Genomic DNA, 57,671 nt, shown 5'->3' on the forward strand with positions numbered 1-57,671 from the left:
AACAAAATTATTAGTAACTTATTAATAACTTATTTATAAGTTACTAAATAATAAAAAAATGAAAAAAAAATTGACAAAAAAAATAATAACTAATATTATAGATTTAACCTAATATTTGGTTTAACTATTATATTAAAGTTTTTATCAAATATATTTTTATTAAAATAAAAACAACCTAAAAATGAAATCATTGCACCATTATCAGTACAATATTTAATTGGTTGTGTACAAAAAGTAACATTAAAAATATAAGAATAGTTTTTCAATGCTTTTCTCAAATAAAAATTAGATGCAACACCACCAGATAATAACAGGCATTTATACTTTTTAGAAAGAAATAAATTTAAACATTTATTACAAATTAATCTAATTAACGTTGTTTGAAAATTGTAAGAAACATTACATTTGTCATTGAATGTTATAATTTTTAATTTACTTATATATCTAATAACAGAAGATTTTATACCACTAAAACTAAAGTTTAAATTTGAACTAGAATAACAAGAATTAAAATACCCAAGATTTGAAAATAAAAAATTCTTTCTTGAAAAAAATTCTAAACTTTTACCATTAGACGGAATAATTTTTAAACACCTAGCTATCTTATCAAAAGTTTCACCTATACTATCGTCTAAAGTTTCGCCTAAAATAAAAAAATTATCAAAATCATTCATTTCAATTAAAAATGTATGTGCGCCAGATAAAAATAAAACCAAAGAAGGAAAAGTTATTTTTTTATTAAAAAGAAAAGAAATCGTAATATGTGCTTTTAAGTGATTAACTCCTAAAGAAGGAATCCCTAAAGCAAAAGATAATGCTTTACTCACTATAATTCCTATGAATAAAGAATTCTTCAATCCCGGTCCAATCGTATAAGAAATTAAATCAATGTCCCTAAGTAAAATTTTTTTTATTTTTAGAGTAAAAAAAATTAATTTAAAAATTTTTTTTAAATGATCGTTAGATGCTAACTCAGGAACTGTGCCGCCATAAAAGTAATGTATTTTTTGACTGTAAGTATATTCACAAATTAATCCATTCAAACTATCATATATAGCTATTCCAGTTTCATCGCAAGAAGTTTCTATACCCAAAATTATCATTTTAAACATAATATCAAAAAAAATTTATTTTACTTTAAAAAAATATTTAATATAATAAATTAACATAATATTTTAAATTATAAATATGCCAAGCATTACATTAAAAGAAAATGAATCATTAGATTTTGCAATACGTAGACTAAAAAGAGTGGTAGAAAAAGCTGGATTACCGAAAGAATTAAGAAAAAGGGAATTTTATGAACCCCCATCAAAAATTAAAAAAAGATGTGTATCTACAGCAAAAAAACGAATGTTAAAAAAATTAATAAGAGAAAGATCTTTCTTAAAAAAAGGTAACAAAAACTCTCGAATATATTAAAACATAATGATTCAAAAAACTAAAATTGAAAACATTATAAAAAAATATGATATATTAAAATTAATATCTTCAATTTTAGAAGTTAAAAAAAGTGGTAATAGTTTTTTCACAAGATGTCCTTTTCACGAAGAAAAAACTGCGTCATTTTATATAAGTAAAAAAAGTCAAAGATATTATTGTTTTGGATGTCATAGAGCCGGGAATATAATAAATTTTATAATGGAATATAAAAAATGTAGTTTTTTATCAGCAATAGAAATAATTTCAAAAGAAAAAATAAATAATAAATACAATAAAAATATAAAAGACGAACCAGTTTATAAAATATTTAATTACTTAAACGGAATATTAATAAAAACTACGGAAAATAATATAACCAAGTTCATTAAAAATAGGAAATTAAACGAAGAATCAATAACAAAATTTAAACTTGGTATCATATCATATCATATAGAAAAAATAAAAAATAAAAACATTAAGATATTTCTGTCTAAAATAGGAATTTTAGACAGAAATACTTTAAAGCTAAATAAAGTTTTTAAAAATCGACTTATAATCCCAATAAGAAATATGAAAGGAGAATATATAGGTATTGGTGGCAGAACAATATTTAATGATTTTAAACCTAAATATATAAATTCTCCAGAATCAGATATTTTTTCTAAAAAAAAAATATTTTATGGAATATATGAAGCTAAAAAAAATACAAATAGTTTTATAATTGTAGAAGGATATTTTGATGTAATAAAATTACATCAATTTGGAATAAAAAATGTTTTAGCTATATTAGGCACAGCTTTTTCTAAAGATCATTTAATGTTTTTGAAATCATTTTGTAAAAAAATTATTTTTTGTTTTGATGGTGATAAAGCTGGAAAATTAGCATCCATAAAAACAGCTTTTATGTGCTTACCATTTTTATTTGAATTTGAAATTATAAAGTTTGTCATAATGCCGCAAAATTATGATCCTGATTCTTTTATTACTCTTAATGGTAAAGATAAATTTTTATTGTTATTAGATAAATCTATCTTTTTAATAGATTTTATATTTTTAATTATGAACATTAAAACGTTAAATTCTTATTTTTTTTTCAAAATTAATAAAATATTAGAAAATGTTGAAAACATGCTCGTTAAAAATTTCGTTATAAATTATTTATCTAATTATTTATACTTTGGATTAAATAAAATAATTTATAATAAAAATGTAGCATCTATTTTTATAAAAGCTTGCATCTACTTAATCAAAAAAAAATATTTAATTTATAAAATTAATTTCGATAAAATTTTTTGCAATAAATATATCTTTTTTAATAAAGATATAAGAATTTTTTTAGATTTATGTTTTTTAATAAAAAATAATTTAAATTTAAATTTTTCCAATTTAAATAAAAGATTAATAAATAAAATAAAATTAAAATGCGTAAATATTATTTTATTGATTAATAAAATGCCGATTGACATGTTAGAAAATGAGTTTTTAAGTATTTTAAAAAAAATAGAATCATATAATTTAAAATAGGAGTTTTCAATGTATGATTTAGATTCAGAATATTCTAAAGAAAAGACTATTGATGTTGAAGAAATAAATAATCTTGATAAAAATTTGAATAAAGTTAATATATTGTCAGCAAATAATTTCCAAGAGGAAGCCGTATTTAAAGTAAAAGATCCTATGAAAATGTATATGAAGGAAATGGGAAGTATAAATTTATTAACTAGAAAAGGTGAAATATCTATAGCAAAAAGAATAGAAGATGGAATTAAAAATACTATATTTACATTTGCACAATATCCTAAAATGTTAAATTTAATAATAGAAGATTATAATAAAGTGAAAGCCGGGTTCATAAATTTATCAGAATTAGTTAATGGATTTTTAGAAGATAATGATGCTTCTGCATCTAATGTTGATTTTGGAATAACAGAAAACTATGATTTAGACGTTTATTTGGATAATAAAAAAGTTAGAAAAATATTTGATGAATTAGTCTTTTTAATAATAGAAACACAATTTGTTGAAAAAAAATATGGTAGAAATCATAGTAAAACTAAATTTATGTTTAATAAACTTGGTTATTTTTTAATTTTGTTTAAATGGTCTTTTAATGTTATTGATCGTTTAACTAGCAATATGAAATCTTTACTAGATTCTGTTAAAATGCAAGAAAAAATTATAATGAATTTATGCGTAGAAAAATGCGGCGTACAAAAAAAATATTTTTTATCAACTTTTTTTAATAATGAAACTAATTTTTTGTGGTTTGATAAGTTTTTAATATCGCATGAATGTGATCATGTGAAATTGCAAGTTTTTAAATATGAAATTTTACTGGCTCAAAAGAAATTATCAAATTTAGAACAAAAAATGTTTTTAAAAATTGTTGAACTTAAAGAATTAAATAGAAATATTTCTATAGGTGAAAACAAAGCTAGATTAGCAAAAAATGAAATAATAGAAGCTAATTTGCGTTTAGTTATATCAATTGCTAAAAGGTATATAAATCGTGGATTGCAATTTTTGGATTTAATACAAGAGGGTAATATAGGATTAATGAAAGCAGTTGATAAATTTGAATATAGGCGTGGTTATAAATTTTCTACTTATGCAACTTGGTGGATTAGGCAAGCAATAACAAGATCTATAGCAGATCAAGCCAGAATAATTAGAATACCTGTACATATGATTGAAACTATAAATAAATTAAATAGAATTATAAGACAAATTTTACAAGAAGATGGTAGAGAAGCTTCGCCAGAAGAATTGAGTGGATATATGGGAATGGCAGAAAATAAAATAAGGAAAATAATGAAAATTGCTAAAGAACCTATATCATTGGAAACTCCGGTTGGTGATGATGAAGATTCTTCTTTAGGAGATTTTATAGAAGATAATTCATTTATATCACCATTGGATTCTGCAAAAAAGGAAAATTTAAAAGATTTTTTGGTATCTTTATTGTCAAGATTGTCTCCTAGAGAGTCTAAAGTTCTTATGATGCGCTTTGGAATAGGAATGAATACAGATCATACTTTAGAAGAAATAGGAAAACAATTCGATGTAACTAGAGAACGCATAAGACAAATAGAAGCAAAAGCTTTGAGAAAATTGAGAAATCCTACTATTATAAAACAATTAAAAGAATTTTCGTATGATGATTGAAAAAAGAATTTTATTTGTGTATATTATTTAAAGATGGGCCTATAGCTCAGTTGGTAGAGCAGGGGACTCATAATCCCTTGGTCGTAGGTTCAAGTCCTACTGGGCCCATTTTATTTTTTATGATGATTATTAAATATATTAGGTTTAAATGTTAAGTGTTAAAAAATTTAGTATAATTTGTGATTTAGATGGCAAGATTTTATCTTTTAATCATAAATGTGAAAATTTTTTTAAGTTATTAAAACAAGATGTTGTTGGAATTGAGCGTATATATAATTTAATTAGTTCTGAATTTGTTATTTATTTTATCGATAAATTTAATTATTTTAAAAATACACAGACTGATTTTTATCATGTTAGTGTTATTTTAAATAATTCTATTTCAATAAATCTTGTTTTGAGAAAAAAAAATAATAAAAAATTTATAATAGTGGATTTTTTTGATTCACCTAATGTTTTAATTAAACCTAAAAAATCTTTTTTAAATAGTATAAATCTTATTTTTAGAAGCAAGTTTACTTTAGGTAGCATATTACCATTTTTTTTTAGTTTTTTCATATCAATTAATAATTTTGATGATTATTCTCTTTCTATAACTTTTATATTGTTTGTAGCTTTATATTTTCTGCATGTTTCTGCTAACACTTTTAATGATTATTTTGATTGGAAGAGTGGACGAGATAAAATTAATGTGGATTATGTTTTATTTAGTACTGGTGGAAGTAGAGCTATAGATTTAAAACTTATATCTGAAAAAAATATGTTATATTTATCTATATTAAGTTTATTTATAGTATCTATTTTGGGGTTGATATTAATTTATTTAAGAGGTTTTTTAATTTTTTATTTAGGTTTTATAGGTTTTTTTTGCGTTTATTTTTATTCGGCACCACCAATTCATTTAGCTAGTAGGTATGGACTCGGTGAAATCATGCACATAATATGCTTGGGCCCATTGATGACATATAGCTGTACATATGCATTGACTGGTAGTTCTAACTTAGATTATTTAGTTTTAGGATTTCCATTTGGGTTATTAATAACTTGTTGTTTATTGTTAAATGAAGTCCCTGATTCAAAATTTGATAAAATAAGTAAGAAGTTTAATTTAGTTGTTTTTTTAGGATTAGAACGTGTACCCTATTTGTTCAGTATATTATTTTTATTTGCTTTTTGCATTATTTTAATTTATACTTTATTTTTTAATTATATATTTTTTGTATTTATTTTTATTATTATTCCGTATTTTTTAAATGGAATAAAACATGTTTTTAATATAAGTTTATATAGAAATTCTGTAAATAAAGCTTGTTTGTTCAGTTTTTATATTTATTTATATGTTGGCTTAATTTTAATTCTTTCTTCTATTTTAAATTCTTTAACGTATTTTTATCCCTGGTAGCTCAGCAGGTAGAGCAAGTGGCTGTTAACCACTGGGTCGGCGGTTCGAATCCGTCCCAGGGAGCTATAATTTAAATATATCATTTATTATAGCGTATAAAAAAAACGAACAATTCATAGTTAATAAAAATTTTCCACCAGGTATTGTTATTTTACCTTTTATTTTTAAAATGTATCTTCCGTACCATACCGTTATTGTTGGAATTATTCCTAGTAAAAATGATACTAATATTCCGCTTAATTTCAATAGAGCTATAAATCCAAGTTTTAAATATATTATTGCGAGTATAGGTGGTATTATTATTGCTATTAAAATTATTATGTTATTTTTTTTCAATATTCTTTCATCTGATAAAAAATCTTTTAAACTTGTAGCAACACCTATTAATGAAGTAATTACTGCTAAAAATGAAAATATCTTTATTATTTTAATTATGCTTTCAGAATTTATTATTTTACTTATAAAATTCGTAAAGATGACGTCTGCTGGTATTTTTTGCTGTGTTATGTATTGTAGACTGAATTCACCTGATAGTGGAAAAACACCCAGCATTATGAGAATCCATAAAATATAAATTATTAATGGTATTAAGCTTCCAAGTAAAATTGTTTTGTATAATATTTTATTTTTTTTTTTTAGAAAATCTGAAAGCGTTGGTATTATTATGGCAAATCCAAAAGATGTTATTGCTAAAGTAAATATGTTACTTATATTTTCTAAATTATAAGTTTTTATATTATCCATTTTCACATAATTTAGACATTTAAAAATTATTATTGTGTATGTCAGAAATAATAATATAGATAAAATGTTATTTATTTTTTTAAACATTTCGTTTTTATGAAATGTTATTAAATATATTAGTACTATGTATATTAATAAACTTGGAATTAAAGTGTATTTATTCGATAAATCATTACTCATCATCCATTTTGTATAAGCTAATATGTAAGCACTTATTAATGAATATAATAATGATATGTAGATTATAGACGCTATTACTTTCCACTTGTATCCTAGAATTTGATTTATTACGCTTATTATATTTGTATTTTTTTTAAACCATAACGTTGTTTCTAACATTAAAAATGCACTTATTGTCATGAAAATGTAGCATATTATAAATACCATTGTCGAATAAAAAAAACCATTATATACAGTTAAACATGGTAATGCTAAAATGCCAGCGCCTATAGATGTGCAACTTATAAAAAATATACTGCTTATTATTTTAATCATTTTATTTCGGAGAGAGAGGGATTCGAACCCTCGGTACTAAAAAGTACACACGCTTTCCAGACGTGTTCCTTAAGCCACTCGGTCATCTCTCCTATTTCGTATTTTTTTCTTTTACTCTTGCAGCTTTTCCTGTTAGTTTCTTAATATAATATATTTTTGATTTTCTTACTAGTCCTTGTTTTTTTATTTTTATCCAATTAATTGTTGGACTATTTATAAAAAATGTTTTTTCTATACCTTCTCCAAGAGAGATTTTTCTTATAGTGCAAGTTGGATTTATTCCATTTTTTTTTGATAAAACTAAGCCTTCGAAATTTTGATTTCTATTTTTATATTTATTATCTATTATGTTAAAATTTACACATATAGTGTCACCAGTTTTAAAAGATGGTAGCGGTTTTATTTCTCTTTTTTCTGATATTATTTTTAATATGTTATTCATGTTTAAACCTATTTATCATATTTGGTCTATAAAAAGATGTTGTAGTTTTAATTTTATTTTTAAAAAAAAAAAACGTATTTTGTGGTTCAATATTTTTAATAACGGTCTTATTTGGGCTTATGTACTTTGGTTGTTCAAACATTTTTTTATTAAATGTTTCATATTTTATATTTTTTTCATCTAATAAGTTCTTATTATATCTACTTATAGCGTTTATTAAAACTATAGAAGCTAAATCTCCGTTATTTATAATATAGTTGCCTATTGATACTTTTTTTAATTTTTTAATTTTTTCTAATCTATTGTCTACTCCAGAATTTTTTGTACAAATTATCGTTAATTCTTTATTTAGTGATAAATCCTTTGCCATTTTTTGTGTTAGCATTGTTCCTTGTGGAGATAAACATATTACTGTCGATAATTTTTCCGATTTTTTTTCAATTTTAAACAAAACTTTTATAAGTGGATCTATTTTTGTTATTAGATTGTTTTTTTCATTAAATGGTTTTTCATCTATTTTTGTATTTTTTTTTTCCTTTTTAATTTTATATTATATATATTTAATTTAATTAATTTTGTTTTAAAAGCGTCTTTTGTTATTTTTTCATTTATTAAATATATTAATGTGTTAGGAGTGCTAGTTATTATATTATATATCATTATTTTTATATTTTTTAATTAAAGTTTGAACTCTTTTTGATATTTCCGCACCTTTTGAGCTCCAATAATTTATTCTTTCTATATTAATTTTTGTTAATAATGATTTCTTTATTGGATTGAAATAGCCTAATTTTTCAATGTATTTACCTTTAATATATTTCAGTTTTTCTATTGCTATTATGTTATAGAATGGTTTTTTTTTTCTTCCAATTCTTTTTAATTTTATAGTTACCATTTTTTTATTTTACCATATCTTTTAAGTTTTTTAATATTCTTACTTTTATTTTTCTTGAAGCTGGTTTTGCTTTAAATTTCATTTCTTTTTTTGTAAAAGGATTAAATCCTATTTTTTCTTTTTGTTCTGGAACGTTTTTAACTGTTAGTTTTAATAACCCTGGTAATATAAATTTTTCAGGACCATCTTTTTTAATATGTGCTTTTATTGTTTCATTAAGCGTTTCAAATACAGCGTTTACATTTTTTTTTGATAATCCCGTATTGTTTGCTATGTGTTGTAGTAATTTTTGTTTTGTTAAGTATTGTTTAATTTCTGTATTTTGCATTTTTTTGCTCTTTTATATTTTTATTATTTTGAGATTATATTATAATATTTTTAGTGTAATCAATAAATATTTTTTAATTAAATTATTTATTATTGCCGAAATAGCTCAATTGGTAGAGCAACATTTTCGTAAAATGTATGGTGGAGGTTCGATTCCTCTTTTCGGCTTATAAAATATTTAATTTATCTTTAAGAGTTTTTAATGTGTTTTTTGCTATTTTTCTTGCATTATTACTTCCTAATTCTATAATTTCATTTATATAATATTCTTTTTTTTCATAAAGTTTTATATTTTTAATTATTGTTTTATTTTTAATTTCTATTGTTTTATATAAAATATTTTTACAATCTGAACATCCTATTTTTGCAGTTAAACATTCTGTTTTTATTTTTTTTTTGGTCTTAATGTTTGAATAAATTTCATGAAATTTCCATATATTACAATTGTCTGGTGTGCCAGAAATAGAAATGTTTATTCTTTTTTCGTCTGTTTTTATTTTTTTTATTTTTTTAAATAAAATTTCTGATTCATCCGATATTAATATAGTATTATTTTTTGATTTTGACATTTTATTTCCGTCTATTCCAAGAATGTTTTTATGGTAATTTAAAAGTGGTTGCGGTTCTTTAAATACATCGATTGACGAATTAGTTATTTTTTTAATTACTGTATTTGTTTTTCTTACAAGTTCTCTTATTAATTCTAAATGTGGTAATTGGTCTTCGCCGACTGGTACATAGTCTGCATTTAATATTAATATATCCGCTCCTTGTAATATTGGATAACCTAAAAAACCATAAGTTTTTGCATTTTTTTCAGCTTTATATGTAGGAACCCTTTCAAGCCATGATACTGGAGCTATCATAGATAAAATTGTGTGTAATTCAAAAGTTTCTGGTATATGCGATTGTATAAATATGTTACTTTTTTCTGGATTTATACCAGTTGCCAACCATTCTTTTATTATAATTTTTGTATAATAATTTAATTTTATTATATTATCTAAATTAGTTGTCAGTGAGTGTATGTCAGCTATAAAAAAAAAACATGAATATGTTTTTTGTAATTTTATCCAATTTTTTATAACACTTGTATAATTACCAAGATGTATTCTACCGGTTGGACGCATACCAGAAACTACTATTTTTGTTGTCATATTTTTAATATTATTGTATTTTTTATTTATTGTTATTTATATTTTATTTTTTTTATGATTTATATTTTATATTTTTTATTATTTTTTTTAATATTTTTTATTTATGATATTTTTTATGCAGCTATATTTTCAGCTATTTATTATTTTATTATCTCTTTTGTTTTTAAAACTAATAATAAAATCTTTAATAAAAAATATTTAATTTTTGCTTTAATTTATTTGTTTTTTTCTTTCTTAGCATTTTTTTATAATAATGATTTTTTTATAAAAATAAAATTTACATTGTTGAACTGGTTTTTTTCTATATTTTTTTTGTTTTTTTATTTTTATAAAAAAAAGTTTTTTCTGTATTTTTTTAATTTAAAAATTACAGCGCAGAAAAAAAATTTTTTATTATTATTAATTTATTTTTTTAATTATTTTATATTATTTGGTATTCTAAATTTATTTATAATTTTTAATTTCAGCACTTCATTTTGGGTTTTTTTTAAATTTCTAGGTTCATCTATCATTACATTCTTATTTTTTATATTTTTATATTCTTATTTTAAAAATAAAATAATAATAATTAAACAAAAAAATTTAAATTGACTTTGTTAAAGGCTATTTTTTTTATTATGTTTAATAATTTTAATCTATTATGTTTTATGTCGATATCTTTATCTAAAACTAAAACATCTTTAAAATAAGAAGTTATATGTTTTTCTATCATTAAAAACGTTTTTGCGCATTCAAAAAATAAATTTTGTTTATTTAGTATATTTATAATATTTAAATGTTTTTTTATATTTATAAATAAAACTTTTTCTTGAGTTTTTATTAATAATTTTTTATTTATTTTTTTCTGTAAATTTGTTTTATTTTTTTCTGTAATTCTTTGTATTCTTTTTATAAGAGTTGTTAAATTTTCTTTAAATCTATATCGTGTTATTTTTTCTATTAATTCTTGTATATTTTTTATTTTTAATATATTTTCTATTTGTTGTTGCGTTTTTATATTCGTTATTTTTTGTGCAATAAAGTTTGTTATTTTAACTGCAATAATATTATTTTTATTTTTATGTAAAAATAATGCCTGTTCTATTACTTCTTTTATATTAATATTAATTTTATTTTTTATAATTATTTTTATGATTATTTTTGAATCTTTTTTTAGATTGAATGGATCTTTACTACTTGTAGGTATTTTGCCTAAAATGAAAAAACTAGTTATATTATCTATCATATCTGCTAAAGATATTATTGCGCTAATTATATTCTTTTTAACTTTATTATTTATGGTTCTGTTGTAATTGTATAAATGTTTTCTAATATACTTATTTTCTAAGCTTGAACTATAAATAAGTCCATTTAATTCTGGTATTTCTGTCACTATTTTAGTTAACATATCAATTTTTATAAATTTTGTTGCATTTAGTATATTTTTAGATTTTATATTTAATTTATTTTTTATAAATTTTACTAAATTTTTAACTCTTAGAGTTTTTTCATATATATTACCTATTTTATCATTTAATGTTAGTTTTTTTAAATCATATATATTAAATTTTTTTATAATTTTTTTATCGTTTTCGTATAAAAAATTTAGCTCTGATAGTTTTGTATTTATTATATATTCATAACCAATTTTTATTTCTTTTGTTTTTCTTATAACGTCTGATATTATTATTAATTTATTTATTAATTTGTTTTTTTTTGTAAGTAAAAAACAAAAATGATTTTTTAATAAAACTGTTGTTATTATTTCTTTTGGTATTTTTAAAAAAATTTTTTTGAAATTACAAATTATTATTGATGGATATTCTACTAAATTTGTTACATCGTTTATTGAACTACGCTTTAAAATTATATTTAGTTTGTTTGTTTTTGTGTAGTTTTTTATTAATTTTAGTACTAAGTTTTTTCTTTTTTTGTAGTCACAAATTACGTATCCATTTTTTTCCAAAGAAGTTTCGTAATTATTTGCATTAACTTTTAATTCTTTTTTTAGTGTTTTATGAGCTAAAGTTATGTTTTTACTTTTAATGTTAAATATCGTGTGTTTTATTATTTTATTATCTATTAATAAAATATACCATTTTACTGGACGTATAAATTCTGTAGTGTAATTATGCCAACGCATTTTAATATTAAATTTTATTTCATTTAAAGAGTTATTTATTAATGATTTGAGTTTTTCTTTTATATTTATATTTTTTTCGTCTTCATTGATTTCTATTATGAATGCTATTCTTCTGGAAGTTATGAAATTTTTAATTAAACTAAAGTTTATGTTTAATTTTGGTGCGTTATTTCTAATAATATCTTTAAAGTTTTCAGATAGTTTGTGTAAATTTTTGTATGGTAATTCTTCAGTACCAATTTCTATTAAAATGTTATTTTTATTATTTTTCATTTTTTATTTTTTCAGCTATGTTTTTAGATAATATTTTCATTTTTTCTATATAATCATGTCTTTCTGTTATAGGCACATACTTATTTGCTTCTATTAAATTAAATAAATGTGATAATTTTATAAGTTTTTCGTAAGCTATTCTAGGTAAATTTTTATATATTAGTTTGTTACACTCTTTTTCTATTTCTATAAAATTTTTTTTTAAATTATTTGAATTTATTTCTTCTTTTATATATTTAGTCATTTCTTTTTCGTATTTTAGAAAAATATCAGAGTATTTTATTTTTTTATTGGTATTTTTATTTGCGTGTAAAATTATATCATTTATATTTGTAATTTTTTGTAGATGCATAGCTATTCTTTCTAATCCATATGCTATTTCTACCATTATGGGATTACATTCTATATCTCCCATTTGTTGAAAATATGTGAATTGTGTTATTTCTGTTCCATTTAATCTTACTTCCCATCCTACACCATTAGCGCCTAAACTTGGACTTTTCCAGTTATCTTCTATGAAGTTTATTTCATTTTTTTTTATTTTTATGCCAATTATTTCTAGTGATTGAAGATATAAATCTTGTATGTTTAGTGGAGATGGTTTCATTATTACTTGATATTGATGGAATAATGTGCTTCTATTTGATGTGTTTGTGTGTCTTACATCTGTAGGTCTTCTTGATATTTGTGTGTAAGCTGCGTTAAAAGTTTTTTTGGTTAACGCATTTATAAAAGTCATTGGATGAAATGTTGCTGCACCTACTTCTTGATCTAATGGTTGCAATATAATACAAAAATTTTTTTCCCAAAATTTGTTTAATTTATGAATTATTTCATTAAATGTTATTATTTCATTTTTCATACGTGTTATTCATCTGTTAAATTTTCAAATTTAGAGTAATGTCCCAAAAATCTTAAATTTATTGTGCCAATTGGGCCATTTCTTTGTTTAGCTATTATTATTTCTGCCATTCCTTTGTTTTTTATATTTTTATTGTATATTTCATCACGATATATAAAAATTATTAAGTCTGCATCTTGTTCTATAGATCCAGATTCCCTTAAATCTGACATTATTGGTCTCTTATCTGTTCTTTGTTCTAATCCTCTGTTTAATTGTGATAATGCTATTATAGGAACATTAAGTTCTTTTGCTAAAACTTTTAATGATCTTGATATTTCGGATATTTCAGATGCTCTAAAATCATTCATATCTGGTATATGCATTAATTGCAAATAATCTATTATTATAGCACCCAATTCTTTATTTAAATTATATATTTTTCTTGCTTTATTATTTATATCGTATGGGGTTAATGATCCACTGTCATCTATGTATAAATTTTTCCCTGATATTAAAGCTATTGCTGATGATAATCGAGGCCAATCTGTTTCTTTTAATAATCCAGTTCTTAATCTTTGTAATTCTATTCTTCCTAATGATGATAACATGCGGGTAGCTATTTGTTCTGCTGGCATTTCCATACTAAATATTAAAACAGGTAAATTATTTTTAATTATTATATTTTCTGCTATATTTATAGCTAGCGTAGTTTTTCCCATTGATGGTCTACCTGCTATTATTATCAAATCCGATTTATGTAATCCAGATGTTATATTGTCTAATTCATTAAATCCTGAAGATAATCCAGTTATATTTGATCCTGATTCAAAAAATGTTTCTATTTTTTTTATTGTTGTTGTTAAAGCTTGAGAAATTGTTGTTATGTTTTCTTTTTTTTGGTGTTTTTTTGAAATTGATAATATTTCTTTTTCAGCTCGATCAATTATTTCTTGTATATTTTTATTTTTAATATTTAGTGATGTTTCTATTATGTTTTTACTGGTTATTATTAACTTTCTTAAAGCTGAATATTCTCTTATTATTTTAACATATGTTGTTATATTTTTTGTATTTGCTGTATTTGCTATTATTTCGTTTAGATATTCTTTTCCACCTATTAGCGTTATTTCATTATTATTCTTTAAAATTTCTGTTAACGATAATACATCTATATTTTTATTATTTTTAACTTCATTTTCTAATATTTTAAATATTATTCTATGTTTTTTTTTATAGAAGTCTGACTCTTCTATTTCTTCTGAGATTTTTTCCCAATTTTCATTATCTATTATTATTCCAGCTAAAATTGCTTGTTCAGCTTCTATAGAAAATGGAATGGAATATGGTATATTTTTAGATAATTTCATTTATTTATTTTATTAAAAATTAAATGCATTTTTATTAATTCTTTATTATTTATTTTCATTTCAAGTTCGTATGTGCCTGTTTTTTTAATAAAAATATCTTTTGTTATGTTTTTTTGTTTTACATTTATATTTAATTTTTTTAATATTTTTATTATTTTTGTTGTAGTATACGTGATATATAATTCATCATTATTTTTTGCTGTAACTGGTATAATTATATTTGTGTTTTGTAATGAATGTTTTGTGCTAAATATATTTTTTTCTTTTTTATTTTTAATTTTTTCTTCTTGTAAAAGAATGTTTTCTTTGTTAGCTATTAATGCTTTCTTTTGAGGAATTAAATAATTTTTAGCATATCCATTTTTCACTTCTATTATTTCGCTTATGTTACCTAATTTTTCTATTTTTTCTAACAGTATTATTTTCATTTTATCCCTTATGTTGATCACAATATGGAATTAAAGCTAAAAATCTAGCTAATTTAACAGCTCTTGCTAAAGATCTTTGTTCTTTTGCTGATAAGCCAGTTGTTCTTTTTGGTATTATTTTATTATTTTCTGATATATAACTTTTTAGATTAATTATGTCTTTATAATCAAATGTTTTTGTTTTTTTAATTTTAATTTGTTGATTCATTTTTTTCACTTACGTTTTGTTTAATTTTTAATTTTGATGGATTTGTTATTGAAGTTTTAACGCTCAATATTAATTTTCTTATTATTGCATCATTAAATTTAAGTGATTCTTGTAGTTCTTGTAAAATATTTTTATTACATTCTATATTCATCAAAATGTAATGTGCTTTATGCAGTTTTTTTATTTGATATGCCAATTGTCTTTTGCCTAAGTCTTCTAATCTATGGATCTTGCCATTACCATTTTCTATTAGTGTTTTATATTTTTTTATAATGTTTTGTAATCTTTCACTTTGATCCGGGTGTATTAATATCATTATTTCATAGTGATTCATTTAATTCCTCTTTAATTTTACTCGAAAAATTCATTTATTTTAAATAAATTTTTTTTACTATTTAACATGTCTTTTACTGTTATAATTTTCTTTCCTTGAAATTGTAGTTTTTTAATCCTTATTATATTCTCTTTTGTTGTTATATCTATGCCATTTTTGTTTACATTTTTAATAACTCCTGGTGTTGATATTATATTTCTTTTTATTAATTTAACATATACTATTTTTATTTTTTCATTTTTAAATATTGTAAAAGGATATTTTATTCCTGTTAGTGCTTTGACTTTTCTTTCTATATTTATTGCAGTATCATTCCAATTTATTTTATAAAAATCATTTTCTATTTTTTGTGTGTATGTTGATTTTTTAATTTTTTGAATCTTTTCTATTATTTTTTTATTTTCAATGTCTTTTATTGTCTTAATTAGACATGTTACAGCTAATCGCGATAAATTTTTGAATAATTTTTCGTAATTGTCATTTTTTTTTATTTTATATGTCATTATATTCAAAATATTACCTGAGTCAATTTTATTGTTTATTTTTATTATTGATACACCAGTTTCTTTTTCTCCGTTTAGTATTGCTGTTTGTATTGGAGTTGGTCCCTTTAGTTTAGGCAAAATTGAAGGATGTATATTTATTATGCCATATTTTGCTATGTTTATTATGTTTTTTTTTATTTTTTCACCATAATCTACCATAATTATCAAATTTGGAAATAAATGTTTTATTTTATTTTCTGATTCTAAGGAATTTATTTTTTCTTCAGTTATGCATGGTATTGAATATTTTTCTGATGTTATTTTTACTGGATATTTTGTTATTTTATGTCCTCGACCAAATTCATTATCCGGCTTAGTTATGGTACAAATTATTTTTATATTTTTTTTAATTAATTTTTCCAATATTTCCGCAGCAAAGTTATTCGTTCCTATAAATATTAAATTATTCATTTTTGTATTAATTTTTTTTTAAGAGTTGACATTTTATCATATAGAGTTATGCCATTTAAATGATCTATTTCATGTTGTATGCAAATACTTAATAAATTATCTGCTAAAAATAAATTTTTTTTTCCATTTAGGTCAAAAAATATGACTTTTATAATTTTATTTCTTTTTACTTTTACAAATACATCTGGAAATGATAGGCATCCTTCTGTATTTGTTGTTATTCCTTTTTTTAAAATAATTATTGGATTTATTAGTATAAGTGGTTTTATTTTTTCATTTATTGAAATAACTATTATTTGTTTATTTATATTTACTTGTGGTGCCGCCAGTCCTATTCCATTATTATGAATCATCGTTTCTATCATAGAATTTGTGATATTTATTATGTTATTATTTATTATGTTAATTTTTTCAACTTTTTTTTTAAGGTTTGTATGTGGATATTTTAATATTTCTAATATTGCCATCTTATTTTATTTTTGTTTCTTTTATTATAAAATATTATTGTAAATAATGTAAAGTAATGTTATAAATTGTTGTTTTATATTGTTAAGGAATGTTTTATGACTTTTGTAGTTACGGATAAATGTGTTTTATGTAAGTATACGGATTGTGTTGAAGTTTGTCCAGTAGATTGTTTCCATGAAGGGGCAAAATCTTTAGTTATAGATCCAGATGAATGTATAGATTGTGCTTTATGTGAGCCTGAGTGTCCGATTGAAGCTATTTTATCTGAAGACGATGTAAAGGACAAAAGAATTATTGATATAAATTCTAAATTATCTAAGATTTGGCCTACTATAACTAAAAAAAAAGAGCCATTAACTGAAGCCGAAAAATGGAAAAATGTTGATGGTAAAATAAAATATTTAGAAGAATATTTATAAAGGTTTTTTTATGATTAATAAAAATGTTAATTTGAAGAGCATTAATATTTTTTGTAGTTGTGGTAATGCTTTTGAATTAAATCTAGTTTTGGATGCGAATAAGTTAAATATAGAAGTTTGTAATAAGTGTCATCCTTTCTATACTGGTAAACAAAAAATAATTGATGTTGCAGGTAGAGTAGATAATTTTAATAAAAAATTTAGTAAGTTAAAAAAATAATTTCAAATGATTAATTATGATTCTTCGAAAATAAAAATTTTCAGAGGTCTTGAAGCTGTTAGAAAAAGACCTGGTATGTATATTGGTAATACTGAGGATGGTACTGGTTTACATAAAATGATTTTTGAGGTTGTTGATAATTCAATAGATGAATATCTTATGGATGAATGTAAAAACATACAAATTATTTTACGTAACAATGGATATGTTACCATTATTGATGATGGTAGAGGCATGCCTGTGGATAAACATGAAGAAGAGGGTGTTTCTGCAGCTGAAGTTATAATGACTGTTTTACATTCTGGAGCTAAATTTGATGATAAATCTTACAAAGTTTCCGGTGGATTGCACGGTGTTGGTATATCTGTAGTAAATGCTTTGTCTAGCAATTTAATTTTAAAAATTTATAGAAATGGGTTTATTTATGAGCAAAGTTATTCTTTAGGTAAGCCTTTGCATGAAGTAAAAGTTGTTGGTGAAACATTGTTAAGAGGCACGGAAATTTCTTTTATTCCTGATTCAAATATATTTAGTTTTATTAATTTCAATTATCAATGTTTATTTGATAGATTTATTGAATTAGCTTTTTTAAATTCTGGTATTAAAATTGTTTTATTAGATGAACGATTAAAATCTGTTAAGCAAAATGTTTTTTTTGAAACTGGTGGGTTAAAATCTTTTTTAGAGTATTTAAATAAAGATAAGAAGATCGTTAATAAAGATGTTATATTTTTTTCAGAATCTAAAAATGATGTTCTTGTTAATATTGGGATTCAATGGACAGAAAGTAGTTCTGAGTCAATATTTTGTTATACTAATAATATTTTTCAACGTGATGGTGGATCTCATCTTATAGCATTAAAAAGCTCATTAACAAGAGTTATAAAATTATATATTGATGAATTTTTTTCAAAAAGCAATAATGTATTTATATCTGGAGATGATGTTAGAGAAGGTGTTGTTATTATTTTGTCTATTTACATGGCAAATCCAAAATTTTCTTCTCAGATTAAAGAAAAATTAATTTCCACGGAAGCCAGACAAGCTGTAGAATATGTTGTTTTTAAGAATTTAAAAGACTTTTTTTATGAAAATCCTAATATTGCAAAATCTATATGCTTAAGAGTTATATCTGCTGCAAAAGCTAGGGAAGCTGCTAAACAAGCTAGAGATTTGAGTAAAAAAAAAAATGGTATGGAATTTGTTAGTTTATATGGAAAATTAGCTGATTGTCAGGAAAGTAATCCATTCTTGTCTGAAATTTTTTTAGTAGAAGGAGATTCTGCTGGTGGTTCTGCTAAACAAGCAAGAGATAGAAGAACACAAGCTGTTTTACCATTAAAGGGTAAAATTTTAAATGTTGAACGATCTGGATTTGATAAAGTTTTTTCTAGTTTGGAGTTAAAGTCTGTTGTTAGTGCTTTAAAGTGTTGCGTTGGAGTCAATGAATACGATATAAGTAATTTACGATATAGAAAAATAATATTTATGACAGATGCTGATGTTGATGGTGCGCATATAAAGACTTTATTATTGACTTTTTTTTACAGACATATGCCATTTTTAATAGAAAATGGTTGTATCTTTATTTCTAATCCTCCGCTTTATAGAATCTCTAATAAGGATGAATCTTTTTATGTAAAAGATAAACAAGAGTTTAATGATTTTATTTGTACTTGTGTATTTGAAAAATTAAAATCTTTTTTAAATTTTGTTGATATTAATTTTTTTAATGATTTTACGCTGGAATATAAAAATCTTATTAATGTTTTTGATATATTATCTAATTTTTATCCTAGATTTTTTTTTGAAAAATTTATTTATTTTAATACTTTCATTCCTGATTTTTTAACTTCTTCTTTTGTTGATAAAGTTAATATGTATGGCGAGTTTTTGAATTCTAATTTTTTTCCTGAATTTAAAGTTTCTTTTAATTTTTCTAAAATGAGTGATGGATTTATTGATGTTAATTTTTTTAATTATGGTGTTCTAAAAAAATTCAAATTAGATGTTAATTTTTTTTCTTCTAATGAATATAAATTTATTTTTAAATTCAACGCTTTTTTAAATAAATTTTTTGTTAATAATAATGATGTCAAGTTTGATGGTGTAAATTATAGTTTTTGTATGTTTACAGAGTTGATAAGTTCTATGAGTAATAAAATTTTATCTTCTTATTTTGTTCAAAGATATAAAGGCTTAGGCGAAATGAATCCGCCACAATTATGGGAAACTGCTATGAATCCTAAAACACGTAATTTAAAACTTATGAAAATTAAAGATGCAGAATATGCAAGTAAAATTTTTTCTAGTTTAATGGGTGGAAACATTGAAGCACGAAAAAAAATTATTGATAAAAATATTAGTTCAAATTTTGACTTAGATTTTTAATTTATTATTTTTGATAAAATAATTCCGGTTATAACAGATACATTTATGTTTTTACATGAGTTTTTCATTTGAATTTTATATGTATCTGTGCATTCTTTCATTAATTCCTTATTGATACCATTTTTTTCAGATCCAACTATTATTGCTAAAGGCGGAATAAGTTCATCTTTTAAAATAGTTTTGGATTTAGATGATAAGCCTATTATTTTAAAATTATATTTTTTTAATAAACTTATTTTATTTAATATATTTTTTTCACATATTATTGTTGTAAATAAATTTGCGCCATTAGATATCTTATTTATTAAAGATGATTGTTTTATTGTGTTTTTGTCATTTGTTATTATTGTATCAAAAGAAAAAGCTTCTGCTGTTCTTATACATGCTGAAAAATTATATGGATCTTGTATTCTGTCTAATATTAAAATTTTGTTTATTTTTTTATTTTTTATTAATTCTTCTAAGTTATAATCTTTCTTTTCTGATGTTTTTATTTTACATATTATAGAATTGTATTTTTTTAAATAAGAAGAATTTTTATTAGATATATTTTTAATATAAATTATATTTATTTTAAGTTTTTTAGCTTGCTGAGCTATATAAATTGTTTTCTTATTTACTTTTAATATATATAAAATTATTATTATATCAGGATTTTGATTTATTAATTTTATTATTGCATTTTGACTGTATATTAATGTGTTCATATTATCATTTTGTATTTCATTATGTTATTTATTAATATTATTATAAGATATGTAATTATTAGTGGTATTGGTTTCATGTTATAATTATTTTTGTTTTTAATTTTTTCTTTATTATTTTTTTTATTTTTAAATATTTTTTTTATTTTTTCTGTTAAAGTATTTTTTGTTATTATTTTTTCTAACGATATCCTAGTTATTTTCCATAGATTTATTGATGGTTCAATGTGTCTACTAATAGATTCTATAGATAACAATGTTTTTTGAAACAAAATTAATTGTGGTTGCATTTGCATATTTAGTGATCTACTTAAATTAATTAATAAAGATATTGTGTTTTTAAATGATATTTTTTCTATTTTTTTGTTTAATATGGGTTCAAAAATAAAATATAGATCATTTTCTATTTCTTGTATTGTTTTTTTAGTATTTATTGTTTGTGATTTTAAATGTAATTTTGCTACATTTTTATAGTCTTTTTGAGCAAAAGCTAATAAGTTTTTTGCCAAATATATTTTTTCTTTGGTTCTTATAGTACTTGATATACCAAAATCTATTAACACAATTACTGATTTGTTTGATTTATTTTTTGATATTAATATATTTCCTGGATGTAAGTCTGCGTGAAATAGATTATGTTTAAATATTTGTGTATATAATAATTCTAAGAGATTTGTTACTATTATTTTAGTGTTTAATTTAATTTTTGTAAATTTTTCTTTATTTGTTATATTTATTCCATCTATATATTCTAAAGTTATTATTTCATCATTTGTTAAAGTTATATCTATTTTTGGAATATATATTTTATTATTATTTTTAAAGTTTTTTTGTGTTTTTATTATATTTATTGCTTCATTTTTTAAATTTATTTCAGTTTTCAAACTCTTATCTAATTCTTTGATTATATCTATTGGCTTTAATCGTCTTATTTTTGGAAAAATTATATGTATAATTATTGAAAAAAATTTCAATAGAATTAAATCTTTTTTAATTGTATTTTTTATTTCTGGTTTTATTATTTTTATTACTAATTTTTCATTTTTTTTTGATAAAGCTGTATGTATTTGAGCAATAGACGCTGAAGCTAATGGATTTTCATTTATTTTTTTGAACATGCTATTTAATTTAGCATTAAATTTTTTTTCAATTATATTCTTAATTTTTTTAAATTTTATTGGTTTAATATTTGTTTGAAGTTTTTTTAATTCATTTATTAATTCTTCTGGTAAAAGATCTATTCTTGTTGATAAAATTTGTCCTAGTTTTATTGCTATTGGCCCTAATTTTTCTATTAAATTTGTGATTTTTTGAGCTGTTTCTTTTTTTTCTTTTACATTTGAAGATTTTTTTAATATGAGTATTAATGTTATTATTTTAGATATTGAATATATTTTTTTAATTAGGTTCATTTTTTCATTCTTCTATAGTTATTACATGTTCTTTTTTAATTGATTTTGTATAACAAAATTTTTTAAAAAAAAAGTGATAAGTGTATGATTCTATTTCTAAATTTTTTGTTAAAGGTTGGCTTTTAATATATTTTATTGTTTTTTTAGTTTCTAAATGAGTTGTATTAAAATATTTAAATTTTTTTTTATATAGAGGTATGTGACAGTGTATTTTTATTTCTATGTTTTTTTTATTTAGTAAATTTTTTATTATTTTATTAACATCATTGTATATCTTTATGTTTTTTTTATATTTAGTTATACATTGATGTAAAAAGTTCGAATGTCTTAATTTAAATAATGTTAATATTAAAGGTTTTGCATAATGTAATTTTTGTGGTGTTATTATTTTTAATGCAGAACTTATTTGTATTTTACCGAGTTTTATTTGTTTTTTATTTATTGATTTTAACGCTATTTCATGTTTATCAAACATTACTGAAAAATGGCAAATGTCGTAACATATACGTATATGTTTTTTTAATTTTTGTGCGGTTTTTTTAATCCATATGGCATAAAAATTTATTATGTCTAAATAACATTCTAAAATACAATATGGTTCTGGTTCTATTGCTAAATTTATTAGATTTTTGTTTTTTGTTTGTGATATAATTTTAATTATGTTTTTTATTGATTTATATATTATAATTGGTTTTTGTTTTTCAGTTGTCCATTCTTTATATGAAAGTGGCATTGTTGAGACGCTTATATTATTTTTTATTTCATTAATATTTTTAATTGATAATATTATGTTTTTTGTGTATAAAAGTCTGTATTTTGATGTCCAATCTGGTAAATATATTTTTTCTTTTATATTTTTTTTGTGAAAATCTTGATATACAAACCCATTAATTGATCTAATTAAATTTTTTTTTAAAAAAAAAAGATTTTTTTGTTTTTTTTTAATAAAATTATTTAATAAATTTTTTGATAAACATATGCTTATATGTCTTTGTGTATTTTTAAATTCTTTAATATAATTTTTTATATTTAATATTAATTTTTTTAAATTTTTTGTTTTAAAAATATTTGAACAATATGTTAGTATATATTTTTTATTTATTAGCATTTTTAATTGTGTTGTTTAATTTTTTTAATAATTTAATTGATTTTTCATATATATTTTTATTTATATGATGAGTTTCTATTTTTTCCCCTATACTTTTTATTAGAGTTATAGTTAGTTTGCCACCCAAATGTTCTCTGAATTCTTCTAATCCATTAAATATTACATTTTTGTTGTTTTCTATAAATGATAATTCTTTGCTGTATATTGGTAATGTTAATTTAATTATTGTTGTTATTATGTTTTTCCAATCATCTTTTTTTAATAATTTTAGAAGATATGAATATGTGCAATCTAGTGCTAAGCCTATTGCTACAGATTTACCATGTGATATTTTGTATTTTGATAACGATTCTATTTTATGTGCAGCCCAATGACCAAAATCTAGAGGTCTAGATGATTTTACTTCAAAAGGATCACCCTTTTTAGATATATGTTTAGCATGTATTTTAGCACATTCATATATTATTTTTTCTGTTATTTTTTTTTCTCTATTTAATATTTCATTTGTGTTATTTTTTATTAAAAAAAATAGTTTTTTATCTTTTATTAAAGATACTTTTATAGCCTCTGAAAATCCTTCTATAAAATTTTCATCTTTTAAAGAATTTAAAAGATTAAAATCATTTATTACTGCATATGGTGTGCTAAAGGATCCAATGAAATTTTTTTTATTTGTAAAATTTATTCCATTTTTAACACCAACTCCAGAATCATCTTGGGATAGCGTTGTAGTAGGTATTCTAATTAGTTTTATTCCTCTATGCGCTGTAGATGCAACAAAACCTATCAAATCTAAAAGTGTTCCACCACCTATAGCTAATACATATGATTGTCTACATATTTTATAAACGTCTATTAGTTTGTACGCATATTTAACTAAGTTGTAATGATTTTTTATTTTTTCTCCACCGGTTATTAGTATAGGGTCACATACTAAATTAATATATTTTTCATTGTTTTTAATGTAGTCTTTAATTTTTGTGTTTATATTTTCATTTGTTTTGTATACATTTTTATCAATAAATATTATTATTTTTTTTTTATTTTTTGTGTTCAAAGTCTTTATTAAGGTTGAATTTTTTATATTAAAAATATCATGTGTAAAAATTATATTATATTTAAAAGTTACTTGAAATGATTGTCTTATTGTTCTCATATATTTTATGTTTTTTATTGAATAATATACATTCATTTAATTATTAAGTAAATTTTTTTTATTTTAAAGTAAAAAAAATTGTAGTGTTTTATATTATATAATATAATCTGATATCACATTTACTATTTCATAATAGTATTGTGGTTTTATTACTTTTCAGAGGTTTTTTTATGAGTAAAGTTTTTAAATTAGATGGAGCAAAATTATATCCATCTTTAACATTGCTTATTTTATTTATTTTAATGTGGTTTTTTTTACCTGTACCTAAGGGTGTTTCAGTTCAAGGTTGGCATCTTTTTATAATTTTTATTTTAACTATACTTGCATTAATCATAAATCCATTACCTATGGGTGCAATAGCATTTTGTGCTATATCCGTAGTTGTTTTAACAAATACTTTGACGTTAAAATTAACTTTGACATGTTTTAGCTCAAATATTGTATGGTTAATTGTTTCAGCTTTCTTATTGGCTAAAGGTTTTATAAAAACTGGGTTAGGGTCAAGAATAGCATATTATTTTGTTTCTATTTTAGGAAAAAGTACGTTGGGGCTCGCTTATGGGTTAACCGCAGCCGAAGTTCTTTTCGCTCCTTTAATGCCAAGTAATACTGCTAGAGGTGCTGGTATTATTTATCCTATAATAGATTCTTTGAATTCTGAATATGGTAGTAAGCCAGATGTTAATCCTGAAAAAGATACTAGAAAAAAAATTGGTAGTTATTTAATTAAACTTTTATATCAAATAAATGTTTTAACTAGTGCTATGTTTTTAACAGCTACAGCTGGAAATCCATTAATAGTTAGTATAGCTTCTAGCCAAGGTGTTGTAATTTCTTGGGGAACATGGGCAGTAGCTTGTATAGTGCCAGGACTAATATCTTTAATTGTTTTGCCTATGCTTTTATATATAATTTATCCACCAGAAATGAAATCTACTCCAGAAGCTCCTGCTTTTGCTAAAGCCAAATTGAAAGATTTGGGTCCTTTATCATCTGGAGAAAAAATAATGTTACTTGTTTTTGCTTTACTTTTAGGTTTATGGGTTTTTGGTGAAAGAGTTGGTATAGATGCTACCACTGCAGCTTTATTTGGAATGGCAATTTTATTGATATCTGGTGTTTTAAGATGGGATGATGTTATAAGTGAAACTAGAGCTTGGGACACTTTTATTTGGATGGCTGTTTTAATTTTATTATCTGATCAATTATCTAAGCTTGGCGTAACAGCATTTTTTGGTGAAAAGATGCAAAAAGGTGTTGCTAGTTTTAGTTGGGTAACTGTATTTCTAATAGTTGGGCTGTTTTATTTTTATGTTCATTATTTTTTTGCTAGCATGACTGCTCATATATCTGCTATGTATGGTACTTTTTTGGTTGTTTGTATAAATGCTGGTGTTCCTGCTATGCTTATAGCTTTATTTATGGGTGTTGGGTCAAGTTTAAGTGCTGGGTTAACACATTATGGTACTGGTACAGCTCCTGTTTATTTTAGTACAAAATATGTTACTATTACAGAATGGTGGAGAATTGGATTTATAGTAAGTGTTGTTAATCTTTTAATTTGGGGCTTTATTGGTAGCGCTTGGTGGAAAGTATTAGGTTATTGGTAAAATTTTTTAAATTAGGAGTTTCAAATGAGAAAAAAAATATCTTTAATTGGATCTGGTAATATAGGAAGTACTTTAGCACATTTATCTCTTTTAAAGAATTTGGGAGATGTTGTTTTATTTGATGTCGTCAGAGATATGGCGAAGGGTAAAGCGTTAGATTTATCTCAATGTGGGCCAATTGAAAATTACGATTTTAGTGTTATTGGTACAGATAGTTTTGAAGATATTAAAGGATCTGATGTTATTATAGTTACAGCTGGAGTTCCAAGAAAACCAGGTATGAGTAGAGATGATTTATTGGAAATTAATGGTAAAATTATGAAATCTGTCGGGGAAGGCATTAAAGCTTTTGCACCTTCAGCTTTTGTTATTTGTATAACAAATCCTTTAGATGTTATGGTAGGTGTTTTACAAAATTATTCTGGTATAAAAGATAATATGATAGTTGGTATGGCTGGTGTTCTAGATTCCGCAAGATTTAGAACTTTTTTAGCTTGGAAATTTAATGTATCAGTTAATGATGTTAATGCTTATGTTTTAGGTGGACATGGTGATACTATGGTTCCTTTAACTAAATTGAGCAATGTTTCAGGAGTCACTTTAGATAATTTAGTTAATATAGGAAAGATAAGTAGAGACGAATTAAATGCTATAGTTGATAGAACTAAGAAGGGTGGCGGAGAAATTGTTAATTTATTAAAAACAGGTTCTGCTTATTATGCGCCAGCTGCATCTGCTATACTTATGGCTGAGTCTTTTCTATTAGATAAAAAACGTATTCTTCCATGCGCTGTTAAGTTAATGAAAGGACAATATGGTGTTACTGAAAATCTTTTTGTTGGAGTTCCTGTTAAAATTGGTAGTAATGGAGTAGAGGAAGTTATTGAAGTTCCTTTAACAGATAGTGAAAAAGAAGTTTTAAATCATTCCATAGATTCAGTAGTTGAGCTTAATAAATCTTGGGCTGCTATCAAATCTAAATTAAATATTTAAGTTTTTTTATAGAAGAATGTATTTATTTATATTCTTCTATTTTTTTTATATGTTTGTAAATATTTAAAAATTCTTTAATTGAAAGTTGTTTAGGGCGTAAGTCTGTGTTTTTTATTACATTTTCATCCTTTATTTCCTTTATTGATTTTTTTATTTTTTTTCTTTGATTATTAAATGCTTGTGTTAATATATTGTTAAATAAATTAATATCTTTAATTTCATTTGTACATTTTTTTGGGGTTAATTTTATAAACGACGATGTTATTTTTGGTATCGGATAAAATGAATTTGGTTTTATATCATACATTTTTTCTATTTCAAAAAAAAATTGTATTTTGATTGCTAGTTTATTTTGATCATTCTTTTTGAATGTTATTTTTTCAGCAATTTCTTTTTGCACTATAAAGTGTATATCTTTTATATTTTTTTTAAAGTCCGTTAGCATTAAAATAATTTTTGTCGATATTTTATATGGTAAATTTCCTATAATTCTTATTTTTTTATGCTTTTTTACAATGTCTTTTATATTAAATTTTAATATATCATCATTATGAATGCTTGATTTATTTTTATTTATTGTTTTTTCTAATTCTTTTATAAATTTTTTATCCACTTCTATAAAATAGCTTTTTTTTGATAAGAATGAAATTTCTGAGCTTATACTGCCTTCTCCGGCACCTATTTCTATTACTATATCATCTTTTTCAATATTAATAGATTTTAGTATTTTATTTTTAATATTTTGGTCTATTAAAAAATTTTGACCTAAATATTTTTTAAAGATTGTCATTATTTAATTATAATATTTTACGTATATATTTTTGCTTATTTTATCTTCAAATTGCTGATTTAATAATTTAATTTTTTCTTTAATTATATTTTGTACAATATACCAATATATATTGTTTTGTTGGTCAAATATTTTATCTAATATTTTTATTATATACCAACCAGTTTCTGTTTCTATTATGTTACTCGTTTCATTTATGTTTAAATTTCTTATTTTTTCATAAACTAGTGGATCTGTTTCATTTTTGTCTAACCAACATGTTTTACTTTTAGAAGTGAATATTTTTTTAATATTGATTTTTTTAAATTCTTTATTAAATTCTAAAAAGTTCAATGTATTTTTTTTCTCACATAATTTTTTTTTCTGTATTGTATGGTAACTTATTTTAATAGATGATTTATAATTTTCTGTTTTATTTCTTTTTTTAATTATTTTGTATATATACACATAATCATCCATAAAAAATGGTCCCATTAAATTTTCTTTGAAATTTTTATCTAAATGAAATCGTAAAAAATGGTATATTTTATTTTTTGGATTATTTAAATCCACTAATTTACAAGTTAATCCTGTAAGAGTTGGATATAAATTTAACTTAATTTTATCTATATCTGATTCTTTTTCTAAATTATTTATTACATTTTTCATAATCTTGAAATGATTTTTATTTCTTTTTCTCATGAAAGAAATTTCCATTACTTGTATCTCATAGAAATTTTTAGCGTAATCTTTATAATTAGAAATGTTAAAAAAATTTAATATTTCTTTATCAGATAATATTAATTCTTCTGAGATTATGTTTTTTTGCATGTTATTTAAGGTTAAATTATTTATTATAAATTCTTTAATATATTTATCTTTTATTTTATATTTTTTTTCTATTAAATTTTTAAATTGGTTGAGTGATATGTATTTTCTTTCTGCTGAATCTTTGTATATTAAATCTAAAGATTCTCTATTTAGCGTTATACTATATTCTTTGATTAAATGATTATATGTATTAACCATTGTTAATTCTTTAATTATTTTATTTTTAAGATCAATTTTATTAATTTTTTCTTTATTTGAAAATAATTTTACTATGTTGCAGTAGTTATTAATTTTAGATTTAAATGTTGGAATTTCATTTGTGTTTAAAATTATTTTTTCATTTTTTATATAATTTGGATATGCTGTATTTATCAGAATTATTGATAAAATTATAAATAATATATTTTTTATAAGTATTGTTTTCATATTTTTTTTTATATTTTTAATGGTAGTGTTACGTATATGCAATTTAAATTTTTTTCTTTTATTATTAAAAAGGTTTTATTTTCTGGAACTATTATTTCAGTTTTATCAGATTTTATTATTTTTGATATAATGTTAATGTGTTTAAAATTTAAGTTTAAGTTTAATTCTTGACCGAATAAATGTGCTTTTAAAGTTACTACACCTTTTTCTGATTTTTGTTTTACAGTTAGCATTATTTTATTAACTTTAGAATTTAATACAAGTATATTGTTAGTACATATTGTTTTTAATAAGTTTATCGCTTTATTTAAATCATAAGTTTCTAATATTATTTTTGTGAATTTTTCATATTTTATATTTATTAAGTTATTTTCATATATTTCATTTATTAACCTAGTTGTTAATGTTATTTTGCTATTTATTATTTTTATATAACTTTCTGTTATATTTATAATATTAATTTCATTTTCTTGATATGTATTTATAAATTCTTTAATTAATATTTTTGGAATAATTATTTTCAACCTGTTGTTGCATTCTTTTATTAAAATTTGCGAAAAAGATGTTTTCACTCCGTCGGAGGCTATTGCATTTATACTATTATTATTTATATCTATTAATATACCATTTAAAAAATCTTCTTGATTGTTTTCAGACATGGTTACAAATGGATATTGGAATAGTAGTTTTAAATCTGAAGATATAATTTTTGTTTTAAATAATATTTTTTTTTCAGTTCTAAAAGATGGAAAGCTAGAACTATATAAAAGTGGAACTTCGAAAATGCTGTTTTTTGTATGTATTTCCGTAGAATTATTTGTTTTTATTATTTTTATTTCAGAGTTATCTTTTATTGATCTACATATATTATATATTAGATCATATTTTAATATTACATCTACATTTTCTTCAATTGAATCTTTTATTTCTTTATATGTAACAATTTCTATGTCTTCGTTTATTGAAATGCAAAAAACTTTGTTTTTTATTTTTTTTAATAAAATGCTTAAAGATATTATGTCTTTTTGTGTTGTGGATACTCCTCCTTCTACAATTCTAAGCATTTCTATTAGATCTTTTGGTTTAATTTTTATTTCCATATTATTTTATTATATTGTTTTTTATATTTTGAATGTCATTTTTTATATTTATGTCTTTTTCTATTAAAATTTTTATTTTTTTATATGAATACATTATATTCGAATTTGTGTATTCTCCTAATAGAGGACTTAGTTCTGAAAATGTTTTATTTGTAAGCGTTTTGCATAGATAAAATATTATTTGTCTTACTAAAACTATATTTTTTTGTCTTTTTTTGTTTTTAATTTTTTCTATATCCATATTATAATATGCTAACGTGTTTTTAATTATATTATCTATAGATATTTGTTTTTTAATTTTTGTGTATTTTTCATTTTTTATTATTTTTATTATTAGTCCATTTTCTATTAATTTTTTGGTGTTTTTATTTATATTTTTAAGTTTATTGAAATTTTCATTTGCTGTTATTATTAATTGGATGTTATTTTTTATAATTAATTCTAATGTTTTTTGTAAAATTTGTTGGGATTTTAAATTTATTTTGATTAAATTTATTTCTTCTATTATTAGTAATTTGTTATTTTTAAATAAATTTTCTAAATTAATTATGTCATTTTTTATTATTGTATATTTAACATTTTTATTTGAGTTTGTTAAATTATTTATTATAAAATTTATTATGTTGTTTTTATTTGTATTTTTTTCTTCATATATGTATATTGGATTATATAATATTCCTGGATTTTTTATTGTCATAAAAATCGCTGATTTAGCAAAATTATTAACATTCTTTAATTCATTTTTTCTATTTTTTTCTATATTTTGTTTAGTTTGTTTAATTTGTTTAATTGATCCAATTATTATTTTTATTTTATAATTGTCATCACTTATATTTTGTATTACATTTTTTATTATTGATAAATAATTTTTTTCTATTTTTTCTTTAATATAATTATTAGGACTTAATAATATAAGTGTTTTTTCTTCAATATATGCTTGTAATGGACATATATATTCTATAAAGTTTTTCATTGGTATCGTGTTTTGTAAGTATTTTGTGCAGGTTTGCCAAAAAATATTTTTTATTTTTTTGTTCATATATAATAAAAGTTGATTTTAAAATTTTTATATGTTTAATTATTTTATTATATATATTTTTTTGAGATTTTTAAATGAAAAGAACTTATCAACCTAATGTAAGAAAAATGAAAAAAAAACATGGGTTTAGAATTAGGATGAAAACAAAATCCGGAAGAAATGTTTTGAAAGCTAGAAGAAGAAAAGGAAGATATGTTTTAGCAAAATAATTTTTATATATGTTCATTAGTATTGTTTTAGATGGTTTTTTGTTTTTCGGTAAACGCCCTTCAATTAGTAAAATTTATTTTATAAAAGTTTATAAAAAGGTTGTATATTTTTCAGTGGTTAGGCGTTTTTTAAGAAGAAAAATAAAAGGATTTTTAAAAAAAAATATATGGAATGATTTTTTTACTTTATTTATTCCGTATAAGTTTTCTTTATTCTTGTACTTTTGTATATTTATTTTATAATGAAATTTTTTTTAATTCTTTTTGTTAAATTTTATAAGTTTTTTTTAAGTCCTTTTATTTTAAGTTCGTGTAAATTTTATCCTAGTTGTTCAATTTATTTTAATTTAGTTTTAATTAAATATGGTTTTTTAACAGCGTTTTTTTTAATTCTTAAAAGAATTTTTAAATGTTTTTTTTTAAATGGTGGATATGATCCATCACCTTGAATTTTTATAGTTTATGATTAAAAATATTAAATATATTTTGTGGTTTTTTTTATTTTTTTTGTTTTTCATTTTGTTTAATGCTTGGAAAAATGAAAAAAAAATAGTAGATAATTTAGATTTAAGTTATGCAGAAACTAATTTAAATAATGTTAAATCTGATGGTGATATTATTTTTTCACAAAGTTTTAAAGAGTATGATAATACAAATGAAGAACTTATAAATATTAGCACTAGTTTAGTCGATGTTAAGATAAATCCATTGACCGGTGATTTTTCTAATTTAGTTTTAAAGAAATATTTAAATGATATAAATGGTGAAAATGGAGTTGTTGTTTTAGATAAAACTGATGAACGTTTTTATTATGGACAATCAGGCGTTATTAGCAATCAATTTTATGATAAACCGGTTTTTGATAAGAAATTTTTATCAAATTTTAGTTATGAAGTAAAAGATGATTCTTCAAATGTTTTTGTTATTTTAAAATATGAGGTTGGAGAAAATATTTTTCTGTATAAAGTATATACTTTTAGGTCTTATTCTTATGAAATAGGAGTGGATTTTTATATTCAAAATAATAGTAGTAGTGATGTTTTTTTTAAGCATTATGGTCTTCTTAGGTATAAAAAAGATAAAACTAGTTCTGGCATTTTGGATTCTGGCATTAGATCTTATGAAGGTGGAGCAGTTTATACTGATAGTAAGCCGTATAAAAAAATTTCTTTTGATGAACTTAAGGAAAAAAATTTTTCATATACTGGTGTTGGTGGATGGATAGCTTTTTTAGAAAGATATTTTATTTCCGCTTGGATACCTGATAAAGATAATGAATATATATATATAGCTGAAAAAGTTCTAGACAAAATTTATTCTTTTAAATATTTAAGTTTTAGTGATTTAAAAGTTAATTCTAATGAATGTTCGCATGTTTACACCACATTATTTGTTGGGCCTAAATCCAATTCTTTTATTAATAATTTGTCTAAAGGATTAGAATTATCAATAGATTATGGTATTTTTTGGCCAATTGCAAGTCCTATATTTTTTTTACTTAGTTATATTTTTTCTTTTATAGGAAATTGGGGTTTTTCTATAGTTTTAATAACTCTTATAATTAAACTTATGTTTTTTAATTTGTCTTCTATTAGTTATAGATCTATGGGAAATATGAAAAAATTGCAACCTAGGTTAGAATTATTAAAAGAGCAATATAAAGATGATAAGACTCAATTTGGTAATGCTGTAATGAATCTTTATAAAAAAGAGAATGTTAATCCGCTTAGTGGATGTTTGCCTGTTCTAGTACAAGTGCCAGTTTTTATATCTTTATATTATGTTTTGTTAGAAAGCATAGAATTGAGGCATGCCCCATTCTTATTTTGGATAAATGATTTATCTAGTAAAGATATTTATTATATATTACCGGTTTTTATGAGTTTAACTATGTTTATACAACAAAAGATGAATCCTCCAATTCAAGATCAATTTCAAGCTAAAGTTATGATGTTTTTGCCTGTAGTGTTTTTATTTTTGTTTTTGCAATTTCCTTCTGGATTAATTTTGTATTGGATTGTTAATAACGTATTATCAATATTACAACAATATGTTATTGTTAAAAACATTTTATAAAAATTATGGTATATAATTTATCTGATACTATAGTTGCAATTTCTACAGCAAAAGGTAATGGTGGTATAGGTATAGTTAGATTATCTGGTATTTTATCAGTTAAAATAGCACGTGAATTGAGTGAAAAAAAAACAATTATTGTCGGTATTAATTATGCATCTTTTTTTGATGCGAATTTTTTTTTAATAGATAGCGGGTTAATTTTGTTTTTTAATAAACCATATTCATTTACTGGAGAAGATCTTATAGAAATACATGCTCATGGAAATGACTTAATATTAGATTCTTTGGTTTTTAGATGTGTCGATCTTGGTGCTAGACTTGCATATAATGGTGAATTTTCATTTAGAGCTTTTTTGAATAATAAAATTGATTTAATTCAAGCTGAATCTATAAATTCTTTAATAAAATCTAATTCTTTGAACTCTAATAAAATAATTTTTAAATCATTATCTGGTAAATTTTCTGAGTTTATTAAAGTTGTTATTTCAGATTTAAGTAAATTAAAATTAGATTTAGATGCTGCTATCGAGTTTCCAGATCATATAAGTTTTTCATTTAACGATTTTTACTATTCATTTTTAGCTAGTTATAATAATTATTTATCCATTTTTGATAAAGTTGTTTCAGATGATTTTTTATTTGAATCGTTAAATGTAGTTATTTTAGGTAATGTTAATGTTGGAAAATCAAGTTTATTTAATTTTTTGCTTAAAACTGATAGAGCTATAGTATCTAATGTACCTGGTACAACTAGAGATTTTATTGAAAGTAATTTGTGTTTGAATGGATTTAATTTTAGACTTATAGACACAGCAGGATTTAATCCTTTTACAGAAGATTTTATCGAAAAGATTAGTATAGAACGAACTTTAACACAAATTAGAAAAGCTAATATTTTAATATGTGTTGTCGATGTTTTGCATGAGTGTGATTTTTTAAATAATTTTAATTTAAATAAATTATTATTAATGGCTGAAAGCAAAATAAAACTTATTTTGTTAAGAAATAAAATAGATTTATTAGGTGTGTGTAAAAATATTATTCATCATAAAGATTATGTTGAAATTTTCATTTCTGTTAAAACTGGAGATGGAATTGACTTATTGTTAAATGAATTAATTTCTACTTTTAGCAAATATACTGATGATATTTATTTTGCAAATAAAAGGCAGCTTAATTTGTTATTAAATGTTAAAAATTATTTTAGTTCTCTTATTATGTATGATGATATTTATAAACCTTTAGATTTTTATTCTGAAAATATAGGTTTTATTATTACTGATTTAAATAGTATTTTAGGCATTAGTGTTTCTAATGATATTTTAGTTGATATTTTTTCGAATTTTTGTGTTGGTAAGTAATTTTTATGTTACGTTGTTTTAATTATTTTGATGTTATTGTTGTTGGAGCCGGGCATGCTGGTATAGAAGCAGCTTATGCTGCTTATAGGATTGGTGTTTCTGTTTTGTTATTAACAAATAGATTAGATTCTTTAGGTGAGTTAGCTTGTAACCCTTCTATTGGAGGTGTTGGCAAAGGTCATTTAGTAAAAGAAATAGATGCTATGGGTGGCGCCATTTCTCAATTTGCAGATGTTGCTGGCATAAATTTCAAAATTTTAAATGCGAGCAAGGGGTATGCTGTACAGTCTACAAGGGTGCAGGTTGATAGAAATCTTTATAAAAATGCTGTTAATTCTTTTTTTTCTAGATTGACTGAATTAAAAATTTTACAACAAAATGTTGTTGATATTATTTTAAAAGATTGTGTTATTTCTGGGGTTATAACTGATACAGGAATTAAATTTTATTCTAAAACTGTTGTTTTTACTGTTGGTACGTTTTTAGGTGGCAAAATATTTATAGGCCAATCATGTACGTACGGTGGTAGAATTGGTGACATGTCTGCAATTAACTTATCTGATAAATTTAAAAATATTTTCCCAGCTATGGGGAGATTAAAAACTGGAACTCCGCCTAGAATAGATATTAGATCAGTTTGTTTAGATTATTTTAGTGTTCAAAAAAGTGATATGCCAATACCTTTTTTTTCTATTTGGAGCAAACCAAGTAGAGATATAGCGTATATTGATTGTTATGTTATTTATACAAATTTTGACACTCATAATGTAATTTTAAGCGATATTAACCTATCTGCCATTTATAATGGTAGCATTAATGTTGTTGGGCCTAGATATTGTCCTTCTATAGAAGATAAAGTTGTTAGATTTAAAGATAAGATGCATCATCAAATTTTTTTGGAACCAGAGGGTTTAAATAGTTATGAATTTTATCCAAATGGCGTTTCTTCTAGTTTGCCTTTAGATGTTCAAATTAATTTTTTAAAAACTATTAGAGGTTTTGAGTGCGTTAAAATAACTAGGCCTGGTTATGCTGTAGAGTATGATTTTTTTGATCCCAGGATTTTAAAAAATAATCTTGAGACAAAAACAATTAATGGGCTTTTTTTTGCTGGACAAATAAATGGTAGTACAGGGTATGAAGAAGCTGCTGCTCAAGGTATAATAGCTGGAATAAATGCAGCAAGAGTTGTTTTAGATTTAGAACCTTGGATTGCTTCTAGACAAGATTCTTATATTGGTGTTTTGGTTGATGATTTGATAACTCATGGGGTTGATGAGCCGTATAGGATTTTTACAAGTAGAGCGGAATATAGATTACTATTAAGAGAAGATAATTCAGATATTAGACTTGTAGAAAAAGCTAGAAAATTTGGATTAATAAGTGATTATAAATGGAAAATATATAATAAAAAGTGTTCTAATTCTAATGCATGTTTATCTTTTATAAAAAGAAATTTTTTAAAAGCTTTTTCCAATAAGGATTACTTAATATTTGATTTTTATAATGTTTTTATAAACAAAGATTTAAAATTTATTGAGTTATTAAAAAATCAGTTGTTAGATTTTAGAATTTTTAAAAATATTTTTTTATTAAATATTGATTCTATTATTTTGAAATTTGTAGAAATAGGAGTTAAATATTCTGGATATTTGGATAAGCAAAATAATGAAATAAAAAAAATAGAAAAAATAAAAAATTTAAAAATGCCAGTTGGTATTAATTATTGTGATATACCAGGACTTTCCTTAGAAATATCTGAAAAATTAAATTTAATACGGCCAAATACATTGTATCATGCATATAGAATCCCTGGCATGACATTACCATCTGTATTGATTTTGCTTGTTTATATAAAAAAAATTTTTTGAATAGTTAATATGTTTAAAATTCTATTGAAGTAATATGGATTTTCGTTTAATATTTATATATCTCTTTTTATTGTTTATTTTTTATGCTCAAGAATTATTTAATTTTTAGAATTGATAATGGCTTTAATTTATTTTTTTTAAATTTTATTTTCTTATTATTTTTTTCCGCGTTTTTACTGTTTTTTTTTAATTATAATTATGCAATTTCTTGTTTTTTGGGTGGATTTGTTAGTATACTTTCTTCATTTTTGTTTTTTATTATATATTTTTATAACAATAAAAATAGTTCTTATAAATCTATAATTAAGCGTTTTTATATAGCTGGTATAATTAAGTTTTTAAGTTTTATATTATTATGTCTATGTTCTTTTTTAATAGGTGTAGGTAATATATATATTTTTTTATTTTGTTTGTTTTTTTTTCAATTTGTTATCTGGTTTTTTTTTATATTTTTTTTTAATGGGATGTAAATTTTTATGAGTGTAAATAATAGTGTTATAACTACAGGAGAATATATTAAGCATCATTTAACTCACGTTGATGTAGGTAGTGGATTTTGGACATTTAATTTAGATACATTAGTTGTATCTATAGTTTTGGGTTTTGTTATTTTAACATCCTTTTATTTAGCTGCTAAGAGAGCAACATCGCAAGTTCCTTCTGGTTTTCAAAATTTTGTTGAACTAATTTTTGATTTTGTGGATGGTCAAGTTAGAGATACTTATCATGGTAAAAGTTCTTTGGTGACACCATTAGCTCTAACAATATTTGTTTGGATTTTTTTAATGAATTTTATGGATTTAATACCTATAGATTTTTTTTATGTTATAGGTAAATTACTTCATATTCATTTTATTCAAGATATGAAAATAGTTCCTACTACAGATCCTAATTTAACTTTAGCTATGTCTTTTTCAGTATTTTTATTGATTATCATTTATAATTTAGCAGCAAAAGGAATTAAAGGAGTGGCGGAAGAATTTTTTTTAAAACCATTTGGTCCTTATTTATTTATAGTTAATTTCTTTTTGAAACTTATAGAAGAATTAGCAAAACCAATTTCATTGGGATTGCGTTTGTATGGAAATTTATATGCAGGAGAGTTGATTTTTATATTAATAGCTTTATTGCCTTGGTTTTTGCAATGGCTGTTAGGTGGACCTTGGGCCATATTTCATGTACTTGTTATTACAATACAAGCATTTGTTTTTATGGTTTTAACAATAGTTTATATAAGTTTAGCAGAAGAAGCACATTAAAATTAATGTCTTTAAAAAGGGGGAAAGATGGACTCTTCAATTCAAGTATTACAAGCAGTAAGTAATTTACATGGTATGACTATGTTGTCTGTATCTATATTAATAGGCGCAGGTGCGATTGGTACAGCTATAGGATTTGGTTTGTTAGGCGGTAAGTTTTTAGAAGGCGCTGCAAGACAACCAGAAATGATACCTCAATTACAGGTTAAATTATTTATAGTTGCTGGGTTATTAGATGCTATATCTATGATTGGTATAGGTATTGCTTTATTCTTTACATTTGCTAATCCGTTCTTTTCATCATTGGAATCTTTCATTCCAAAATAAATAAGGGGGATTTATAAGTGGATATTAACGCCACATTATTTGGTCAGATAATAACTTTTGCTATTTTTGTTTGGTTTACTAGCAAGTTTGTTTTGCCTATGATTAAATCATCTATGGATAAAAGAAAACAGGTAATATTAGATGGTTTAGAAGCTTCTAAAAAGGGGCATGAAAAGTTAAAACAAGCAGAAGAAGAAGCTGAAAAATGTTTAAAAGCAGCAAAACAAGAATGTGATAATATTATTGCTAATGCTAATAAGCAATCTGGTAAAATTTTAGAAGATTCTCGTTCTAGCGCTTTAAATGAAAAAAATGATATTTTGGTTTCTGGACATAGACAAATAGAACAAGAAACAAATAAAGTGAAAATGGAGTTACAAAAAGAAATGGCTAAGTTAATAATACAAGGAGCTGAAAAAGTTTTAGCAAAAAGTATAAACGCAAAAGACCATGCTAGTATTTTAGATAAATTTGTTAAAAAATTATAAGTTTTTGTAGGATTTTATGTCTGAATATATAACTATAGCTAGGCCTTATGCTAAAGCGGTTTTTGATCTTGCTAATAAAAATTCTAAGTCATTAGAAGAATGGGATTCTTTTTTGAGTTATTTGTCTAGCATTGTTAGTGATTCAAGTATTGTTAGTATTATAAAAAATCGCACTATTAATTATAATGATAAATCAAGGATGATAATTAGTTTTTTTGATAATTTTGATACAACCTTAGATAAAGAAATTAGCACATATTTCAATAATTTTGTATATGTTTTAGCCTATTATGGTAGGCTTTTATGTATTAGTGATGTTCATTTTGTTTATAAACAATATATGAATCAAGCTTTAGGTTGTGTTGACGCGCTTGTTAAAGTTCCTTGTGATATTAATAGTTATCAGAAAGATGATATTGTTAATTCTTTGGCTAAAAGATTTGATAAAAAAGTTAACGCTTTATTTGAAGTTGAAGAAAATTTGTTAGGCGGCTTTTGTGTTAAAATTGGTGATTCTGTTTTAGACGCATCTATTATTGGAAATCTTCAATCTTTAAGTTCAAAGATTATGTTATAATGTGGTAATTAAGTGAGTAATAAAAATATGTCTAAAATTTCATTGAAAGCTTCAGAAATTAGTGATTTAATACGTGAACGTATAGAAAAATTTGATAGCGGAGTAATAACTAAGAATGAAGGTAAAATTGTTAGTTTGTCTGATGGTATTGTTCGTATTCATGGATTAAGTGATGCTCAATATGGTGAGAGATTGGCTTTTGAAACTGGAGATTTTGGTATTGCTTTAAATTTAGAGCAAGACTCAGTTGGCGCTGTTGTTCTAGGTGATTGTGGTAAATTAGCTGAAGGGCAATTGGTTCGTTGTACAGGTGAAGTTTTAAGTGTTCCTGTTGGCCCAGAATTATTAGGTAGAGTTGTTAATTCTTTGGGTGAACCTATAGATGGTATGGGCCCTGTTAAAGCTAAATTAACTTCTCCTATAGAAAAAGTTGCTCCTGGTGTTATTTGGAGAAAATCAGTAAATCAATCTTTGGCTACAGGTTTAAAAGCTATTGATGCTATGATACCTGTTGGTAGAGGTCAACGTGAATTAATAGTTGGAGATCGTCAAACTGGTAAAACAGCTATAGCTATTGATACCATAATAAATCAAAGAGATGGTGTAAAATGTATATATGTTGCTATAGGGCAGAAAGCATCTTCTATAGCAAACGTAGTTAGAAAATTAGAAGAATTTGGTGCTATGAAACATACTATAGTTGTTGCAGCAACAGCAAGTGAATCAGCTGCTTTACAATATATTTCTGTTTATAGTGCATGTTCTATGGGAGAATATTTCAGAGATAATGGTGAAGATGCTTTAATTATATATGACGATCTTACAAAACAAGCTTGGGCTTATAGACAAGTTTCTTTGTTATTACGTAGACCGCCTGGTAGAGAAGCTTATCCTGGAGATGTTTTCTATTTACATTCTAGATTATTAGAAAGAGCAGCTAGAGTTAATGAAGCTTATGTTGAAAGATATACAAATGGTTCTGTAAAAGGTAAAACTGGTTCTTTGACAGCATTACCTATAATAGAAACACAGGCTGGTGACGTATCCGCTTTTGTGCCTACAAATGTTATATCTATTACAGATGGTCAAATATTTTTGGAAACAGACCTTTTTAATTCTGGAATAAGACCTGCTATTAATGCTGGATTATCTGTATCTAGAGTAGGTGGTGCAGCTCAGACTAAAATTGTAAAACGTTTGGGTGGTGGTATTCGTTTGGCTTTAGCTCAATATAGAGAATTAGCAGCTTTTGCGCAATTTGCTTCTGATTTAGATGACGTTACTAGAAGACAATTGGAAAGAGGTAGACGTGTTACTGAAATGATGAAACAAAAGCAATATACTCCATTATTTGTTAGTGAGATAGCTATTTCTTTGTTTGCAGTTGAAAAAGGATATTGTGATGATCTGTCAATTGATAAAATTATGGATTTTGAAAAAGGCTTACACAATTATTCAAAAAGTAATTATAAGGATTTTATGAATTCTATAAATTCTACAGGCAATTATGACAATGAAATTGAAAAGACTTTTCATAATATTCTTAATGAATTTAAAAAAATGAGATAATTGAATAAGGTTTTTTAATGAGCAAAGCTAAAGAAATAAGAGATAAGATTAAAAGTATTCAAAACACAAAAAAGATTACTAAAGCAATGGAAATGGTAGCTGCAAGCAAAATGAAAAAGGTACAAGACTCTATGGGTAGATCTAGACCTTATTCAGAAAAGATAAAAGATGTTATTAAAAATGTTGGAGAGGGAGTTCTAGAATATAAACATCCTTTTGTTACAGCTAGAGATGAAAAAAATGTAGGCGTTATAATGGTTTCTACTGATAAAGGTTTGTGTGGTGGATTAAATGTTAATCTTTTTAAGCATTTCATGAAAAACATTTTGGAATTTAAAACTAAGAATGTTGGAATAAAAGCTGTTATAATAGGTAAAAAAGCTGAGTTATTTGCTAAACGAGTTGGATTAACAGTTGTTGGTAGCGTTACAAATTTAGGTGATAATCCGCAAGTATCTGATTTATTAGGTATTATAAAAATAATGTCTGATTTATATTTAAATAAAGAAGTTGATTCTGTTTATTTATTATATAATAGATTTAAAAATACAATGTCTCAAATACCTATTTATGAAAAGATCATTCCTATTCAAACCAAGGTTTTTAGCGGTGCTGAGTCAAAGAAACGTCTTTGGGATTATTTATACGAACCTGAACCAGAAAAATTGTTTGAGCTTTTAATGAAAAGATACATAGAATCTTTAGTTTATCAATCAGTTGTGGAAAATATTGCATGTGAACAAGCTGCTAGAATGGTGGCTATGAAGAGTGCTACTGATAATGCTGGTGAACTTATTAATGCTTTTAAATTAATGTATAACAAGGCAAGGCAAGCGTCTATTACTCAAGAATTGTCAGAAATAGTTGCTGGAGCTGAAGCAGTTTGATTTTTATATGGAGTTTTTTTTCATGAATAATAATGGTAAAATAGTACAGGTAATTGGTGCTGTTATTGATGTTGAATTCCCAAGAACTTCTATTCCTAATATTTATGATGCGTTACGTGTTAAAGAGTTTAATTTAGTTTTGGAAGTTCAACAACAATTAGGCGATGGAGTGGTTCGTGCTATAGCTATGGGGTCTTCTGAAGGGTTACGTAGAGGTTTAGCTGTTGAAAATACAAATTTTCCTATTAAAGTTCCTGTAGGTAAAGAAACTTTAGGTAGAATAATGGATGTTTTAGGTAATCCTATAGATGAATGTGGTCCTATTAATGCTAAAGAATCTATGTCTATTCATAGAAAAGCACCTACTTTTGAAGAATTATCTAGTGGAAATGAATTGTTGGAAACTGGTATTAAAGTTATTGATTTAATATGTCCTTTTGCTAAGGGTGGTAAGGTTGGATTATTTGGTGGTGCCGGTGTAGGAAAAACAGTTAATATGATGGAATTAATAAGAAATATAGCTATTGAACATAGCGGTTATTCTGTTTTTGCTGGTGTTGGAGAAAGAACTAGAGAAGGTAACGACTTTTATCATGAAATGAAAGAATCAAATGTTTTAGATAAAGTTGCTTTGGTTTATGGTCAAATGAATGAGCCTCCTGGCAATAGATTAAGAGTAGGATTGACTGGTTTGACTATGGCAGAAAAATTCAGAGATGAAGGTAGAGATGTATTGTTATTTATAGATAATATATATAGATATACTTTAGCTGGTACTGAAGTTTCTGCTTTATTAGGTAGAATGCCTTCTGCAGTAGGTTATCAGCCTACATTAGCTTTGGAAATGGGAGAATTACAAGAAAGAATTACTTCTACTAAAGTTGGTTCTATTACTTCTATACAAGCTATATATGTTCCTGCTGACGATTTAACAGATCCATCTCCAGCAACCACATTTGCGCATTTGGATGCCACTGTTGTTTTATCAAGACAAATAGCTGAATTAGGAATTTACCCTGCAGTTGATCCCTTGGATTCTACATCTAGACAGTTAGACCCTTTAGTTGTTGGTGAAAAACATTATGATGTAGCACGTGCTGTTCAAAATACTTTACAAAGATACAAAGAATTAAAAGATATTATAGCTATTTTAGGTATGGATGAATTAGCGGATGAAGATAAATTAATAGTATCTAGAGCTAGAAAAATTCAAAAGTTTTTATCTCAACCATTCTTTGTAGCAGAAATTTTCACTGGATCTTCTGGTAAGTATGTAAAATTAAAAGATACTATAGATGGATTTAATGGTATAGTTAATGGTGAATATGATAATATACCTGAACAAGCTTTTTATATGGTTGGCGATATAAGTGAAGTTTTAGAAAAAGCTAAAACTCTTTAAGGTTTATTTTTATGGATAAATGCTTTAGGTTAAATATAGTTACCACTGAAACGAAAATTTATTCTGGTGACTCTAGAAAGCTGATTGTTACGGGTGTTCTAGGAGAACTTGAAATTTTATATAATCATACTCCTTTTTTAACTTCTTTGGCTATAGGTCCTATTTGGTTTGAAGATAGTTCAGGAAAGTTAAATTCTTTTATAATGTTGGGTGGTATTTTAGAAGTTCAGCCTACTGTTTCTACTATTTTAGGAGATTCTGTAATAAGAGCTGATAATTTAGATGAAGCAGCTGCTATAGAAGCTAAAGCTAATAGTGAAAGAATTTTTTCTAAAAAAGGTTCAAATATAGATTATGCTAAGGTTAAAAATGAATTAGCTGTTGCAGTTGCTCAGCTTAGACTTATTAGAAAGTTGAAGGATAAACGCTAGTTTTTATTTTTTTATGTTGATATGGATGTCAACATAAATTTTTTTTATTTTATGTTAGAAAATTTAACTTCTAAAATAGGCAATATTTTAGGGAAAATAGCTGGTAAGACAAGACTTACTGAATATGATATAAAAAATTTATTAAGAGATTTTAGAAAAACGTTATTAGATTCTGATGTATCTTGGACCGTTATTAAACATCTTTTAGAAAAGATTCGTGAAAAATTAGAAAAAATTGAAATAGTTAATAAAGCTTCTCCTAATGATATTTTTATAAAGATCGTTGTTGACGAATTTTTGGATATTTTTAAAAATAGTCGTTTAGATAATTGTGACAAATTATTTAAAGACAATATTGGATTAAGCACGATTCTTTTTATTGGATTACAAGGTGTTGGTAAAACTACAAGTTTAGTTAAGTTAGCTAATTTTATAAAATATAAATGTAGTAAATCTGTATTAGTTGTAAGTTGTGATGTTTATAGACCCGCCGCTTTGGAACAGTTGTTAATTTTATCAAATAAAGTTAATATTAATTGTTTTTCTGATTATACTATTACTGACAGTCCCTTAATTATAGTTGAAAAAGCCATAAAATATTCAAGATTAAATAATTATGATTTTTTAATTATAGATTCTGCAGGAAGATCACATATAGATAATTCTATGATGCAAGAAATAATTGATATTAGTGCAGTATCTAAACCTGATTATTCATTTCTTGTTGTTGATAGTATGGTTGGTCAAGATGGTATTAGAAGTGCTGATATTTTTTGTTCTAATATTAAAGTTTCTGGCTTTTTTTTAACTAAAATGGATGGAGATTCTAAAGGTGGAGTTTTACTTTCATTAAGTTTTTTAATGAAAAAACCTATATATTTTATTGGTGTTGGAGAAAATATTGAGGATATAAGTTATTTTTATCCAGATAGAATTGTATCAAGAATATTAGGATTTGGTGATTTATCTAGTCTTATGGAAGAAATAAATAATAATATAGGTTTTGATAAGAATAGTTCTATAAATAAAAATTCTATTATTAATTTTGGATTGGATGAATTTAAAACACAATTGAAGTATATAATTGAGTTGGGTGGTATTGAAAAATTATTAGATAAAATTCCAGGAGGTTATTCTGTAGATAAATCTTTAGTAAATAAGTTTGATAATAAATTTTTTTCTAAAATGATTGCTATAATAAATTCTATGACGATAAAAGAAAAAAAATTTCCTTCTTTAATAAATGGATCAAGAAAGCGTAGAATATCTTTAGGATCTGGCGTAGATATTTCTGATATTAGTAAAATGTTAAAATATTATGAAAAAATGAAAAAAAGTTTTTTAAAGGTTGGAGATGAAAAGTCTTTTTTAGACAAGATGAAAAAAAAAATTTTATAAAAATTGTGTTTTTTTTAAATTGCTTGTATAATAATTTTTATATATTTATTAATAAACTTTTTTCATTTTTTTTGAATGAGAGGAAATATGATTAATAGATTTTTATTAGAACTTAAGTTTGTATTTTTATTTTTTATTTTATGTTCGTTTATTTTTGCATCAGAACCTAATAAAAAAATTTCTTTTGATTTTAAAGGATGTGTGCAAACAGATTATTTGTTTTGGCATGGAAATAAACATGATGAATTTATATATGGCGGATATTTAAGAAATGTAGATTTTACATTTAATGGTTTTTTAATAAATAAAAATTTTAATTATTTTTTACGTTTTAATGTTACAGATTTTATTTATGATGATATTCTTTCTGAAGCATATTTAAGTTTTTCTTGTAGCAGATTTGGTTTTAAAATTGGTCAATTTTTATTACCTTTTGGATTGGAACAAGTAACTCCATTGTCAGATAGAATGTTTTTAGAAACATCTTTATTGAATGGTATGGGAGAAGGTAAATTTTTGGGTATTTCTTTTGATTTTTATTCAAATAATTTTTGTTTAAAATCTTCTTTTGTAGTACCTGAAGTAAATTATTCTTTAAACAAAGAGCTTAATTTCAAATATGTTTTTTCATTTAGATCTTTTTTAAATCTTTTTAGATCAGATGATTTTGTTTTTCATTTTGGTGTTGATTATAAGCGGATAAAAGAAGATCAAAAAGGTGGGTTTCCTTTTAGATCTGTTTCATATAGAGATAATCCGTGTTTTAAAACTCATTCTTCGTTGTTAAACGCATACAATGGAGTTATAGTTACATCAGATATAGTTGATATTGAATTTGCTTTTATGTGGAAATCTTTATTTTTTCAGACAGAATTAGGTTTTGTTGATATTGGGTGGCGTGATTTTGATAAAGAAATTTATTCTTCTTTTTATTTTCAATTTTCTTATTTTTTGAATGGAATTTATCATAAATATGATCATTATAATGGTTCATTTTTAGAACCAATATTGCAATATTCTTCTTATGGTGCTTTTGAGTTGTTGTTTAAATATTGTATTATTGATATGATAAATTACGGTCCTTTATTGATGGGATATTGTCAAACGGATGGTAGAAAAGAATCTATTTTATTTGGATTAAATTGGACTGTAACGCAAAAATTAAAAATTCAGCTTAATTGTGTTGTAGATGAGTTTATGTATTGTAAATCACCTGGGTTTCAAGTTACAGGCATAGGATTTAGAGTTCAGTTATTGTTTTAAATTTTACTTTTTTATCTAAGGTTTTTATATTATGAGTCTAGTAAATTTTTGTAAAAATTTTTTGTTTTTTAGTTTATTTTTTATTTTATTTTTAAATACTTCTTTTGCTGTAGATTCAGCAACTTCTTCTAAGCTTAGCAGATGTATTACTTGTCATACTATGTCTGGAAATAGTATTGTACCTATTTGGCCTAAAATAGCTGAACAACATTTTGATTATGTTATTAAGCAATTAATGGAATTTAAAAAAGGTAAAGATGGAAATAGATTTGATCCTAATATGTTTGCTATGTTACAAGGTATTAGTGAAAATGAATTAGTTGAGTTAGCAGAACATTTTTCAAAACAACCATTGGAAAAGAGCAAAGGTATTCCTAATTCAGTTAGATTTGAACTAGGTAAAAAAATTTATTTTTATGGTGATTCTAGTAATAAAGTTACTGGATGCGTTGGTTGTCATGGCATAGATGGAAATGGAAATAAATTGGCAAAGTTTCCTATTTTAAAATGGCAACATAAAGATTATTTGGTTACTCAAATGAAAAAATTTAGATCTGGAGAAAGATCAAATGATTTTAATGGTATAATGCGCGATATATCTAGTTGTATGACAGATGATCAAATGGTTGCTGTTGCTGAATATATTTCTTATATTGAATAGTTTTACTGCTGAATGTAGTTTTTTATTGTATTGATTTTTTTGTATTTTTGAAGTAAACTTTTATCAAATTTTTTTGATGAGGTTTGCTTTATGAGTCATTATTTAAGCGATTGGAATCCTGAAGATATTTCTTATTGGAATTCTAAGGGAAAGTATGTCGCTAATAGGAATTTAATTGTATCTATTCCTTGTTTATTGTTAGCTTTTGCTGTTTGGTTTATTTGGTCAGCTGTAGCTGTTAATTTAAATAGTGTTGGGTTTAGTTTTACTACTGATCAATTATTTACTTTGGCAGCTGTGCCTGGGTTAACCGGTGCAACTTTACGTGTTTTTTATTCTTTTTCTGTACCTGTTTTTGGTGGTAAAAATTGGACTGTTTTTTCAACTGCTACTTTATTAATTCCAGCTTTAGGTATAGGGCATGCTGTTCAGGACGTTAATACTTCATATCACACTATGTTAACGTTAGCTGCTTTTTGTGGATTTGGTGGGGGTAATTTTTCTTCATCTATGTCTAATATTAGTTTCTTTTTTCCTAAGAGATATCAAGGTACTGCTTTAGGGTTAAATGCTGGATTAGGAAATTTAGGTGTTAGTGCTTTACAATTTTTAGTACCTGTTGTTATTGGCTTTGGTTTTTTTGAAATTTTAACAGGAGCCCCTCAAAAAATAATTTTAAATGATGGCTCTATTAAATTTATTTGGTTGCAAAATGCTGCGTATATTTGGATTATACCAGTTATTTTATCTACTGTTGCAGCATTATTTTTTATGGATAATCTACCTACTGTAAAAAGTTCTTTATCAAGTCAATTAGTTATTTTTAAAAGAAAACATATGTATTTAACAACATGGTTATATGTTATGTCTTTCGGTTCTTTCATTGGTTATTCAGCAGCTTTTCCTTTGTTAATAAAAACACAATTTCCTGGAGTTAATCCTTTAGCTTATGCATTTTTAGGGCCAATGTGTGGAGCTCTTATACGCCCTATTGGTGGGTGGGTATCTGATAAAGTTAAGAGCGGAGCTTTAGTTACTTTTATAGATTTATTTGTTATGATAGTTTGTGTTTTTGGTGTTTTATTTTTTATTGATAACAAGAATTTTTTGGGTTTTTTCATTTGTTTTATTTTATTGTTTATTACCACTGGAATTGCAAATGGATCTGTTTTTCAGATGATTCCTATGATTTTTATACCTAAGGAATCCGCCTCTGTTTTAGGATTTAGTGCTGCTATTGCTGCTTATGGAGCTTTTTTAATTCCTAAATCTTTTGGATGGTCAATACAGATGACTGGAACTCCAAATATTGCAATGTATTTTTTTGTTATTTATTACTTTTCATGTATTTTAATTACTTGGTGGTATTATTTAAGATCTAATGCTGAAGTAAAATGTTAAATTTTTTATACGTAAAAGGAGAAAAAATATGAGTCATATTTTTTCACGTCTTAATTTTTTAAAGAAGATTGATAGTTTTTTTTCTGATAAACATGGTATTGTTACTACTGAAGATAGAACTTGGGAAGAAGCTTATAGGAAGCGTTGGCAACATGATAAGATAGTTAGATCTACGCATGGTGTTAATTGTACTGGATCTTGTAGTTGGAAAATTTATGTTAAAAATGGTATTATAACTTGGGAAACTCAGCAAACTGATTACCCTAGAACTAGACCTGATTTACCAAATCATGAACCTCGTGGATGTCAAAGAGGCGCAAGCTATTCTTGGTATATTTATAGTTCTGCAAGATTGAAGTATCCTTTAATTAGAAGTAGTCTTTTAAATTTGTGGAAAAATGCTAAAATGGAGTTTAAAAATCCTATTGAAGCATGGTCATCTATACAGAAAGATGATTCTAAATCTTTGCAATATAAGTCTGATAGAGGAAAGGGTGGGTTTGTTAGAATTTCTTGGGATGATATCAATGAATTAATTGTATCTGCTAATATTTATACTATAAAAACTTATGGTCCTGATAGAGTTTTTGGTTTTTCTCCTATTCCTGCTATGTCTATGGTTTCTTATGCTGCTGGTTCTAGATATTTGTCTTTAATTGGCGGTGTTTGTTTAAGTTTTTATGATTGGTATTGTGACTTACCACCTAGTTCTCCACAAACTTGGGGAGAACAAACTGACGTTCCTGAGAGTGCTGATTGGTATAATTCTAATTTCATTATTCTTTGGGGTGCTAATGTTCCACAAACAAGAACTCCAGATGCGCATTTTTTCACAGAGGTTCAATATAAAGGAGCTAAGACCATTTCTATTTCACCTGATTATAATGAGGGCTCTAAGTTATGCGATCTTTGGTTACCTGTTAAGCAAGGAACTGATACAGCTTTTTCAATGGCGATGGGTCATGTTATTTTAAAAGAGTTTTATTTATCTTCAGAAAATAAAAGCAATTATTTTATAGATTATGCAAAATCTTATACAGATATGCCTTATTTAGTAATCATGGATAAATTTGAAGAAAATTTTGTTCCAGGAAGATATTTGCGTGCATCTGATTTAAATGAATTTTCTAAAGAAAAAAATTCTGAATGGAAGCCTTTAGTTTATGATGTTATCAAAAAAAATGTAGTTGTTCCTAGTGGGTCTGTTGGATCTAGATGGGATGGCAGCAAAATGTGGAACTTGAAATCTATAGATGTTATTAATAAATTTGATATATCACCTTTGTTATCCTTTATAGATAATTATGATTCTATATTGCCAGTTGGATTTCCATATTATGGCGGTGAAAATCATAAACATACGTATTTTAAAAATACTAATCATAATAATGTTTTATTTAGACACGTGCCTGTAAAAAAAATTGTATGTAATGGTAATGTTATTTTTATTTCTACAGTTTTTGATTTATTAGTAGCTAATTATGGTATAGATCGTGGTTTAGGTGGAAAAAATATTGCTTTAAGTTATAATGATGATATTCCATATACTCCTTTTTGGCAAGAGCATATAACTGGTGTAAAAAAAGAAGATGTTATAGGTTTAGCCATGCAGTTTGCTCAAAATGCTGAAAAAACATCTGGTAAAAGTATGATAATCACTGGGGCTGGAATGAATCATTGGTATCATATGGACATGAATTATAGAGGTATAATAAATATTTTAATTATGTGTGGTTGCATAGGAGTAACTGGTGGTGGATGGGCACATTATGTAGGACAAGAAAAACTAAGACCACTTGCTGGATGGTTACCTTTGGCATTTTCTTTAGATTGGAAGCGGCCTCCAAGATTAATGAATGGAACATCTTTTTTTTATATACACACTTCTCAATGGAAATATGAAAAATTAACTCTCAATGAGCTGTTGTCTCCAGTTTCTTTGAATAAAAATAAGTGGGCTAATTCTACTATAATAGATTGTAATGTTATATCCGAGAGATTAGGTTGGTTACCATCTGCTCCACAATTTAATATTAATCCATTAACTTTATTTAATGATGCCAAAAAGCAAGGGTTGGATGTAATTAAGTATACTATTGAGTTATTGAAATCTGGAAAAATAGGTTTTTCTTCAGAAGATCCAGATAATCCAGTTAATTTTCCAAGAAATTTGTTTGTTTGGCGTTCAAATTTATTAGGTGCTAGTGGAAAGGGGCATGAATATTTTTTAAAATTTTTATTAGGTATTGATAGCGCTGTCAGTGGAGATGATTCAGTTAAATCAGGTTATTCTAAACCCAAATATGTTGTATGGAATGAAAACCAAGTTTGTGGTAAATTAGATTTATTGATAAATATAGATTTTCGTGTGTCTACAACTGGTTTGTATTCAGATATAATACTACCTACGGCTTCTTGGTATGAAAAAGATGATTTAAATACATCAGACATGCATCCATTTATTCATCCTTTATCTGCTGCTATAGACCCAGTTTGGGAAACAAGAACTGATTGGGAAATTTATAAGGGTTTTGCTAGAACATTTACAGATGTTGTAAATAATTATAAGTGTTTTGATTTAATAGAAAAAGATGTTGTTTTAACCCCACTTATGCATGATTCTCCAGGTGAAATGGGACAATCTTTAGATGTGAAAGATTGGAAATTAAATGAAGTTGATTTAATTCCTGGTAAAACTATGCAAAATATTACATGTGTTGAAAGAGATTATTATTCTATTTATGAGCAATTTACATCTTTAGGTCCTTTAATGAAGAAATTTGGAAATATGTGTAAAGGTATTGCTTGGAATACTTCTCATGAAGTAGACTTAATTGGGTTGCATAATGGCATTAATATTGATAATGGGTTTCCAAATATAAAGTCCGGAATAGATGCTTGTGAAGTTATTTTATTTTTAGCTCCAGAAACGAATGGAGAGGTTGCTTTGAAATCTTGGCAATCTTTAGGTAATTGTACTGGATTGGATCATACTCATTTGGCATTAGATAGAGCAGCTGAAAAAATACGTTTTAGAGATGTTCAAGCTCAACCTAGAAAAATTATAACATCTCCTATTTGGAGTGGTATTGAATCTGAACATGTTTCGTATAATTCTGGTTATACTAATGTAAATGAATTCATACCTTGGAGAACTATAACTGGTAGACAACAATATTATCAAGATCACGTTTGGATGAGAGATTTCGGCGAAAGTTTATGTGTTTATAAACCACCTATTGATACAAAAACTGTAGAAATGTATTTAGATGATAATTCTAAGGATAATGGTTATAAAAAAGTTGCGCTTAATTTTATAACTCCGCATCAAAAATGGGGTATACATAGCACATACTCTGATAATTTATTGATGTTAACTCTTAATAGGGGTGGTCCTGTAGTTTGGATTAGTGAAATAGATGCTAAAAAAATTGGTGTTGTAGATAATGATTGGATAGAAGCTTATAACCTTAATGGAGTTATTGTGGCCAGAGCAGTTGTAAGTCAAAGAGTTCCAGAAGGAATGAGTTTAATGTATCACGCTCAAGAAAAAATTATTAATGTACCGTTATCTGAATTTAGTGGTCTTAGAGGTGGTATACATAATTCTGTAACTAGAGTTTCTTTAAAACCTACTCATATGATAGGTGGATATGCTCAGTTGGCTTATGGGTTTAATTATTATGGTACGGTCGGTTCTAATAGAGATGAATTTATTGTTGTTAGAAAATTATCTAATGTTAAATGGGGATATGATAACACTTTGTATGATAAGGAGGTTTTGCAATGAAAGTTCGTGCTCATGTAGGTATGATTCTTAATTTAGATAAATGTATAGGTTGTCATACATGTTCTGTTACTTGTAAGAATGTTTGGACATCTAGAAAAGGTGTTGAATATGTTTGGTTTAATAACGTTGAAACTAAACCTGGGGTTGGATATCCAAATAATTGGGAATCTCAAAAAAAATGGAATGGTGGTTGGAAAATTAATGATGATGGTGATTTAGAGCCTAGATTGGGAAGTAAAATAAATATTTTTTTAAAACTTTTTGCAAATCCAGATTTACCTGTTATAGATGATTATTATGAGCCATTTACATTTAATTATAGCTGTTTACAAAGTTCTGAAAAGTTTTTGTATGCGCCATCAGCACGCGCCGTTTCTGTTTTGACTGGTAAATATTTAGATAAAATAAAATCTGGTCCAAATTGGGAAGAAATTTTGGGCGGCGAGTTTTCTAAAAGAAGTATGGATTATAATTTTGATGGCATTAATAAGGATATTTATGGGGAATTTAAAAATACTTTCATGTTTTATTTGCCAAGATTATGCGAACATTGTTTAAATCCTGCGTGTGTTGCTGTTTGTCCTTCTGGAGCTATTTATAAAAGAGAAGAGGATGGAATAGTTTTAGTAGATCAAAATAGATGTCGTGGTTGGAGAATGTGTGTTAGTGCATGCCCTTATAAAAAGGTTTATTATAATTGGCATTCTGGTAAATCTGAAAAATGTATTTTTTGTTATCCACGTATAGAATCTGGCGAAACAACTGTTTGTTCTGAAACTTGTGTTGGTAGAATTAGATCAGTTGGAGTTATTTTATATGATGCAGATAAAATAAAATCCGTAGCTTTGACAGAGGATGTTCAAGATTTATATGAAAATCAATTAAAAATTTTTTTAGATCCTAATGATAAGTCTGTTATTGAAGCAGCGTTATCTCAAGGCATTTCTTTAAATTGGATAAAGGCAGCACAAAATTCACCTATTTATAAAATGGCTGTTGAATGGAAAATTGCATTACCATTACATCCAGAATATAGAACTTTACCTATGGTTTGGTATATTCCGCCATTAAATCCTATTCAAAATTCTATTAATTCTTTTAAAAATAGTATAAATGGTATTTTACCAGATATTAGTGATTTAAGAATTCCTGTTAGATATTTAGCAAATATGTTAAGTGGTGGAAATGAATTTGTTGTTATTAGATCTTTAAAAAGAATGTTGGCAATGAAAGCATATATGCGATTTAAATTGGTTGATGGCTTTATAAATTCTGATGTTTTAGATTATAGTGGATTAAATAAAATACAGATTGAAGAGATGTATAGATATATGGCCATAGCAAATTATGAAGATAGATTTGTTATACCTACAGCCAGACGTGATTATTTGAGTGATGCATTCGCATATAGAAGTGGATGTGGATTTAATACAGGAAATGTTGAATCTGAATATTTAAATACATCTAGAGATTGTAAGGGTAAAAATTTATTTGGTGGTGTTTAATTTTGATAAAAATTAAAACTTATAAAGTTTTTTCTACTATGTTATTATATCCTGATTATGAATTTAAACATAATATTAAATTAGCTGGCAATATTCTTTTTGAAGAATCTGTTTTAAAAGATAAATATATAAATATGATTTTATCTTTTATTGATTATATTGATAAAAATGATTTATTGTTTTTGCAAGAAGAGTATGTTTCTTTGTTTGATAGGCAAAAACAATTTTCATTGTATTTGTTTGAACATATTCATGGGGATTCTAGAGATAGAGGTATGGCTATGATTGATTTGAAAAATTTATATAAAACTTCAAATTTTGATATGCCTTTAGGTGGTGAATTGCCAGATTATATTCCTGTTTTTTTGGAATATCTATCGGTATTGTCGCTTGATAAATCTTCTATTTTATTGGGAGAGGTTATTAATATTATAGCTATACTTGGATATAGATTAAAGTTTATAAATAATATTTATTATAATTTATTTTGTTCATTAGAATCTTTATCTGCTATAAAATCTGATAATGATGTAGTTGAAAAAGCTGTTTCTAATAATTCTTTTTATTCGATTAATAAAGATTTAGACGATACAAGAATTTTTTAATTTTTGTTTAATTAGGAGTTATAATGTCTTTTTTTAATATATTTATATTTTCTTATTTTCCCTATATTGCTATTTTTATTTTTATTTTAGGGTCAATTTTTAGATATGAAAACAATCAATATTCTTGGAAAAGTAGTTCTAGTCAGTTATTAAATAATAAATTATTCTTTTTTAGTAGTAACTGTTTTCATTTTGGCATATTATTTCTTATGTGTGGGCATTTTTTTGGTTTATTGACGCCACATTTTATATATTCAAAATTTATTACTGCAGATCATAAGCAACTATTAGCTATGGTTTCTGGAGGTATAGCTGGAATTGTTTGTTTTTTTGGATTAACATTATTAATATATAGACGTATGTCTGACGATAGAGTTAGTACTAATAGTAATTTTTCTGATATGTATGTTTTATTTTTGTTGTACATCCAATTATTATTAGGATTATTTTCTATTTTTATTTCTTATTCTCATATTGATAATCCTAGTACGATGATAGCATTAGCGAATTGGGTACAAGGTATCTTTACTTTTTCACCTAATTTACATTTATATGTTATATCAGAACATTTTATTTTTAAAGCACATTTATTTTTTGGTATGCTTATATTAGTTATATTTCCTTTTACAAGATTAGTACATATATTTAGTTTCCCTTATTTATATTTTTTAAGAACTGGTTATCAGATAGTTAGAATTTTAAGATAAAAAAGGTTATTAATGTCTGAAATTAATAGTACTTATATGAATGTAAGTAAAAAAGATATGGTAAGAGCTTTAGTTTTAAGTACTGGAGCTTTTACTTTTTGTTTTTCTGTTTGGACAATTTTTTCTATTATAGGAATAAGAATAAAATATGAGCTGGGATTAAACGATACACAATTTGGTTTTTTAGTTGCTACGCCAATTTTAACTGGCTCTTTATGTAGGCTTTTTTTAGGTATATGGGCTGATTTATATGGTGGTAGAGCTATATTTACTATTTTGATGCTTTTTTCTTCAATGTCTTTATATTTTTTAACTTATGCTAATGATTATTATCAGTGTATTATAGCTGCTTTAGGTATAGGTTTTGCAGGTGGTGGTTTTGCAGTTGGAGTAGCATATGTTTCTAGATGGTATCCTAAAAATTTACAAGGTACTGCTTTAGGTATATTTGGTATGGGTAATTTTGGAGCTGCTATAACAAATTTTGGAGCGCCATTTTTATTATTTTTGGGTTGGCATGGTGTTGCTAAAGTTTACTCCATTTTATTTTGTATTATTGCTATTTTATTTTATATTTTTTCTAAAGATGATCCATATACACAACATAGGCGTTTGCATGGTGGTTCAAAGTCTAATTTTTCAGAACAATTAAAGCCACTTAAAAATATTCAAGTTTGGCGTTTTTCTTTTTATTATTTTTTTGTTTTTGGAGCTTTTGTTGCGTTAGCTTTGTGGTTGCCTAGATATTATATAGGTGTATATGGGGTCGATATAAAAACAGCAGGCATGCTAACTGCTTTTTATTCTTTCCCTGGAAGCATTTTTAGAGCTTTGGGAGGAGTATTATCAGACACAATGGGTGCTAGAAAAGTTATGTACATTACTTACATTGGATCATTATTTTGTTTATTTTTTATGTCTTATCCAGCAACAAATTATATAATTCAAGGTGTTTCAGGTGATATAGTTTTTAGTTTTAAAATTGCTGTTATACCTTTTGTTATTTTGAGTTTTTTGTTAGGATTTTTTATGTCTTTGGGCAAAGCTGCTATTTATAAACATATACCTGTTTATTATCCCGATAATGTTGGATCAGTTGGAGGTATTGTAGGGTTGATAGGTGGTTTAGGTGGATTTTGTTGTCCCATTATTTTTGGTTTTTTGAATGATATATTAGGTATTTGGACAAGTTGTTTTATGTTATTATTTTTAATTACTTTTATATCTTTATTTTGGATGCATCATTCTGTTTCAAACTTAGATAAAAATAAACAATGATTGATTTAAGAGATAGTTATAATAGAGTTTTTTATTATTTACGTTTATCTATTACAGATTTATGTAATTTTAATTGCAAATATTGTATACCTGATTTTAATAAATCTAATGACAAAAGTTATTTATCTTTAGATGAAATTTTTAATTTGATATCTGCTTTTTCAACTTTAGGGATATCTAAAATCAGGCTTACTGGTGGTGAGCCTACTGTTAGAAAGGATTTTTTAGATATAGGTAGAGTTATTTCTAGTTTTTCTTCTATAAATTCTTTAGTTTTCACAACTAATGGTTATAAATTAGATAAATTAGCTAAATATCTTAAACCATCTGGGTTTACTGGAGTGAATGTTAGTTTAGATTCTTTAAATAAAAATAAATTTTTTGTTATAACAAATAAGAATTATTTTGATACTGTTATTTCTGGTATTTTTTCATGCTTAGATTATGGAATAGATGTTAAAATAAATGTCGTATTGTCTAATTTTTTTTCTTTTTTTGATTTTGAAAATTTTTATTCTTTGTTAAAATATAAAAACTTAACCATTAGATTTATAGATCAAATGGAAACTTTGTCTGTCAAGAGAAAAGATGATTTTTATTTTAGTTCTTTTTATTTAATATCATTTTTAAATAGGAATGGATGGATTAAAGATAAAATAAAAGATAAAATATCAGGCCCAGCTGTTATTTTTTCTAACCCAAATTTTTTAGGTAAGATTGGTTTTATTAGTCCTTATTCTAATGCTTTTTGTAAGGATTGCAATAGATTAAGAGTATCTTCTTTTGGGGATTTATTTTTATGTTTATTTGGAGGAGAATCCTATTCTCTTAGAGAATTTTTAGATTCTTCAGAAAAGAAAAATGATTTAATTAATTTTTTATTAGAAAAAGTAAAAATTAAGAAAAAGTCTCACTTTTTGCATGACAAAAATTTTGGCATTTTAAAAACTTTTTCTTATATAGGTGGTTAATTGTAATTTGGAATGAGTTATGTCTTATTATAAAATTATTGACATCAGTGCTAAAAAAATTTCTTATAGACGAGCATGTGTTTTTGGATCCATTTATGTTGGAGAAGATGTATGTTTTCGTATTAAAAATGGTCTTATTGAAAAGGGAAATCCGCTCATTTTAGCTGAGATAGCTGGCATTAATTCAATAAAACATACTTCAAATTTTATTATGCTTTGTCATCCTATAAATATAGAAAATGCTTTTTTAAATGTTTTTATTGATGATGATTCTTATAGTATTTTTGTTTATTCTTTTGTTTTTGCACATGCTAAAACTGGTGTTGAAATGGAAGCTATGGTTGGTGCTGTAACAGCACTTTTAACTGTTTATGATCTTACTAAAAAATTCAGTCCTTTAAGCTA

59 protein-coding genes and 4 tRNA genes (1 of these 63 running past the window's edge) are annotated in these 57,671 nt (G+C 24.4%); 38 read left to right on the forward strand and 25 right to left on the reverse strand.

All coding sequences use genetic code 11. The annotated features are described in order from the left end of the window. Positions 1 to 95: 95 nt before the first annotated feature. On the reverse strand, positions 96 to 1,103 hold the full coding sequence (gene tsaD / locus ESZ_RS00005) for a tRNA (adenosine(37)-N6)-threonylcarbamoyltransferase complex transferase subunit TsaD (protein WP_176604763.1): 1,008 nt from the start codon (positions 1,101 to 1,103) through the stop codon (positions 96 to 98). Between the two features lie 85 nt (positions 1,104 to 1,188). Here tsaD and rpsU point away from each other — a divergent pair, with 85 nt between their 5' ends. The 6 genes from rpsU to ESZ_RS00035 all read left to right on the forward strand — a co-directional run bounded on the left by rpsU (position 1,189) and on the right by ESZ_RS00035 (position 6,052). Then, positions 1,189 to 1,422 carry a 30S ribosomal protein S21 gene (gene rpsU, locus ESZ_RS00010; protein ID WP_176604764.1) on the forward strand — a complete coding sequence of 78 codons (234 nt, stop codon included), beginning with the start codon at positions 1,189 to 1,191 and terminating at the stop codon, positions 1,420 to 1,422. A gap of 6 nt (positions 1,423 to 1,428) precedes the next feature. After that, positions 1,429 to 2,946 (forward strand): DNA primase, encoded by a 1,518-nt coding sequence (gene dnaG / locus ESZ_RS00015; protein WP_176604765.1) that lies wholly within the window; start codon positions 1,429 to 1,431, stop codon positions 2,944 to 2,946. 9 nt (positions 2,947 to 2,955) lie between these two features. Next, positions 2,956 to 4,587 (forward strand): RNA polymerase sigma factor RpoD, encoded by a 1,632-nt coding sequence (rpoD, locus tag ESZ_RS00020; protein WP_176604766.1) that lies wholly within the window; start codon positions 2,956 to 2,958, stop codon positions 4,585 to 4,587. Between the two features lie 35 nt (positions 4,588 to 4,622). Beyond that, positions 4,623 to 4,695: transfer RNA gene (locus tag ESZ_RS00025), tRNA-Ile, on the forward strand. Between the two features lie 40 nt (positions 4,696 to 4,735). Beyond that, positions 4,736 to 5,989, forward strand: coding sequence for a UbiA family prenyltransferase (locus ESZ_RS00030; RefSeq protein WP_176604767.1), 1,254 nt, complete (start codon positions 4,736 to 4,738; stop codon positions 5,987 to 5,989). Next, a tRNA-Asn gene (locus ESZ_RS00035) sits at positions 5,980 to 6,052 on the forward strand. Before ESZ_RS00030 ends, ESZ_RS00035 begins: the two co-directional genes overlap by 10 nt. Here the strand turns inward: ESZ_RS00035 and ESZ_RS00040 are convergent. The 7 genes from ESZ_RS00040 to ESZ_RS00065 form a co-directional block, all read right to left on the reverse strand. Continuing rightward, on the reverse strand, positions 6,053 to 7,228 hold the full coding sequence (locus ESZ_RS00040; RefSeq protein ID WP_176604768.1) for an aromatic amino acid transport family protein: 1,176 nt from the start codon (positions 7,226 to 7,228) through the stop codon (positions 6,053 to 6,055). A 7-nt stretch (positions 7,229 to 7,235) separates the two neighbouring features. Then, positions 7,236 to 7,320: transfer RNA gene (locus tag ESZ_RS00045), tRNA-Ser, on the reverse strand. Next, the gene (gene rplS, locus ESZ_RS00050) at positions 7,320 to 7,670 is read right to left on the reverse strand and encodes a 50S ribosomal protein L19 (RefSeq protein WP_176604769.1); all 351 of its coding nucleotides are present in this window, start codon (positions 7,668 to 7,670) and stop codon (positions 7,320 to 7,322) included. The genes ESZ_RS00045 and rplS overlap by 1 nt, the downstream gene beginning before the upstream one ends. After that, positions 7,663 to 8,121, reverse strand: coding sequence for an RNA methyltransferase (locus tag ESZ_RS00055; RefSeq protein ID WP_176604770.1), 459 nt, complete (start codon positions 8,119 to 8,121; stop codon positions 7,663 to 7,665). Before ESZ_RS00055 ends, rplS begins: the two co-directional genes overlap by 8 nt. Before the next feature lie 62 nt (positions 8,122 to 8,183). Then, positions 8,184 to 8,330, reverse strand: coding sequence for a hypothetical protein (locus ESZ_RS01735; RefSeq protein WP_206752497.1), 147 nt, complete (start codon positions 8,328 to 8,330; stop codon positions 8,184 to 8,186). Beyond that, on the reverse strand, positions 8,320 to 8,565 hold the full coding sequence (rpsP, locus tag ESZ_RS00060) for a 30S ribosomal protein S16 (protein ID WP_176604771.1): 246 nt from the start codon (positions 8,563 to 8,565) through the stop codon (positions 8,320 to 8,322). The genes ESZ_RS01735 and rpsP overlap by 11 nt, the downstream gene beginning before the upstream one ends. Positions 8,566 to 8,569: 4 nt before the next feature. Then, entirely contained in the window at positions 8,570 to 8,893 is a 324-nt protein-coding gene (locus ESZ_RS00065; RefSeq protein WP_176604772.1) for an HU family DNA-binding protein, read from the reverse strand. 94 nt (positions 8,894 to 8,987) lie between these two features. Here ESZ_RS00065 and ESZ_RS00070 point away from each other — a divergent pair. Beyond that, positions 8,988 to 9,060, forward strand: a tRNA-Thr gene (locus ESZ_RS00070). On the opposite strand, the gene trpS is transcribed toward ESZ_RS00070, so the two are convergent. Continuing rightward, entirely contained in the window at positions 9,060 to 10,049 is a 990-nt protein-coding gene (gene trpS, locus ESZ_RS00075) for a tryptophan--tRNA ligase (protein WP_176604773.1), read from the reverse strand. The two genes, ESZ_RS00070 and trpS, sit on opposite strands and share 1 nt — an antisense overlap. Positions 10,050 to 10,103: 54 nt before the next feature. On the opposite strand from trpS, the gene ESZ_RS00080 reads away from it, so the two are divergent. Continuing rightward, entirely contained in the window at positions 10,104 to 10,640 is a 537-nt protein-coding gene (locus tag ESZ_RS00080; protein WP_176604774.1) for a septation protein IspZ, read from the forward strand. On the opposite strand, the gene glyS is transcribed toward ESZ_RS00080, so the two are convergent. Genes glyS through def form a run of 8 tightly spaced genes read right to left on the reverse strand, consistent with a single transcriptional unit; the run spans position 10,618 to position 17,048 of the window. Further along, positions 10,618 to 12,444, reverse strand: coding sequence for a glycine--tRNA ligase subunit beta (gene glyS, locus ESZ_RS00085; RefSeq protein ID WP_176604775.1), 1,827 nt, complete (start codon positions 12,442 to 12,444; stop codon positions 10,618 to 10,620). The genes ESZ_RS00080 and glyS overlap by 23 nt on opposite strands. Next, positions 12,434 to 13,306: a glycine--tRNA ligase subunit alpha gene (locus ESZ_RS00090; protein ID WP_176604776.1), complete on the reverse strand. Its 873-nt coding sequence runs from the start codon at positions 13,304 to 13,306 to the stop codon at positions 12,434 to 12,436. Before ESZ_RS00090 ends, glyS begins: the two co-directional genes overlap by 11 nt. A gap of 5 nt (positions 13,307 to 13,311) precedes the next feature. Then, a complete protein-coding gene (dnaB, locus tag ESZ_RS00095; protein WP_176604777.1) occupies positions 13,312 to 14,655 on the reverse strand; it encodes a replicative DNA helicase in 1,344 nt (447 codons plus the stop codon). After that, complete coding sequence (gene rplI / locus ESZ_RS00100) at positions 14,652 to 15,083, reverse strand: 50S ribosomal protein L9 (RefSeq protein ID WP_176604778.1); 432 nt, start codon at positions 15,081 to 15,083, stop codon at positions 14,652 to 14,654. The genes dnaB and rplI overlap by 4 nt, the downstream gene beginning before the upstream one ends. Before the next feature lies 1 nt (position 15,084). Beyond that, positions 15,085 to 15,291, reverse strand: a complete 207-nt coding sequence (gene rpsR, locus ESZ_RS00105; RefSeq protein WP_176604779.1) for a 30S ribosomal protein S18 — start codon at positions 15,289 to 15,291, stop codon at positions 15,085 to 15,087. Continuing rightward, positions 15,275 to 15,625: a 30S ribosomal protein S6 gene (gene rpsF, locus ESZ_RS00110; protein ID WP_176604780.1), complete on the reverse strand. Its 351-nt coding sequence runs from the start codon at positions 15,623 to 15,625 to the stop codon at positions 15,275 to 15,277. The genes rpsR and rpsF overlap by 17 nt, the downstream gene beginning before the upstream one ends. Before the next feature lie 17 nt (positions 15,626 to 15,642). After that, the gene (gene fmt / locus ESZ_RS00115; RefSeq protein WP_176604781.1) at positions 15,643 to 16,581 is read right to left on the reverse strand and encodes a methionyl-tRNA formyltransferase; all 939 of its coding nucleotides are present in this window, start codon (positions 16,579 to 16,581) and stop codon (positions 15,643 to 15,645) included. Continuing rightward, positions 16,578 to 17,048 (reverse strand): peptide deformylase, encoded by a 471-nt coding sequence (def, locus tag ESZ_RS00120; protein ID WP_176604782.1) that lies wholly within the window; start codon positions 17,046 to 17,048, stop codon positions 16,578 to 16,580. The genes fmt and def overlap by 4 nt, the downstream gene beginning before the upstream one ends. Before the next feature lie 96 nt (positions 17,049 to 17,144). On the opposite strand from def, the gene fdxA reads away from it, so the two are divergent. From fdxA to ESZ_RS00135, 3 genes are read left to right on the forward strand one after another with little or no spacing between them, the layout of a single operon-like run. Next, positions 17,145 to 17,468: a ferredoxin FdxA gene (fdxA, locus tag ESZ_RS00125; RefSeq protein WP_176604783.1), complete on the forward strand. Its 324-nt coding sequence runs from the start codon at positions 17,145 to 17,147 to the stop codon at positions 17,466 to 17,468. Between the two features lie 10 nt (positions 17,469 to 17,478). Beyond that, entirely contained in the window at positions 17,479 to 17,688 is a 210-nt protein-coding gene (gene rpmE / locus ESZ_RS00130) for a 50S ribosomal protein L31 (RefSeq protein WP_176604784.1), read from the forward strand. A gap of 6 nt (positions 17,689 to 17,694) precedes the next feature. Beyond that, positions 17,695 to 20,079: a DNA gyrase subunit B gene (locus tag ESZ_RS00135; RefSeq protein WP_176604785.1), complete on the forward strand. Its 2,385-nt coding sequence runs from the start codon at positions 17,695 to 17,697 to the stop codon at positions 20,077 to 20,079. Here ESZ_RS00135 and ESZ_RS00140 read toward each other — a convergent pair. From ESZ_RS00140 to ESZ_RS00155, 4 genes are read right to left on the reverse strand one after another with little or no spacing between them, the layout of a single operon-like run. Further along, complete coding sequence (locus ESZ_RS00140) at positions 20,076 to 20,786, reverse strand: TrmH family RNA methyltransferase (RefSeq protein ID WP_176604786.1); 711 nt, start codon at positions 20,784 to 20,786, stop codon at positions 20,076 to 20,078. The two genes, ESZ_RS00135 and ESZ_RS00140, sit on opposite strands and share 4 nt — an antisense overlap. Further along, entirely contained in the window at positions 20,783 to 22,195 is a 1,413-nt protein-coding gene (locus ESZ_RS00145; protein WP_176604787.1) for an ABC1 kinase family protein, read from the reverse strand. Before ESZ_RS00145 ends, ESZ_RS00140 begins: the two co-directional genes overlap by 4 nt. A gap of 4 nt (positions 22,196 to 22,199) precedes the next feature. Further along, positions 22,200 to 23,303 (reverse strand): metabolite traffic protein EboE, encoded by a 1,104-nt coding sequence (eboE, locus tag ESZ_RS00150; protein ID WP_176604788.1) that lies wholly within the window; start codon positions 23,301 to 23,303, stop codon positions 22,200 to 22,202. Further along, complete coding sequence (locus ESZ_RS00155; RefSeq protein WP_176604789.1) at positions 23,290 to 24,495, reverse strand: 3-dehydroquinate synthase; 1,206 nt, start codon at positions 24,493 to 24,495, stop codon at positions 23,290 to 23,292. The genes eboE and ESZ_RS00155 overlap by 14 nt, the downstream gene beginning before the upstream one ends. 134 nt (positions 24,496 to 24,629) lie before the next feature. Between ESZ_RS00155 and ESZ_RS00160 the strand changes: the two genes are divergently transcribed. Together ESZ_RS00160 and mdh are read left to right on the forward strand one after the other, a co-directional pair. Further along, positions 24,630 to 26,069, forward strand: coding sequence for an anion permease (locus tag ESZ_RS00160; RefSeq protein ID WP_176604790.1), 1,440 nt, complete (start codon positions 24,630 to 24,632; stop codon positions 26,067 to 26,069). Between the two features lie 24 nt (positions 26,070 to 26,093). Continuing rightward, the gene (gene mdh / locus ESZ_RS00165; protein ID WP_176604791.1) at positions 26,094 to 27,062 is read left to right on the forward strand and encodes a malate dehydrogenase; all 969 of its coding nucleotides are present in this window, start codon (positions 26,094 to 26,096) and stop codon (positions 27,060 to 27,062) included. Between the two features lie 22 nt (positions 27,063 to 27,084). On the opposite strand, the gene rsmA is transcribed toward mdh, so the two are convergent. The 4 genes from rsmA to ESZ_RS00185 are packed head-to-tail and all read right to left on the reverse strand — an operon-like array spanning position 27,085 to position 31,227. Then, positions 27,085 to 27,852 (reverse strand): 16S rRNA (adenine(1518)-N(6)/adenine(1519)-N(6))-dimethyltransferase RsmA, encoded by a 768-nt coding sequence (rsmA, locus tag ESZ_RS00170; protein ID WP_176604792.1) that lies wholly within the window; start codon positions 27,850 to 27,852, stop codon positions 27,085 to 27,087. 3 nt (positions 27,853 to 27,855) lie between these two features. Next, a complete protein-coding gene (locus tag ESZ_RS00175; RefSeq protein WP_176604793.1) occupies positions 27,856 to 29,088 on the reverse strand; it encodes a foldase protein PrsA in 1,233 nt (410 codons plus the stop codon). Between the two features lie 8 nt (positions 29,089 to 29,096). Then, the gene (locus ESZ_RS00180) at positions 29,097 to 30,188 is read right to left on the reverse strand and encodes a DNA polymerase III subunit beta family protein (protein ID WP_176604794.1); all 1,092 of its coding nucleotides are present in this window, start codon (positions 30,186 to 30,188) and stop codon (positions 29,097 to 29,099) included. Between the two features lies 1 nt (position 30,189). Further along, positions 30,190 to 31,227 carry a helix-turn-helix domain-containing protein gene (locus ESZ_RS00185; RefSeq protein ID WP_176604795.1) on the reverse strand — a complete coding sequence of 346 codons (1,038 nt, stop codon included), beginning with the start codon at positions 31,225 to 31,227 and terminating at the stop codon, positions 30,190 to 30,192. Positions 31,228 to 31,301: 74 nt separating this feature from the next. Between ESZ_RS00185 and rpmH the strand changes: the two genes are divergently transcribed. From rpmH to ESZ_RS00310, 25 genes are all read left to right on the forward strand, one after another. Next, complete coding sequence (gene rpmH, locus ESZ_RS00190) at positions 31,302 to 31,436, forward strand: 50S ribosomal protein L34 (protein ID WP_176604796.1); 135 nt, start codon at positions 31,302 to 31,304, stop codon at positions 31,434 to 31,436. A gap of 242 nt (positions 31,437 to 31,678) precedes the next feature. Next, positions 31,679 to 31,885: a membrane protein insertion efficiency factor YidD gene (gene yidD, locus ESZ_RS00195; protein ID WP_176604797.1), complete on the forward strand. Its 207-nt coding sequence runs from the start codon at positions 31,679 to 31,681 to the stop codon at positions 31,883 to 31,885. A gap of 13 nt (positions 31,886 to 31,898) precedes the next feature. After that, positions 31,899 to 33,512 (forward strand): membrane protein insertase YidC, encoded by a 1,614-nt coding sequence (gene yidC, locus ESZ_RS00200; protein WP_176604798.1) that lies wholly within the window; start codon positions 31,899 to 31,901, stop codon positions 33,510 to 33,512. A 5-nt stretch (positions 33,513 to 33,517) separates the two neighbouring features. Continuing rightward, positions 33,518 to 34,876 carry a tRNA uridine-5-carboxymethylaminomethyl(34) synthesis GTPase MnmE gene (mnmE, locus tag ESZ_RS00205; protein ID WP_176604799.1) on the forward strand — a complete coding sequence of 453 codons (1,359 nt, stop codon included), beginning with the start codon at positions 33,518 to 33,520 and terminating at the stop codon, positions 34,874 to 34,876. 5 nt (positions 34,877 to 34,881) lie between these two features. Continuing rightward, positions 34,882 to 36,747, forward strand: a complete 1,866-nt coding sequence (gene mnmG, locus ESZ_RS00210) for a tRNA uridine-5-carboxymethylaminomethyl(34) synthesis enzyme MnmG (RefSeq protein WP_176604800.1) — start codon at positions 34,882 to 34,884, stop codon at positions 36,745 to 36,747. 83 nt (positions 36,748 to 36,830) lie between these two features. Beyond that, on the forward strand, positions 36,831 to 37,217 hold the full coding sequence (locus ESZ_RS00215) for an ATP synthase subunit I (protein WP_176604801.1): 387 nt from the start codon (positions 36,831 to 36,833) through the stop codon (positions 37,215 to 37,217). A 6-nt stretch (positions 37,218 to 37,223) separates the two neighbouring features. Further along, entirely contained in the window at positions 37,224 to 38,006 is a 783-nt protein-coding gene (gene atpB / locus ESZ_RS00220; RefSeq protein WP_176604802.1) for a F0F1 ATP synthase subunit A, read from the forward strand. A gap of 75 nt (positions 38,007 to 38,081) precedes the next feature. Further along, complete coding sequence (gene atpE, locus ESZ_RS00225; RefSeq protein WP_407925659.1) at positions 38,082 to 38,333, forward strand: F0F1 ATP synthase subunit C; 252 nt, start codon at positions 38,082 to 38,084, stop codon at positions 38,331 to 38,333. 17 nt (positions 38,334 to 38,350) lie between these two features. Then, positions 38,351 to 38,821: a F0F1 ATP synthase subunit B gene (locus tag ESZ_RS00230; RefSeq protein WP_176604804.1), complete on the forward strand. Its 471-nt coding sequence runs from the start codon at positions 38,351 to 38,353 to the stop codon at positions 38,819 to 38,821. Between the two features lie 16 nt (positions 38,822 to 38,837). Then, positions 38,838 to 39,398, forward strand: coding sequence for a F0F1 ATP synthase subunit delta (locus tag ESZ_RS00235; RefSeq protein WP_176604805.1), 561 nt, complete (start codon positions 38,838 to 38,840; stop codon positions 39,396 to 39,398). A 36-nt stretch (positions 39,399 to 39,434) separates the two neighbouring features. Next, positions 39,435 to 40,967: a F0F1 ATP synthase subunit alpha gene (gene atpA / locus ESZ_RS00240; protein ID WP_176605058.1), complete on the forward strand. Its 1,533-nt coding sequence runs from the start codon at positions 39,435 to 39,437 to the stop codon at positions 40,965 to 40,967. A 17-nt stretch (positions 40,968 to 40,984) separates the two neighbouring features. Next, positions 40,985 to 41,854: a F0F1 ATP synthase subunit gamma gene (atpG, locus tag ESZ_RS00245; RefSeq protein ID WP_176604806.1), complete on the forward strand. Its 870-nt coding sequence runs from the start codon at positions 40,985 to 40,987 to the stop codon at positions 41,852 to 41,854. Positions 41,855 to 41,876: 22 nt separating this feature from the next. After that, entirely contained in the window at positions 41,877 to 43,256 is a 1,380-nt protein-coding gene (gene atpD / locus ESZ_RS00250) for a F0F1 ATP synthase subunit beta (protein WP_176604807.1), read from the forward strand. A gap of 11 nt (positions 43,257 to 43,267) precedes the next feature. Continuing rightward, entirely contained in the window at positions 43,268 to 43,687 is a 420-nt protein-coding gene (locus ESZ_RS00255) for a F0F1 ATP synthase subunit epsilon (protein WP_176604808.1), read from the forward strand. A 51-nt stretch (positions 43,688 to 43,738) separates the two neighbouring features. Further along, positions 43,739 to 45,085 (forward strand): signal recognition particle protein, encoded by a 1,347-nt coding sequence (locus ESZ_RS00260; RefSeq protein ID WP_176604809.1) that lies wholly within the window; start codon positions 43,739 to 43,741, stop codon positions 45,083 to 45,085. A gap of 87 nt (positions 45,086 to 45,172) precedes the next feature. Next, positions 45,173 to 46,348, forward strand: a complete 1,176-nt coding sequence (locus tag ESZ_RS00265) for a porin (RefSeq protein ID WP_176604810.1) — start codon at positions 45,173 to 45,175, stop codon at positions 46,346 to 46,348. Between the two features lie 31 nt (positions 46,349 to 46,379). After that, entirely contained in the window at positions 46,380 to 47,009 is a 630-nt protein-coding gene (locus ESZ_RS00270; RefSeq protein ID WP_176604811.1) for a c-type cytochrome, read from the forward strand. Between the two features lie 90 nt (positions 47,010 to 47,099). Continuing rightward, positions 47,100 to 48,410 carry an MFS transporter gene (locus ESZ_RS00275; protein WP_176604812.1) on the forward strand — a complete coding sequence of 437 codons (1,311 nt, stop codon included), beginning with the start codon at positions 47,100 to 47,102 and terminating at the stop codon, positions 48,408 to 48,410. A 28-nt stretch (positions 48,411 to 48,438) separates the two neighbouring features. After that, positions 48,439 to 52,200 carry a nitrate reductase subunit alpha gene (locus tag ESZ_RS00280; RefSeq protein ID WP_176604813.1) on the forward strand — a complete coding sequence of 1,254 codons (3,762 nt, stop codon included), beginning with the start codon at positions 48,439 to 48,441 and terminating at the stop codon, positions 52,198 to 52,200. Continuing rightward, entirely contained in the window at positions 52,197 to 53,705 is a 1,509-nt protein-coding gene (gene narH, locus ESZ_RS00285) for a nitrate reductase subunit beta (protein WP_176604814.1), read from the forward strand. The genes ESZ_RS00280 and narH overlap by 4 nt, the downstream gene beginning before the upstream one ends. A gap of 2 nt (positions 53,706 to 53,707) precedes the next feature. Further along, on the forward strand, positions 53,708 to 54,310 hold the full coding sequence (narJ, locus tag ESZ_RS00290; RefSeq protein WP_197923034.1) for a nitrate reductase molybdenum cofactor assembly chaperone: 603 nt from the start codon (positions 53,708 to 53,710) through the stop codon (positions 54,308 to 54,310). 23 nt (positions 54,311 to 54,333) lie between these two features. After that, entirely contained in the window at positions 54,334 to 55,017 is a 684-nt protein-coding gene (gene narI, locus ESZ_RS00295) for a respiratory nitrate reductase subunit gamma (RefSeq protein WP_176604815.1), read from the forward strand. 12 nt (positions 55,018 to 55,029) lie between these two features. After that, on the forward strand, positions 55,030 to 56,295 hold the full coding sequence (locus tag ESZ_RS00300; protein ID WP_242012206.1) for an MFS transporter: 1,266 nt from the start codon (positions 55,030 to 55,032) through the stop codon (positions 56,293 to 56,295). After that, entirely contained in the window at positions 56,292 to 57,266 is a 975-nt protein-coding gene (locus ESZ_RS00305) for a radical SAM protein (RefSeq protein ID WP_176604816.1), read from the forward strand. Before ESZ_RS00300 ends, ESZ_RS00305 begins: the two co-directional genes overlap by 4 nt. Before the next feature lie 19 nt (positions 57,267 to 57,285). Beyond that, positions 57,286 to 57,671, forward strand: the 5' portion of a protein-coding gene (locus ESZ_RS00310) for a cyclic pyranopterin monophosphate synthase MoaC (RefSeq protein WP_176604817.1). Its footprint extends 586 nt past the window's final position; only the first 386 of its 972 coding nucleotides appear in the window; its start codon is at positions 57,286 to 57,288; its stop codon lies off the right edge, out of view.

It is taken from the genome of Candidatus Azoamicus ciliaticola (assembly GCF_902860225.1).
Lineage (GTDB): Bacteria > Pseudomonadota > Gammaproteobacteria > UBA6186 > Azoamicaceae > Azoamicus > Azoamicus ciliaticola.

Bases quoted from the DNA above. Each gene is read 5' to 3' on its own strand.
- tsaD (WP_176604763.1), bottom strand. From the start codon at position 1,103: ATGATAATTTTGGGTATAGAAACTTCTTGCGATGAAACTGGAATAGCT.
- rpsU (WP_176604764.1), top strand. From the start codon at position 1,189: ATGCCAAGCATTACATTAAAAGAAAATGAATCATTAGATTTTGCAATA.
- dnaG (WP_176604765.1), top strand. From the start codon at position 1,429: ATGATTCAAAAAACTAAAATTGAAAACATTATAAAAAAATATGATATA.
- rpoD (WP_176604766.1), top strand. From the start codon at position 2,956: ATGTATGATTTAGATTCAGAATATTCTAAAGAAAAGACTATTGATGTT.
- ESZ_RS00030 (WP_176604767.1), top strand. From the start codon at position 4,736: ATGTTAAGTGTTAAAAAATTTAGTATAATTTGTGATTTAGATGGCAAG.
- ESZ_RS00040 (WP_176604768.1), bottom strand. From the start codon at position 7,228: ATGATTAAAATAATAAGCAGTATATTTTTTATAAGTTGCACATCTATA.
- rplS (WP_176604769.1), bottom strand. From the start codon at position 7,670: ATGAATAACATATTAAAAATAATATCAGAAAAAAGAGAAATAAAACCG.
- ESZ_RS01735 (WP_206752497.1), bottom strand. From the start codon at position 8,330: ATGATATATAATATAATAACTAGCACTCCTAACACATTAATATATTTA.
- rpsP (WP_176604771.1), bottom strand. From the start codon at position 8,565: ATGGTAACTATAAAATTAAAAAGAATTGGAAGAAAAAAAAAACCATTC.
- ESZ_RS00065 (WP_176604772.1), bottom strand. From the start codon at position 8,893: ATGCAAAATACAGAAATTAAACAATACTTAACAAAACAAAAATTACTA.
- trpS (WP_176604773.1), bottom strand. From the start codon at position 10,049: ATGACAACAAAAATAGTAGTTTCTGGTATGCGTCCAACCGGTAGAATA.
- ESZ_RS00080 (WP_176604774.1), top strand. From the start codon at position 10,104: ATGATTTATATTTTATATTTTTTATTATTTTTTTTAATATTTTTTATT.
- glyS (WP_176604775.1), bottom strand. From the start codon at position 12,444: ATGAAAAATAATAAAAATAACATTTTAATAGAAATTGGTACTGAAGAA.
- ESZ_RS00090 (WP_176604776.1), bottom strand. From the start codon at position 13,306: ATGAAAAATGAAATAATAACATTTAATGAAATAATTCATAAATTAAAC.
- dnaB (WP_176604777.1), bottom strand. From the start codon at position 14,655: ATGAAATTATCTAAAAATATACCATATTCCATTCCATTTTCTATAGAA.
- rplI (WP_176604778.1), bottom strand. From the start codon at position 15,083: ATGAAAATAATACTGTTAGAAAAAATAGAAAAATTAGGTAACATAAGC.
- rpsR (WP_176604779.1), bottom strand. From the start codon at position 15,291: ATGAATCAACAAATTAAAATTAAAAAAACAAAAACATTTGATTATAAA.
- rpsF (WP_176604780.1), bottom strand. From the start codon at position 15,625: ATGAATCACTATGAAATAATGATATTAATACACCCGGATCAAAGTGAA.
- fmt (WP_176604781.1), bottom strand. From the start codon at position 16,581: ATGAATAATTTAATATTTATAGGAACGAATAACTTTGCTGCGGAAATA.
- def (WP_176604782.1), bottom strand. From the start codon at position 17,048: ATGGCAATATTAGAAATATTAAAATATCCACATACAAACCTTAAAAAA.
- fdxA (WP_176604783.1), top strand. From the start codon at position 17,145: ATGACTTTTGTAGTTACGGATAAATGTGTTTTATGTAAGTATACGGAT.
- rpmE (WP_176604784.1), top strand. From the start codon at position 17,479: ATGATTAATAAAAATGTTAATTTGAAGAGCATTAATATTTTTTGTAGT.
- ESZ_RS00135 (WP_176604785.1), top strand. From the start codon at position 17,695: ATGATTAATTATGATTCTTCGAAAATAAAAATTTTCAGAGGTCTTGAA.
- ESZ_RS00140 (WP_176604786.1), bottom strand. From the start codon at position 20,786: ATGAACACATTAATATACAGTCAAAATGCAATAATAAAATTAATAAAT.
- ESZ_RS00145 (WP_176604787.1), bottom strand. From the start codon at position 22,195: ATGAACCTAATTAAAAAAATATATTCAATATCTAAAATAATAACATTA.
- eboE (WP_176604788.1), bottom strand. From the start codon at position 23,303: ATGCTAATAAATAAAAAATATATACTAACATATTGTTCAAATATTTTT.
- ESZ_RS00155 (WP_176604789.1), bottom strand. From the start codon at position 24,495: ATGAATGTATATTATTCAATAAAAAACATAAAATATATGAGAACAATA.
- ESZ_RS00160 (WP_176604790.1), top strand. From the start codon at position 24,630: ATGAGTAAAGTTTTTAAATTAGATGGAGCAAAATTATATCCATCTTTA.
- mdh (WP_176604791.1), top strand. From the start codon at position 26,094: ATGAGAAAAAAAATATCTTTAATTGGATCTGGTAATATAGGAAGTACT.
- rsmA (WP_176604792.1), bottom strand. From the start codon at position 27,852: ATGACAATCTTTAAAAAATATTTAGGTCAAAATTTTTTAATAGACCAA.
- ESZ_RS00175 (WP_176604793.1), bottom strand. From the start codon at position 29,088: ATGAAAACAATACTTATAAAAAATATATTATTTATAATTTTATCAATA.
- ESZ_RS00180 (WP_176604794.1), bottom strand. From the start codon at position 30,188: ATGGAAATAAAAATTAAACCAAAAGATCTAATAGAAATGCTTAGAATT.
- ESZ_RS00185 (WP_176604795.1), bottom strand. From the start codon at position 31,227: ATGAACAAAAAAATAAAAAATATTTTTTGGCAAACCTGCACAAAATAC.
- rpmH (WP_176604796.1), top strand. From the start codon at position 31,302: ATGAAAAGAACTTATCAACCTAATGTAAGAAAAATGAAAAAAAAACAT.
- yidD (WP_176604797.1), top strand. From the start codon at position 31,679: ATGAAATTTTTTTTAATTCTTTTTGTTAAATTTTATAAGTTTTTTTTA.
- yidC (WP_176604798.1), top strand. From the start codon at position 31,899: ATGATTAAAAATATTAAATATATTTTGTGGTTTTTTTTATTTTTTTTG.
- mnmE (WP_176604799.1), top strand. From the start codon at position 33,518: ATGGTATATAATTTATCTGATACTATAGTTGCAATTTCTACAGCAAAA.
- mnmG (WP_176604800.1), top strand. From the start codon at position 34,882: ATGTTACGTTGTTTTAATTATTTTGATGTTATTGTTGTTGGAGCCGGG.
- ESZ_RS00215 (WP_176604801.1), top strand. From the start codon at position 36,831: ATGCTCAAGAATTATTTAATTTTTAGAATTGATAATGGCTTTAATTTA.
- atpB (WP_176604802.1), top strand. From the start codon at position 37,224: ATGAGTGTAAATAATAGTGTTATAACTACAGGAGAATATATTAAGCAT.
- atpE (WP_407925659.1), top strand. From the start codon at position 38,082: ATGACTATGTTGTCTGTATCTATATTAATAGGCGCAGGTGCGATTGGT.
- ESZ_RS00235 (WP_176604805.1), top strand. From the start codon at position 38,838: ATGTCTGAATATATAACTATAGCTAGGCCTTATGCTAAAGCGGTTTTT.
- atpG (WP_176604806.1), top strand. From the start codon at position 40,985: ATGAGCAAAGCTAAAGAAATAAGAGATAAGATTAAAAGTATTCAAAAC.
- atpD (WP_176604807.1), top strand. From the start codon at position 41,877: ATGAATAATAATGGTAAAATAGTACAGGTAATTGGTGCTGTTATTGAT.
- ESZ_RS00255 (WP_176604808.1), top strand. From the start codon at position 43,268: ATGGATAAATGCTTTAGGTTAAATATAGTTACCACTGAAACGAAAATT.
- ESZ_RS00260 (WP_176604809.1), top strand. From the start codon at position 43,739: ATGTTAGAAAATTTAACTTCTAAAATAGGCAATATTTTAGGGAAAATA.
- ESZ_RS00265 (WP_176604810.1), top strand. From the start codon at position 45,173: ATGATTAATAGATTTTTATTAGAACTTAAGTTTGTATTTTTATTTTTT.
- ESZ_RS00270 (WP_176604811.1), top strand. From the start codon at position 46,380: ATGAGTCTAGTAAATTTTTGTAAAAATTTTTTGTTTTTTAGTTTATTT.
- ESZ_RS00275 (WP_176604812.1), top strand. From the start codon at position 47,100: ATGAGTCATTATTTAAGCGATTGGAATCCTGAAGATATTTCTTATTGG.
- ESZ_RS00280 (WP_176604813.1), top strand. From the start codon at position 48,439: ATGAGTCATATTTTTTCACGTCTTAATTTTTTAAAGAAGATTGATAGT.
- narH (WP_176604814.1), top strand. From the start codon at position 52,197: ATGAAAGTTCGTGCTCATGTAGGTATGATTCTTAATTTAGATAAATGT.
- narI (WP_176604815.1), top strand. From the start codon at position 54,334: ATGTCTTTTTTTAATATATTTATATTTTCTTATTTTCCCTATATTGCT.
- ESZ_RS00300 (WP_242012206.1), top strand. From the start codon at position 55,030: ATGTCTGAAATTAATAGTACTTATATGAATGTAAGTAAAAAAGATATG.
- ESZ_RS00305 (WP_176604816.1), top strand. From the start codon at position 56,292: ATGATTGATTTAAGAGATAGTTATAATAGAGTTTTTTATTATTTACGT.